We start from the raw sequence: 57,671 nt of genomic DNA on the forward strand, positions 1-57,671 counted from the left end.
CGTAGAGCAAATAGCTTGTCAGGTGGTGAAGCGCAGCGTATTCGCTTGGCCAGTCAGATTGGTGCAGGACTGATGGGTGTGTTGTATGTGCTTGATGAACCATCAATCGGTTTACATCAAAGAGACAATCAAAAGTTACTAAATACACTGACATATTTGCGTGATATTGGTAATACAGTGATTGTGGTAGAGCATGACAAAGAAGCAATTAAACAAGCCGATTACGTGATTGATATCGGTCCTGGTGCTGGTATTCATGGCGGTGAAATTGTTGCAATGGGTAGCCCTAAAGACATCGAAAATAACCTTAAATCTTTAACGGGTGATTATTTAAGTGGTCGTCAAAGTATTGAAGTACCCACTAAACGTAAAAATGTCAGTCAGTGGTTGCGTATTAAAGGCGCTAAGGGTAATAATCTTAATAAGGTTGACCTGTCTATCCCTGTGGGTGTATTAACTTGTGTGACGGGTGTGTCTGGCTCTGGAAAATCAACCTTAATTAACGATACTTTGTATGCTTTAGTAGCTAGAGAGCTTAATCATGCACAAACAACACCTGCTGAATATGAATCAATTGAAGGTTTGAATTATTTTGACAAGATTGTCAATATTGATCAAAGCCCAATTGGACGCACACCACGCTCTAATCCAGCTACTTATACAGGTGTATTTTCATTAGTACGTGATTTATTTTCACAAACTTTGGAAGCAAGAACGCGCGGTTATAAAGCAGGACGTTTTAGTTTTAATGTTAAAGGTGGTAGATGTGAGGCATGTAAGGGTGATGGACTGATTAAGGTAGAAATGCATTTTTTACCAGATGTTTATGTGTTATGCGATGTGTGCCAAGGTCAGCGTTACAATCAACAAACTTTAAAAGTGTTTTACAAGGGAAAAAGTATTGCACAGGTGCTTGACATGACTGTAGAACAGGCTTGTGAATTTTTCCAACCCATGCCTAAAATTAAACGAAAATTACAAACTTTAATGGATGTTGGGCTTTCTTATATCATTCTTGGACAAAATGCAACTACCTTATCTGGTGGCGAGGCGCAACGTATTAAATTAGCAAAAGAATTGTCAAAAATGGATACTGGACAAACACTTTATATTCTTGATGAACCAACAACAGGTTTGCATTTTCATGATATTAAACTTCTACTGTCAGTTATTAATAGGTTGCGTGAGCGCAACAATACCATTGTGATTATTGAGCATAATCTTGATGTTATTAAAACTGCAGATTGGATTGTTGATTTAGGCCCTGAAGGGGGTAATAAAGGTGGGCAAATTATTGCATTTGGCACACCAGAAGAAGTGGCTCAAGTTAAAGGGTCGTATACAGGTGAATATTTAAAAGCTTACTTGTAATTTATCTTTGACTTCATTTTTAATCTGCAAATCAGTTAATGTGTAGGTGTATCTTTTATTGCCTTTATTTTGTTCTATTAATACAGGTAAATATTGATATTTTGGCAAAAAGTAAGCTTTTATATTGCTATTATTAGCGTTTATTCTATTAACTTTTATGGCTTTGATAGATTGGTTGTTTATTTTAAGAAAGTGTCCATTAGTTCTTTTGTATTGATGCTGTTCTATCGATTTTCCATTGGTCACTTGATAGGTAAATATAGATTGATTAGGGTTATGCTTTAAATCATTTGATAAAGCTAAAAACAAACTTAGTGGATCAACAATATTTCCACTTTTAGAATGCCAAGTTCTAATTTTTGATTGGGTTTTAGTGAGAATAGGCATAATAGAATGATTTTTTGAGTGGATATCAATGTCATAATTTTTAACCAATTTCCCGTCTTCTTTCTCTATGATTTGGTAATGTATAGCATCAACGCCTTGAGGGTTAGAGGAAAAGATAGAGCTTGCTGCTATGGAATAGTCTTTTATGAAGGCTGCAAGCCCTGAGGTTCTGGCATTTGCAGTATAAAAATAATGTTTATCTAGTTTGTATAATGTTCTCACTTCCTCGGCTATTTTAAAACCATTAATTGATAATTTATAGTTAGCAGTATGTGCTTTTAAGGCATGCGCTGTAGAGTTAATTAAAATTGTAAATATAATTAAGGTAAGTAACTTCATAAGACTTTTCCGTCTAGCGTGGCATGATTTTTTTCAAGTTTTAACCTCCCTTGTGTAAACCAATGAATGACTTTGTGGAATAATTTATGCTCTTCAAGCAGAACGCGTTTTGCCAAAGACTCTGTTGTATCTGTATCAAAGACATCAACACTTACCTGGGCAATAATTGGACCTCCATCAAGTTGTTCAGTCACAAAGTGAATGCTGACACCGTGCTGACTTTCTTTAGCTTCTAGTACTCTTTTATGGGTATTAAGTCCTTGAAATTTTGGCAATAACGAAGGATGAATATTCAGCATTTTATCTGAATATTGATTTGTAAATTTAGCGCTTAGTATACGCATAAAACCGGCAAGAATAATAATTTCAGGGTTGTATTGATTTATAATATTACTTAATTCTTGATCAAATTCTTCTACAGATGAAAATTGTTTGTGATTCAGTGTGTGGGTAAGAATATTTGCATATTCAGCACGTTTAAGACCATAAGCACTACTGTGGTTACTAATAACTGCTTTAATATCTAAATCAATAGCAGCGGAATGATCAATAATTGATTGTAGGTTTGAGCCGTTACCAGAAATTAAAACAATACCATTCATACTTAATATGCAAGCTAAATGATAACTTGATTACCTTGATTGCTCGTAATTTCACCCACTAGCCAAGCATGTTCGTCTAGCTCGTTTAAATGTTGAATGACATCAGTGCTTTGTTCCGATGGAACAATAATAACCATGCCTATGCCACAGTTAAATACTCGATACATCTCCATCATATTAATATTGCCATTATCTTGTAAAAACTGAAAAATACTGAGCAGTTGCCAAGAGCTGGCGTCAAGTTTTGCGCTCAAGTTTTCAGGCAATACTCTAGGAATATTTTCCAATAAACCACCGCCTGTAATGTGTGAAATAGCATGTACTGAGAACTTTTCAATCAATGATAATACTGATTTTACATAAATTTTAGTGGGCTTAATTAGTGCATTTAATTGTGCGTCAGTTGGATCTGATTGTGCCAAAATTTTACGTATTAGTGAATAACCATTAGAATGTGGACCAGAAGATGCTAGGGCAATGATATGGTCGCCTTTAGTGACTTCTGTACCATCAATTATTTTATCTTTATCAGCAATACCCACACAAAAACCAGCAAGGTCATACTCTTCACCTTGGTACATACCTGGCATTTCAGCTGTTTCGCCACCAATTAAAGCACATCCTGATTGTTTACAGCCTTCACCAATGCCATAAATAACGGATATGGCTAGTTCGGTATTTAATTGACCTGTTGCATAATAATCTAGGAAAAATAACGGTTCAGCACCTTGAACAATTAAGTCATTTACGCACATGGCAACTAAATCGATACCAATCGTATCATGCTTATTTAACATTTGTGCTACTTTAAGCTTGGTTCCAACACCATCTGTTCCTGAAATTAGAACTGGGTTTTTATATTTATTAATGGGTAATTCAAACATTGCACCAAAACCACCAAGACCAGCCAACACCCCAGGTCTAGTGGTTGATTTAGCAATCGGTTTAATTTGTTTAATAAGCGAATTACCTTTGGTAATGTCAACGCCTGAGTCAAGGTATGAGAGTGATGACATAACAGTTTTTCCGTATAATTAATTTCTTTTGAATTCTTTTTAGCAAATAAAAAAATGAGTTTTTCTTCACTGCCTAATGCGCTTTCAATTTTACGCATTATTTTAACAGTACCGGTTGTTATGGCTTTGTTAAATCATCAATATTTTTTGGCAATGGTGCTATTTTTTATTGCAGGCGTTACTGATGCACTGGATGGATGGATTGCCAAACGCTACTCCTTTCAAAGTAGGTTAGGTTCTATTTTAGATCCAATGGCGGATAAGTTGCTATTAGTTAGTAGTTTTGTGGCTTTGTATGTGATTGGATTATTGCCGCTGTGGTTATTAGTGTTGGTTTTTTTACGTGATTTTATGATTGTTTCAGGCACAGTTGGGCGTTTTATCGGCTCAGGCACATCTAAAAATGATTTATTATCGCCTTCAAAACTTTCAAAAATTAATACTGTATTGCAAATTGCACTAGTTTTGTTTTTGGTGATGGTGCAAATATATCCAGTCTCTACACAATATAGTACTGTATTCTTTATTATTATAGCCACCTCAACCGTACTTAGTGGTGCAGATTATATGTGGATTTGGGTTGAACAAGTTATCTTGCAAGAGAAAAAAAATCCTCAATGAATCAGCTTGGATTGCCACTTTCATTAAATTCAAAAATGTTATTGTCCAATTTTATTGGTAAAAAAAATCAACAAGTCCTAGATTTTGTTAATCAATTGTTGACTCAAAAAAGCTCAGCTGTTGTTTTTATTTCAGGTGCTAAATCTAGTGGTAAAACTCACCTATTGCAAGGTTGTGCTTTTAGTGCACTAGATGGGCAACTAGGTGTTATTTATATTGATATAAAGCAAGAGCTCCCAGAGGGGATAATAAATGATTTAGTATCTGTTGACTGGATTTGTATTGACAATGTTGATTATTTAAGTATTATTCAACAACAAGCGTTATTCGATTTATATAACAGAATTAAACTAGCCGATACTAAGTTGATTGTTTCTGCAGGCAGTTTGCCTGGTGAATTAAATTTATTAAAAGATTTAAAAACACGCTTGTCTTTAGCAGTTGTTTTCACATTAGAAACACTCAATGATGAACAAAAAATTCTTATTATTGAGCGCAAAATGACGGATATCAATATCAATATTGACATTAAGGTGTATCATTATTTGTTCAAAGTTTTTTCACGTGATTTGAACGATGTTTTGAATGCAATTAATATTTTAGATGAAACATCATTACAGAAAAAAAATAACATTTCCATTCCCTTCGTTAAACAAACATTGGGTATTTAAGGTTTTTTTCTAAATTTAAATTGTGCAATTCTAGGCATGAGTTTTGAGAAGGGAATATTTTTAAAATCCATATATTTTTCTTCGACAATTTTTACCAGATTAGATATGTCTTCAATTTTATTGCTGTTTTCAGTGTTAAGAATTTCTTGCAAAGCCAACAAACCACCCATTTTAATTTTTGATTGTTGCCCGACTGATAAATTATTTTGATGGTGTGTGTTTAAGACAAAATTGCTATTATCGTGCAAATGAGCATATAACGATTGGCATTTCTTGGAAGATGAGCCATCCAAACAAACACCAAATTCTTTTTCTGCAATGCAATCTTTTGCGTCAAATTTACAACCACATCTACCACTAAGTATTAGGTTGGAAAAAGGACAGGTGTAGTGTTTATTAGGCATAACAATAAGTGTTTTGTGTATATATGAATTATTAAAACATTATAATGTAAACTTTTATTTTACTTGTGCCAATTTATTAGTGGTACTAAATATTCTATGAATTATCTACCTATTTTTATTGATATCAAACAAAAGCCCTGCTTGGTTGTTGGTGGTGGAGATATTGCTTATCGCAAAATTAATTTTTTGTTAAAAGCCCATGGGCAGGTAACTTGTATTGCAAAAAGTAGTTGTAAAAATGTGGTTAAATTAGCGAGTGACAACAAAATTATTTATTTTGAAAAGAGTTTTGAGGCATCTGATATTAAGGAACAAGTTTTGATTGTCTCTGCGACAGATAACACCAGTCTTAATAAACAAGTGTCTGAGTTGTCCAATCAAAACAATATTCCCGTTAATGTGGTTGACTCTCCAGATTTATGTACGTTTATTATGCCTTCAATTGTGGACAGATCTCCTATCGTAATTGCCATTTCATCAGCAGGAAAAGCGCCAGTATTAGCGCGTCTAATCCGTGCAAAGTTAGAAAGCACATTGCCACATGCGTATGGCAAGTTGGCAGAATTGGCAGGTAATTTTAGAGACAAGGTTAAGGAAAAGTTTAGCAACATTGAAGATAGAAGATACTTTTGGGAAAAAACCTTTTCTGGTATTATTGCTGAAAAAGTATTTTCAGGTAAAATACAAGAAGCTAAAGCAGATTTACAAGTACAACTTGATGGTAGCACTAAAACTCAAGTAGGTGAAGTTTATTTAGTAGGTGGTGGTCCGGGTGATCCTGATTTATTAACTTTTAAGGCGTTACGTCTTATGCAACAGGCAGATGTAGTTTTATATGACCGCTTGGTTTCAAATGGGGTGATGGGGTTAGTTAGGCGTGATGCGCAGTTAATTTATGTTGGTAAAGAACGTGATAACCACGTTGTACCACAGGGTGATATTAATCAATTATTGGTAAATTTGGCCAAACAAGGTAGAAGAGTTTGTCGTCTTAAGGGGGGCGATCCTTTTATTTTTGGCCGTGGTGGTGAAGAAATTGAAACGTTGGCTGAAAATGGCATATCTTTTCAAGTAGTGCCTGGTATTACAGCGGCTTCTGGCTGTTCTACTTATTCAGGTATTCCATTAACACATAGAGATTATTCACAATCTTGTCGTTTTGTAACAGGGCACTTAAAAGATGGCAGTATGAATTTGCCTTGGCACGAATTATCGGTTGAACAACAAACCATTGTATTTTATATGGCGCTTAACGGTGCTAGACATTTATCAGAACAGTTAATCACACATGGTATGTCCCCAGATATGCCAGTAGCATTGGTTGAAAAAGGTACAACACCTGAGCAAAAGGTTTACACTACAACTCTAAAAAAATTACCAGACTTGGTAAAAAATGAAATCATCCACGCTCCCACTTTGATTATTATTGGCGAGGTAGTGACATTAAGAGAAAAATTGAATTGGTTTGACGCTAAATTGGCATCGTCTAAAAAATCTTACTTATTTGGTGGGTAAGTTTGCATGTAGGTGTGATTATTCAACACCCAATTTTTTGCAATAATTGCTGCTGAGTAAAACCCTATGGACGCCGATTGAAAAAGGTTAAAATCAATAAATTCAGTTAATCACAACCAATTAAAGTTATAAATAAATGGACTGATTGCTTGTGCACCTAGTAGTGATGCCATCCTATTGCTGATACGATGTTATTAACTATAATGCGTACTCCTTCATATTTTAAAGTCGTTACTATAACATTAATTAGGTATAATTCAAGTTCTTCGAACTCCCTGAGGGGTTTTAAATAAATTCAAATGCGGGAGTGGTGGAATTGGTAGACACGCTGGATTTAGGTTCCAGTGTTGTGAAAAACGTGAGAGTTCGAATCTCTCCTTCCGCACCAATATTAGGTCGTTAATTTGAGCGTGCAAATTACTATTCAACATAGTCTAGATGAGAATATTGCTAAGCAAATTTCAAGTAAATTTCAAGTTTTTGATACTCATATCCGTCATCAAATGACATCAATTAATCTTGATGATTTAAGGCAACAACATCAAACTGATTTCAACCATTTGCCTGAGGTTGATTTTTCTAATATTAAATTATTTGTCAGTGATATGGATTCAACCTTAATTAATATTGAATGTATTGATGAAATTTCTGATTTTGCCAATATTAAACCACAAGTAGCAGCTATTACTGAACTTGCTATGCAGGGTAAATTGGATTTTGATGATTCTTTAATCGAACGTGTTTCTTTATTAAAAGGACTTAGTATTGATGTGTTAGATAAGGTTTACACTCAGCGTTTAGAAATTAATCCTGGTGGTAGGACGCTTATCTCATTTTTTAAAACCAAGTCCATTCAAACGGCAGTTGTATCAGGCAGTTTTACTTATTTTACCAATCGTTTGGCTCAAGATTTAGCGCTAGATTATGCATGTGCTAATGTGCTAACGATTGAAAATAACCAATTAACTGGCGTTACAGAAGGTCTGATGATTAATGCACAGGCTAAAGCAGACTTTGTTAAGGAGTTGTGCGATAAACAAAGTTTGTCATATAGTCAGGTTATTGTAGTGGGTGATGGTGCCAATGATTTAAGTATGATGCGTATTGCTGGAGTGAGTGTTGCTTATCATGCGAAACCTAACATTATGAAGCATGCCAATATTGTCATTAACTTCGGGAGATTGAATAAAATAATGGATTTATTCAATCCATAATTATCTATATTATTTGAAATTAGATATTTTGTATTTATTTAACCTAAACTATCTATGTTAATTGAAATTGGACATTTTGCATTAGTGCTTGCCTTTGTGTTTGCAGTGTTACAAGTTGTTTTGCCAACTATAGGCATAATTAAACATGACACCATTCTTTCTGGCTTGTCTAGACCCTTGTTATGGATGCAATTTTTTTGGATTTTAATTGCTTTTGCTATTCTCATGAATGCCTTCTTGGTTGATGATTTTTCTGTTAAATATGTGGCAAATAATTCAAATACACAACTACCCAATATTTTTAAGATGTCAGCCGTTTGGGGTGCGCACGAAGGCTCTTTATTACTATGGGCTTTGATTTTAACTGCTTGGAGCGTAGCAGTGTCTATATTCTCTAGGCGTTTACCTGATGAAGTATTAAACCATATTCTCATTATTCTTGGCTTAATTAGTATTGGTTTTTTGTTGTTTTTACTGCTAACCTCTAATCCTTTTGAGCGTCTAGATATGGTGCCAATACAAGGGCGTGAGCTTAATCCTTTGTTGCAAGATTTTGGCTTAATTATCCATCCACCAATGCTATATATGGGTTATGTGGGAATGGCAGTTCCATTTGCTTTTGTTTTATCATCACTTATTCGTGGGCAGCTAGATTCTACTTGGTTACGGTGGTCACGCCCTTGGACATTAATCGCATGGGCATTTTTAACATTTGGCATCACACTTGGTTCTTGGTGGGCTTATTACGAGCTTGGTTGGGGCGGTTGGTGGTTTTGGGATCCGGTGGAAAATGCCTCATTTATGCCATGGTTAGTGGCAACAGCATTGGTGCACTCTTTAAGCGTAAGTGAGAAGCGTGGTGTATTTAAACATTGGACTGTACTATTGGCCATTTCTGGATTTTCGTTAAGTTTATTAGGTACATTTCTAGTTAGATCAGGTATTCTTACTTCAGTACACTCATTTGCTGCTGACCCTGCCAGGGGTTTGTTTATTTTGATATTTTTAGTGATTGTGGTTGGTGGTTCGTTGGTACTATATGCTTGGCGTGCTTCACTCATGCAAAGTAATAACACCTTTTCTTTTTTATCAAGAGAGAGCGGTTTACTAGTTAATAATGTCTTATTAGTGGCAGCAATGTCAAGTGTCTTTTTAGGTACGCTCTATCCATTACTGTTAGATGCATTAGGTTTAGGTAAAATTTCAGTGGGGGCGCCTTATTTTAGTGCAGTGTTCGTGCCTATTATGATTCTGGCACTCTTGGTCATGGTGATTGCTCCTTTTTTACGCTGGAAAAAAGATACCACACAAAGGGTGGCGGGTTTATTAAAGTGGGTGTGGATAGGTGTAGGTTTGTTGTTTGTTATTAGTGCGTTATTGACTGATAATACCTCAGTTTTATTAGCCGTCTTTTTGTTTATTTGGATAGTTATGCATTCACTGGTGCTTTTGTTTCAAAGGTTAAACCAAAAAGGCAGTATGAGTTTTGCTTTCATTGGCATGATTTTTGCTCATATTGGTATTGCCGTATTCTTATTAGGTGCTACAGTTACAACTCAGTACGGTGTTGAAAAAGATATAAAAATGGACATTGATAAACCAATCACCATAGCAGGTTATGATTTTATTTTTAAAGGTGTGACGCACTTATTTGGTCAAAACTATCAAGGAAATAAAGGTCATGTAGAAGTCTATTTTGAGAATGAGAAAATATCAGATTTAAGACCTGAAAAACGTCAATATGTCACAGGCATGCCCATGACTGAAGCAGCTATTGATCCATCTTTATATCGTGATATTTATATCGTATTAGGCGAGTCTTTAGAAAATGATTCATGGAGTTTAAGAATTTATTATAAGCCACTCATACGCTGGATTTGGCTAGGGGGGTTATTGATTACACTGGGTGCGTTATTAGCTGCATTTGACAGAAGGTATCGATTAAGAGTGAAAGAATGAATTTATATCTATGGTTTATTTTGATGATAATTACCTCTTCTATTTGGATAATTTGGTTTTTATATCGCCCTCTTAAATCCAATGAAATTAATCTTGAAAGTTCTAATATTATTTTAGGCAAACAAAAATTGCTAGAACTTGAGCAAGATTTGCACCAAAATTTGATTGATAAAAAACAATTCAATCAAGCTAAAGAAGAAATTTCAACAACACTGGCTATTGAACTTCAACAAGTGAGTAATATTGAAAATAATGCTAATAATAACACATGGGTTTTGATATTAATATTGGTATTATTGCCTATCATGTCCATTGGTGTTTATCAATATTTGATACTAGGAAATAACATGAGCGCAGAAAAACCACTAAGTTTGGAACAAAGTGCTGATAAAATTGTGCAGTATTTACAAACCAATGATAATGATGCGCAGGCTTGGAAGATGCTCGGACTAATGTATTTTGAAATTGGTAAGCTAGACTTATCAATAGATGCCTATGAAAAATCTTATAAAATTAACCCTAAAGACCCAGGATTGTTAGTTGAATATGCCTCTATGATGATTAGCGTTAATGATAATCAATTTTCAGACCAGTCTGTTAAATTAATCAAACAAGCTTTGGATATTGAACCAAACGCGTCAGACGCCCTATATTTAGCAGGTATGTTTGCCGCGAGTCAGCTAAATTTTAATTTGGCAAAAGGGCTTTGGCAACGTGCACTGAACGCTCTACCAGAGGGTAGCATGGACCGAGTGGCCTTAGTTAGCATTTTATCTGAGTTAAAAACGGTTGAAGAGAGTAAGGACACGCCTGAGTATTCTATTAGTGTGAGTGTTGATATATCTAATGAGATACTAAAATCAAGATCTAGTGAAGATTTTATCATGATTTATGTCAAAGCAGCCAAGGGTAGACCGATGCCAATTGCGATTAAAAAAATGAAGCTTAAAGATTTTACAGGTCAAGTTGTTTTAACCAACCAAGACTCTGTAATACGAGGCAATCAATTATCATACCATGAGCAAGTGATTGCAGTAGTTCGTATTAGTGAAACTGGTTCTGCTATGCGAGGCGTGGGTGATGTACAAGTGCTTAGCAAGGTTATTAATATGGTTGATAATTTATCCATTCATTTGAGTGTGAAATAATTTTATGAATAAAACCTTAAAATTAGCAAAAAATCTTGTTAGTATAGATTCTATTACCCCACAAGATAAGGGTTGTCAGTCTATTATGACCAATCATTTGAGCCATCTTAATTTTAAAATTACCGATTTAAAATTTGGTGAGGTTGATAATTTTTGGGCAATTCGCGGTCATCAATCTCCTGTGTTTGTGTTTGCAGGGCATACCGATGTCGTGCCTGTGGGTGATGAGCTAAAATGGCACATATCACCTTTTTCTGCCCAAGTTCAAGATGGTATGTTGCATGGTCGTGGAACAGCTGACATGAAAGGTTCTTTGGCAGCTATGCTTAGTGCAACCGATAGATTTGTTAAAGATTATCCTAATCATAAAGGCTCAATCGGCTATTTAATCACTTCTGATGAAGAAGGTCCTGCTACTGATGGCACTGTTAAAGTTGCGAAGTACTTAAAAGAAATCAATCAAATCGTTGATTATTGTTTAGTGGGTGAGCCATCAGCCACTAATGAATTAGGAGATGTAATTAAAAATGGTCGTCGTGGCTCTTTAAATGGCATTTTAAAAATCATTGGTAAACAAGGGCATATTGCTTATCCACATTTGGCAGATAATCCTATCCATCTAGCCATATCAGCGTTAAATGATTTGTGTAATGAGGTTTGGGATAAGGGCAATGAGTATTTTCCAGCAACCAGTTTTCAAATTTCTAATATCCATTCAGGCACAGGGGTGACTAACATTATTCCAGGTGAAAGTGATGTTGTTCTTAACTTTCGTTATTCTACACAGAATACTCACAAGCAATTGCAAAGCCGAGTTTGCGTGATTTTAAACAAGCATAATTTTGAATATCAAATTACTTGGGAACATTCTGGCTATCCATTTTTAACCCCAAAGGGTAAATTGGTTAATGCTTGTACTAATGCGATTAAAACCGTCAAAAATATAAACACCCAACTCTCCACTTCAGGCGGTACCTCTGATGGACGTTTTATTGCACTAATTTTAAAGGCTCAAGTGGTAGAACTAGGTCCTTTAAATGCCACCATTCACCAAGTTGACGAGTGTGTATCCATCCAGGATTTAGAAGATTTGAGCGATATTTATTATCATGTTTTAAAAAATATACTCACTTAACTTATGCGCTTTGACGTTATTACCCTGTTTCCTGATATGTTTAATACCATTAAGGATGAAGGTGTTATTGCACGAGCCATCAAAAAATCATGTCTCTTAATTCATACTTGGCAACTCAGAGATTTTAGCAACAATAAATACAAAAATATTGACGATAAACCCTATGGTGGTGGTGCTGGCATGGTGATGAAAGTCAAGCCTATTCGTGATTGTATTCACAAAATCAAACAATCAAATCCAAAAACTAAGGTCATTTATCTATCACCACAAGGACAGCCGCTCAAACATAAACTAGCTAAAGAACTATCCACTTTTGACTCAATTACTCTATTATGCGGACGCTATGAAGGTGTGGATGAACGTATTATTAAGCATGATATTGACATGGAAATCTCCATTGGCGATTACGTTATCAGTGGTGGCGAATTAGCAGCCATGGTACTTATTGATACAATCAGTCGTCAAATTCCAAACGTACTTGGCAATGCTGATTCATTAAATGATTCCTTTGCAAAAAATTTACTAGACTACCCGCATTATACACGTCCTGAAATTATTGACAAACAAGCAGTGCCTGAAGTATTACTAAGCGGACATCAGGCTAATATTGATACTTGGCGAGTAGAACAATCTATTAAAAAAACCCAAGAAAAACGAAAGGACCTTTTGGAAGATTAGATGAATTTGCATTAAACTTTTCTAGTTTCGTCCTTTGAACACGATAAATTAATTAACTAATTGAATTTACAGTATTAAGTGTAAACCACTATAGACTATTGCTTATTTGTTAAATAATTTCTATAATACAATGAAAATTGCGTGATTATTTAGATTAATGATGAAAACTAGGAGAGAAATATGAAATTTGTGACAGCGATTTTAAGACCGCATAAATTAGACGATGTTAGAGAAGCGTTATCCGAAGTTGGTGTGTCTGGTGTAACGGTGACTGAGGTGAAAGGTTTTGGTCGTCAAAAAGGACACACAGAGTTGTATCGAGGGGCTGAGTATCAAATTGACTTCTTGCCTAAAATTAAATTAGAAGTTGCGATTGAGGCTTCAAGACTTGATGAAGTGATTGAGGTGATTAGTAATGTGGCTAATTCTGGTAAGGTGGGCGATGGTAAAATTTTTGTGACCAATTTAGACAAGGTGGTTCGTATTCGTACAGGAGAAACTGATAAAAACGCGCTTTAAGGAGTTAGTAGTGAAGAAAATATTAACAATATTGGCGTGTCTGCCAATGGGCGTGTTTGCACAAGATATTAACGGCGCTGATACGGCTTGGATAATGACATCAACAGCCTTGGTGTTGTTTATGACATTGCCAGGTTTGGCGTTATTTTATGGTGGGCTAGTTCGCACTAAGAATATCTTATCAATACTAATGCAGTGTTTTGCTATTGCGGGCATTATAAGTATTTTATGGTTTGTAGTGGGTTATTCTATTGCTTTTTCAGGTGATAATCCTTACTTTGGTGATTTTTCTAATGTGCTTTTGGTACAAATTAGTATAAATACAGTCAATGGTTCAATTCCAGAATCTTTGTTTGCCGTGTTTCAAATGACATTTGCCATTATTACTCCAGCTTTGATTATTGGTAGCTATGCAGAAAGAATGAAATTTTCAGCGGTGCTATTATTTAGCTCTATTTGGTTATTAGTGGTTTATGCGCCTGTTACGCATTGGGTGTGGGGTGGTGGTTGGCTAGGAAATGTACTTGACTATGCTGGTGGTACAGTTGTTCATATTACTGCAGGTATTGCAGCGTTAGTAGCGGCTATTGTTTTAGGTCCTAGAAAAGATTTTTTTAAAAAACCTATGCCACCACACAACATGACCATGACTATTACGGGTGCGGCGATGTTGTGGGTCGGTTGGTTTGGTTTTAATGGTGGTTCTGCTTTGGTAGCAGGCGGCGATGCGGCGATGGCTATTTTGGTGACGCACATCTCAGCAGCAACGGGTGCGATTACGTGGATGTTTTACGAGTGGATTAAATTTGGTAAACCAACTGCATTAGGTACAGTAACAGGCATGGTTGCAGGCTTGGGAACAATCACATCAGCCTCAGGTTTTGTGGGCCCTACAGGCGCTTTAGTGATTGGTTTTATTTCGGGTATTGTGTGTTTTAATGCGGTGATTATCATCAAGCAAAAATTTAAAATTGATGATTCATTAGATGTATTTCCTGTGCATGGTGTGGGTGGTATTATTGGCACCTTAATGACAGGATTTTTTGCCTCTAAAGAGTTGGGTATTTTTTCTGGACAAGGTGGCTGGGATCGTAAGGCAATTGTGATTGCTGACCAATTACAAATTCAATTTATAGGTGTAGTGGCAACGGTTATTTATACGGCTGTTGTCACTTATCTTATTCTTAAAGTGGTGGATGCTATAACGGGTTTAAGAGTGAGTGAAGAGGAGGAGCAACAGGGGTTGGATATTGTTTCTCATGAAGAAAAAGGCTACGATTTGTAAACCAAGCTTAATTGAACCTGCTAATTGTTAGGTCATTAGCAGGTTTTTTATGTTGATAAAAATAGATTCGTATATAATGAAACCACTGCATTAAACTCATCACAACTTATGAAACACATAAAACAACACATTTTTTATCCAAAAACTCGTAAAATAGCTGACTATTCTTCTCATTTTTGGATAAAAAATGTGCTATATTCTACATTTCATAAGTTGTGATGAGTTTAATGCAGTGGTTTTAATTCGCATTAGTTTATTTTAATAAATAATTAAAGTGCGCATAAATCATCCACTAACTGGCTCAATAGTCGCTCTAATCACTCCAATGTTTGATGATGGGTCGATAGATTTTGGTGTGTTAAAATCGTTGGTGGCGTTTCATATTGATTCTGGCACTAAAGCAATTGTCTCGATGGGTACGACAGGTGAGAGTGCAACGCTTAATCAGGATGAGCATATTGAAGTGATACGGGCAACGATTGAATTTGCCAATTCACGTATTCCAATCATTGCTAGCACGGGTGCAAATTCGACTTCTGAAGCTATTGAACTTACTAAAGCTGCTAAAGTAATTGGTGCAGATGCTTGTCTTTTAGTCACACCGTATTATAATAGACCGACTCAAGAAGGGCTATATCAGCATTATAAGTTGATTGCTGAAACAGTAGATATTGATCAAATTTTATATAATGTGCCCAGTAGAACGGCAGTTGATCTCTGTGTAGAAACAGTACTTCGTTTGTCCAACATTGATAATATCATCGGTATTAAAGATGCAACGGGTGATTTGAATGTTGCAAAGGCATTGATTGAACAATGTGCGGATGATTTTTTGTTTTATAGCGGTGATGATGCAACAGCGGTTGAATTTATTTTAATGGGCGGGCATGGTGGTATTTCTGTAACGGCTAATATTACACCAAAGCAGGTGGCTTCTGCTTATCAATTTGCACTTGAGAATGACAGGGAATTAGCAGAATCAACCAATGCACCATTAGCTGATTTGCATCAACATTTGTTTATTGAGTCTAATCCAATTCCCATTAAATGGGCAATGTTTAAAATGGGTAAGTGTAATAATGGTATTCGCTTACCCTTAATGATATTATCACAACAAGCTCAAGCAATGTTAGAGCAAGATTTATCCAATTTAGGAATTATATAATAATGATAATCAGGAAATTAACAATACTGCTTTTGGTATTTTCTTTGGGTGGCTGTATTTCTTTAGGTAGTAAAGAAAAACAAAAACAAGACGGACTTGGTGAAAGAGACATTAAATATTATTCAAATAAAACACTAACTTCTTTAGAAGTTCCCCCGGATTTAACTAAACCTAGTACTCAAAATGCCTTAAAGTTAAGTGAGTATGTTGCTAATATTCAAGAGGATTTGATCAGTTTTTCTGAAAAAGATAGAGCAATTAAGGATGCTTCAAGTATTGAGGTGAAGAAATCCGGTAGTCTTCGTTGGCTAGTGGTTGATAAAAAACCAGATGCAGTTTGGGGGCTGGCCAAAAGTTTCTTTAAATCTCATGGCTTTATTATCAAGAAAGCTAATAAAAAAATTGGCGTGATGGAGACTAATTTTTTAGAGAATCATCCAGAAATTCCTGATCAATCTTTGGGTCTTATTCGTTCTATGTTTAGAAAGGTAACAAAAACTAGATACACATTACCGATTGTTGATAAATATAGACTTCGTATTGAGTCTACTGACAATGGCAATAAGACCGAGGTTTATTTATCACTTACTTCAATGCAAGAAGTATTAACAAATAAAAGCAGTGATGATGAAAATACTATTTGGCAATCTCAAGTCAAAGATCACACACTTGAAACAGAAATGCTATATCGATTAATGACTTTTTTAGGTAGTGACCATGCACTTGCTAGAAAGAAAATTATAGCCGCTAGAGAGCAGAAAAAGTTAACGGTGAAGGTTGCTAAAAGTATTAGTGGTTATGCCAAGTTGATGTTTTCATTAACGCAATATGAAACTTGGAATAATATCGGCTGGGCGTTGGATCAACTTGGTATTGATGTTGAGGATAAAGATGTTAAAGAGGGTAGTTTTTATATCAATTTTGTTAAAAAAGAAGATAAGGGTATATTCTCAGGACTGTTTGGTGATGATGCGATTAAAAAATATTTTCAAATTGTTGTTAGGCAAGTTGCCAGTAATATAACAGAAGTTTATTTTAATGATTTATCTGGAGATAATAAGCAAGTAACAATTGATTTTAGTTATCAATTCTTAGGTAATATTGCCAAGCAGTTTTAATTAAATAAAGGGTGACGCTGTTACAAGACATTGTTAATAAACTCATCTATCAGGAGATATTGGTGGATGAGTTATCAGATGAAGAATTAGCACAATTTTGCCAAATAGCCAATCTAGCTTATCGAGCTGGAAAGCCTATTATTAGCGACCAAGATTATGATTTTATTTATCTTGATGCACTTAAAAATAGAGACCCAGATAATCTGTTATTCAAATTCATAGAGACAGAGGGACAGTCTTTTTCTGAGGAAAAAGTCTTATTACCAGAGGCGATGCTTTCCATTGATAAGGCATATTCATGGGATGAAATAAGTAAATGGATAAAGCGGTTAGAAAAATCAGCCATGCAGATTAGTTTAGATTTGAGTGCCATTCAAATTAAAGCCACGCCTAAACTAGACGGTTTTTCTGGATTTGATGATGGTAGTCGGCTTTACACACGAGGTGATGGGAAAAAAGGCAGTGATATTTCCAGAGTATTCGAGCGAGGTTTGTGTGTTTTTAATGATGCTGAGCGTGGACTTGGTGCGGGTGAAATTGTGATTAAGAAAAGCTATTTTAAGAAATATTTAGCACATAGTTTTGAATATCCACGTAATTTTCAAGCCAGTCTTATTAAAGAAAAAGCCTTAGATGAGCAAGCTCAAAAGGCTATTATAGATAAGGCTGCTTTGTTTATTCCGTTTATTAAATTACCTACTTGGTCAGGTCTTGTAGCTGAATTAGTTGCTAAATTTGATCAAATTGTTGCTCAGGTATTGGTGATGGTAGATTTTGATGTAGATGGCGTAGTTTTTGAGGCAATTAATACTGATTTAAAAACACAGATGGGTGCTAATCGAAAATTTCATCGTTGGCAAATTGCCTTTAAAGAAAACAAAGACAAAGCACACGTTAAAGTACTCAACGTGATACCTCAAGTAGGGCGTAGTGGAAAAATAACCCCAGTAGTAGAGCTAGAACCTACTTTGTTAAGTGGTGCAACTATTATGCGCGCAACAGGGCATAATTATGGTTTGGTGAAAGAGCAAGGTCTTGGTGTGGGTAGTGTGGTTGAGTTAACTCGTTCTGGACTGGTTATCCCTAAAATTATATTCGTATTAAAGCCTATGCCTGTTGATATTCCTGATAATTGCCCAAGTTGTGATAAGCCACTTGTTTGGAAGTCAGATTTTCTCACGTGCATTAATCATAAAAATTGCCCTGCTCAAATTATTGGGAAAATGGCCTATTTTTTTAAGATATTGGCTAATAATGATGGTTTTGGTATTGCCACTATTGAAAAGCTATATGCACATGATATTAGGTCAGTTTCACAAATTTATGCTTTAAATATAGAAGATTTAGTAACAATAGGATTTGGTGAAAAAACCAGTATGAATCTTATTAATCAGCTAAATCGCTCTGTTAGTGAGCAGGTTGAAGACTGGCGTTTTTTAGCAGCATTTGGCATGCATAGAATGGGTTTAGGTAATTGCGAAAACCTTTTAAAGTCCCATCATTTGAATGATATTTTTGATTTAAATTTAAAAGAAATAGCTAATATTGATGGCTTTGCCGAATTAACAGGACAAATAATTGTACAAGGATTAATCTCTATTGCTGATGAGTTTAATCATATATATCAATATGGTTTTAATTTAGAAACAACCATACTAACTAAAGACTTACAAACATTAACACATGAATTATTTGATAAAAAAATTGTTTTTACTGGCAAAATGAACCATTCAAGAGATGATATGAAAAAACATGCCAAGTCAATTGGCATTAAAGTTTCAACTTCTATTAGTGCTAAAATAGATTACTTAGTCATTGGTGATAAAGTTGGACAAAAAAAAATCAAAGATGCTGAAAAATTTGGTGTGGTAGTGATGACTGAAACTGATTATTTATCTAAAATTTAACCACGTAATAAATGAGTACAAATGGTACTCATGATAAAATTGCACTATTTTTTAATAAAAAAAATAGTGCAATTTTATTTTTATGATTATAATTACTAGTGGTTTAACGCCCAAAGGTGGGCGTTTAGCAAAGAACATAGATATTTATTTAGATTTCTTGCAAAAGAATTTTGGATAGATGTCTTTTTTATTAGTTACATCATGAAACTGAAAATAAGGTATTGAAGCTAGTCGTTAAGTTTATATTTTTTACAAGTATAACGACTGGCTTTTTTGTTTTAAAAAGGAGAAATTAAATGAAAATGATAATAGCAATTATTAAGCCGTTTAAGCTTGATAATGTTATAGAAGCTCTTTCTGACATTGGTGTTTCAGGCATTACAGCTACAGAAGTCAAAGGCTTTGGTCGTCAAAAAGGACACACAGAGCTTTATCGTGGTGCAGAATATACGGTAGATTTTTTACCTAAAGTTAAACTAGAAATTGCCATTGCAGCAAATCAAGTTGATGGTGTGGTTGAGATTATCAGAGTTGCTGCTAAATCAGAAGGAGAGGGTAAGATTGGTGATGGAAAAATATTTGTTTCATCATTAGATCAAGTATTTCGTATTCGTACGGGTGAAATTGGTTCAGTAGCACTATAAGGAGATAACATGAAAAATACATTAATTGAAAAAATGTAACCCCCTCCTTAGTTTTAATGGACGTATTAATTGTGTATGGCTGCTTTGTTTTTTTAATACTAGAAGCGCGCTTGGTTCTCGTAGTAAAAATACAGCTAAAATTTTGAGCAAAAATATTAGCCTGTTTGTAATTATTTGCTTTTGTCGTTGTATTTACAAGGGTGATTTATCCAATAGAAGGTGCTTAGAGTTGGAATGGTGATGCAATTTTTAGTTTGTTTAAGTTCGCTGATTTGGGCTTTGTTAATTTTGCAGGTTCAAGTATTGTTTATATTGTAGGCATAGTTGGATGTTTGTAAGGATAAATATGATTTCTAGAGTGATTCCACGCTTAATATGCCTAAGTGAGGTTTATTTTGTGGAGTTCGTTTGGGTTTAATGAAGATTCAGTGCTAGTAATGACAAGCAAGGAAAATGCTAATGCAGATTTTAACGATGGTACCTAATGGACGTTTATTAGCTAGATTGGTGGAAATTACTGCAAGCTTAGACACGCCGAGCGTTTTAGAGGTGATATTGATTAGTGCTGTTGATGGTATTTTCGATTAATATTCTAGATAGAGTATTCAAAATTGATGATCCAGTGGATGCAATTTTTATTTGGGTATTTGGCATTCAATAGTATTGTGGCTAGTACTTAAGATAGTTATGGATATTCTAGTTTTTGAAAAGTAAGAATTATTAGGTGCTGATATTTTAGAATATGATCTAGAAGCTTATTCTGAGGTTAACAGATAAATACAATAGGCAACACAAAAAAGTAAGCGTTTTTGGCTCTTATTTTAAATTTAATTTTTTTTAAAATTAAACAAGGAAATATATGAAAAACAGGACAAAAGAATATTATTAGCATTATGTTTAACTTCAATATTTAGTTCAGTATCTTTGGTTTAAGAAAAAGCTTAATCATCAATTGGTGCTAATTTTTATAATGGTTATGTTTGGTGTAGTAAAGCTCAAACTAATGATAAAAACACAATATTTAGTATCAGTAAGTCATTCTAAATTCCTTACTTTTCTAAAATAAAAAAATGCCAATCTTGATTATGATTGGCGTTTTTAACGGTAGAATACAAACCTTTGATTGAGGATAGTCGTTATGCAAGTTCAAGATATTATGTCAACCAATGTAAAAACAGTTACCCCTGATCAGCTAGCCAAAGATATTGCTATTATTATGGTTATGGATCATATTAGTGGCGCGCCAGTGGTAGATGATGATAACAATTTAGTAGGCATTATCTCTGAAAAAGATATTCTGCAACACATGTTTCCAAAATTAGATGAAGTGATGAGTGATACGTATTTTGACTTTGAAAATATGGAGCACAATTACAAAAACACAATGAATGTCAAAGTGGGTGAATTAATGACTAAAGATGTTGCTAGTATTGATTTAAGTATGCCATGTCTTAAAGCAGCATCCACAATGTGGCTTAGAAATATCAGAAGAATCCCAGTGACTCATAATAATAAATTAGTTGGTATTGTTAGTATTGGTGATGTGCATAGAGCTATTTTTAAATCACGTATTAAGTGAATACCGCTTTAAAAATTATCTTAGTTGATAAAAATACAGGACGTTCATCTATGTTACGTAAAGCTTTGCAAGACAAAGGTCATGAAGTGGTTTGTTGTATGAGTGATAGCTCAAACTTGCAAGACAGTAATGAAATGACGTATGCGGATATGGTGATTGTTAATGCAGATATTCCTGATGAGCTAGTGTTTGCAAATTTGACAGATATTAATAAAACCAAACCTATTGTTATGTTTACTGAGGAATCAAATCCTGGAATGGCAAGCTCTGCTATTAAATCTGGCGTTCATGCTTATATTGTTGATGGCCTTGAAGAGAATAGAGTACAACCTATTATTGATGTAGCTATTGCTAGATTTAGAGAGTTTCAAGCACTTAAAGACGAGCTGGATGCGACACGTAATCAGCTTTCAGAACGTAAAGCAGTTGAAAAAGCTAAAGGCTTGTTAATGCAACACAAGGATGTGAATGAAGATGAAGCCTACCAGTCGTTACGTAAAATGGCCATGAATAAAAATAAGCGTATTGTTGATGTAGCTGAAAGTGTGATTAATGCTTTTGAATTATTAGAGTAGGGGGTTTATTCTTTATCTAATTTTTTCATTTCAGTATCAATTTTTTTCATCTCTGCCTCCATTTCATTATCATTCCAATCGTTATTATCTGAATTCTTTTCTTTTTTTGAAAATTTTTTGCTAGAGTTTGGAGGAGGCTTATCAGATATTTTTTGTTTATTTTGTTTGAATAATGGTGCAAAAATCAGACCTGTTTCAAATAACAACCACATTGGAATTGCGATTAAGGTTTGAGAAATGATATCAGGTGGTGTTAACAGCATGCCTAAAATAAAAGCGCCAATAATTGCATAAGGTCGGTTGCTTTTTAATTTATCGACCGTTGTTATACCAAACATAATCAATAAAATTGTAGCAATAGGTACTTCAAAAGCCACACCAAAGGCAAAAGAAACTTTGAGCACAAAGTCCAAGTAATATTGAATATCTGGGGTAAGATCGACAATGTTTGGAGCAACACTAGATAGAAAACCAAATATAACAGGAAAAACAATGTAAAAAGAAAACAACAAGCCTGTATAAAATAAAATGGTCGATGAAACAACCAATGGCAAAATCATTTGTTTTTCATGCTTGTAAAGTGCAGGCGCAACAAATGACCATATTTGGTATAAAAGATAGGGCATAGCTACATAGACAGCAATAATGAGAGACATTTTTAAGGGTGTTAAAAATGGCGATATAACATTAATGGCAATAATGTTAGTATTTTCAGGCAGTACATTAATAATGGGCGCTGCAATAAAACTATAAATCTCATTAGCAAAGGGAAAAATGCCAATAAAAATAATCAAAATAGCAATAATCGAGTGCAATAAAATATTACGAAGTTCAACCAAATGCTGAACAAAAGTCATTTCTTTATTGGTCATTATTTTTGATCAGTGTTGTTTTTAACATCATTGAAAGTGTTTTTGGTGTCATCAAAAATCTCTAAAATATTGGGTTTTTTATCCACAGTACTTAGATGTTCTTTGAGTTTGTCAATTTCAAGTTCATCACTAATATCTTCCTGAATATTGGCAATAAAACGCTTAGCCTTGCCAACATAAGTGCCTGCTTTTCTAGCAATTGCTGGCATACGTTTCGGTCCAACTATAATGAGTGCAATAATACCAATTAAGGCAAATTCCCAAAAGCCAACGTCAAACATGGTTTATTTTCTTATTTTGTGCTTTCTTTAGTAGTTTTAGCTTCAACAATATTATCCTTTGTATTAATTTGGTCGGCCGGTTCTTTTTGCATAGATTTTTTAAAGCCTTTAATAGCATTACCCAAATCACTACCAACATTTTTTAAGCGTTTTCCGCCAAAAAGAAGTAATACGATTACTAAAATGACAATCAGTTCAAATGGTCCAGGCATCATGATTTTCTCCTATTGTTTAATTATTTCTTTTGGCTTTTTCTTGCAAACCAGACAAGCCAAATCGTCTGGATAATTCATTTGTTATTTGATTTACTTTTATCTCTTTAAAACGAAGTAATACAAGTGTGTGAAACCAAAGATCGGCTACCTCATAGATAATTTTATCATTTACACCATCTTTAGCCGCCATAATTACCTCGGCAGATTCTTCAGCAATTTTTTTTAAAATTTCATCTGTACCTTTATTGTACAAAGATGAGATATACGATTCATCTACTTTAGCAGATTTTCTTTGCTCTAAAACTTGTTCTAATTTTATTAGTATATCATTCATAAATATCTTTCGGATTTTTTAATACGTTAGCAACGGTTTTCCAATTGTTTTTATCTAGTTGTTGGAAAAAGCATGATTTTCTGCCTGTATGGCAAGCAATACCTCCAACTTGATCCACCCTGAGTAGGATAACGTCATTATCGCAATCTGTAAAGATTTCTTTAATGAGTTGCGTATGTCCAGACTGTTCGCCTTTAAACCAAAGTTTTTTGCGTGATCTAGAATAATAAACTGCTTGTTGCTTTTCTATAGTTAACGCTAAAGATTCTTGATTCATCCAAGCAAACATCAAGATATCTCCTGTTTTAAAATCTTGGACGATGGCAGGTATCAAGTTTTTATCGTCAAATTTTGTTTGTTTTAATGCATCCATGCTTTATAAAGACCTAAGATAAAATAATTGATTTTACCGACAGATGATAGGTTTTGTATAAAATAATTTATTGTGGCTATTTTTATAAGAATTATTTGCAAAATTTTCTAGGTGAATTATTAGTTAAGCTAATGATATTTTATTATTACAATCGTGTTTTGACGCGTGTTTACAAGGGTAATGTTGATGTTTGGACACACAAGGAATGGATATTTTCTTATAAAAATTCTTATTAAAAGAAGGAGGATACACCAAGGTAAACAAGTATGATTTTTGAGGTTTTAATATGCCACAAATTAGGTTGTATCGATGGCGAAAAATGGTTCTAGCGCATTGTTACCAACTCTTCAGAAATAGTAGGGTGAATCGCTATTGTGTCGTCAAATTGTTTTTTAGTTACGCCCATTTTGATGGCCATTGCAAAGCCTTGTAGTATTTCATCAGCACCATGACCCATGATATGACAACCAATTACTTTCTCATTATCACCTGCACAAACTAGTTTTAGTGCAGTGGTGGTTTTGTGCTCAAGTAGAGCATCGGCCATTGGTGTGAATTCTGATTTGTAAATTTTTATCTTGTCGAATTTCTCGTTAGCTTGAGCTTCAGTTAGACCAACCATGCCAATAGGTGGATGTGAAAACACCACAGTGGCAATATTATTGTAGTCTAAGTGTCTGTCGGTCATATTATTGTAAAGTCTATCAGACAGTCTTCTACCTGCAGCAATTGCTACTGGTGTGAGGGATGTGCGTCCCGTGACGTCACCCAGTGCAAAAATATTGTCAACATTAGTGGTTTGAAATTTGTCTGTTTGAATAAAACCTTTTTGGTCGCATTTAACACCAGCAACTTTAAGCCCTAAATGTTGTGTCATTGGATTTCGTCCGACTGCCCAAATAATTGTATCAAACCCGGTAAATGCACCTTGATTAGTAAACAAGGTTTTGTTTTTTGAAACTTTGTCAATTTGGGTATTATGGTGGATGGTGATGCCGTGACTTGAGTAATCTTTATCAAGTGTATTTTGAATCATAGAGTCGAAACCGCGCAATAATTTATCTGCTCTGCAGAAAAGCGTTACTTCACTACCTAGTGCATTTAATACGCCAGCTAGTTCAACGCCAATATAGCCACCACCAATCACAGCCACTTTTTTAGGTAATGCTTCTAGTGCAAAAAAGTTATCAGAAGTAATGCCATATTCAGAGCCTTCAATGTGTGGTACAGCTGGTTCCTCACCAGAGGAAAGAATGATATATTCAGCAGTATATTCTTTGCCATTAACTGATACGATATTTTTATCAACCAATTGTCCAAAGCCGTGAATATAATCAATACCCAATTTTTGTAAATAGCTATCGTACCAATTGGTGATGCTCTTGATATAATTATCTCGTCCTACTTTAAGTTTTTTCCAAGAAAATCCTTTTTGTTCAACTTCAAAGCCAAAGCCTTTAGCGTTTTTAATTATGCTTCCAGTATTGGCAGCAAACCACATTACTTTTTTAGGCACACAACCCACATTAACACAAGTGCCACCAATAATTTTTACCTCAATAATTAGGCATTTTCTTCCATATTCTGCTGCACGTTCTACTGCAGATAATCCACCAGATCCTGCGCCAATGGCAATCATGTCATAATCTGTATTCATGGTTATCCTTTACAAAGGTCTAAAACTTTTTATAATTTTTTAATGCGTAATAAGTTTATTGGTGAATAAATAATTTTTTTAACTCTTTATCAAAAGTACTATCTTTTTATTTAATCTACTTCAAGACTATTGCTGTATGTTCTTTTTATCACAATTATGTGCCAAAATGACCAATATCTCAGTATCTTGACAGGCATCAATAGGCTTTATACTTATCAACTTGATGCGTTGATTATATCAATAAATTGCTTTTAATTCTTCCATTTAAGACATAATTATTTTATGCGTATCTTTGGTTTCTTGGTACAAGATTTTCTTGTGTTTCGTGATAGTCTTCATTTATCATGGTTTTCTCCTTGTAAATTTTTCATAATACTATCAATTCTATTTACATAATCGACATCTACGTTTTTAAATTGTGCAAGCATTTGTTGTTGTGTTGCTTGACTGTCTTGTGCTAATATTTTCAACAGTTATAGCCGTTAATTGTATTTTTTGTAATTCATTCATCAGTCTAAATAGATCATCTGCTTGTTGGTAACAATTTTGCGTATCTATTGTATTAAAACGCTCTATTAAGGCATTTCCTCTATAATAGTATAGAATTTCTGTAACTACTAATATCGGCAAACTCTATTATTAATTTAATTATTAGGGTAAAAATTTTCCTTTGAAATTTTAACTTTGTAGCCTTTTTTACTAAGATGATTATCAGTTAAATAACTTAAAAAATCATTTAGTTGTTCTTTGACATCAAAAATTGAATAACCTACTATTACTAGTAATATTTTCATTTTCTCTCCTATGAATTAAATAATAAAATCAATTTCAATCGTTATATTCCCCCGGTTTTTTAAAATACTTGTTTGGTATTTGAAGCAAGTACAAAATTTTCATTAAAGTCAATTTAAAATTCATTAAATTTAACCTTTTGCTAAAAATATAAATAATTGCCTTTTGCTTATTTTTGGTGAATACAGTCAATAATCTAGGAAGGCAAAAGGAGGTATAAAGCTTTTTTATAGGCCAATAATCTCTGTAAAAACAGTAATAGTATTAATATTTTCACATCTTGGGACGATATGATTAAATCTTATGTTCATTTTTGTTACCCATTTTTAATAATAAAACCATGTTAGAATTAAAGTATGTTATTGTCAATTAGGTGCATAATTAGTATATAGTATCATTTAATATACTAAAGAAGATTAGTCCAATGATAAAAACGCTTTGGAGAGTTAAGAAAATTTGTGCCAAATATTACACAAAGAATGCTTACTAAGAAATTAAGAAAACTTGAAAGCATTCATTGAAAAGTATATAAAATTGTACTACCTAAAGTTGAGTGTATTCTTAAGAAGTAGAGTGAATCACTTAAAAATACGATTTTTCGTTAGAAAAATTGGGTAAGAATTAATAAAAACAAAAAAAGTTATAACCAGGCCTTTAAACTTGCTTCAATAAATTGATCTAAATTACCATCTAAAACATCGTTCGTATTAGTGCTTTCAACGCCAGTGCGTAAATCTTTAATTCTTGATTGGTCGAGCACATAGGATCGAATTTGGTGTCCCCAACCGATGTTAGATTTTTTGTCTTCTAGGCTTTGTTTTTCAGCGTTGCGTTTTTGTATTTCTAACTCATAAAGTTTGGATTTTAATTGTTTCATGGCCTGATCTTTGTTAGCGCGTTGTGAGCGACCGTCTTGGCATTGCACAATGATATTGGTGGGTAGATGGGTGATGCGTACGGCTGATTCGGTTTTATTGACGTGTTGGCCACCGGCACCACTAGCACGGTAAGTGTCAACGCGTAAATCTAATGGGTTGATGTCAATATCAATATCATTATCTACTTCTGGGGAAACAAACACAGAGCAAAATGAAGTATGGCGTTTACCATTAGCATTAAAGGGGGATTTTCTAACTAAGCGATGGATACCAATTTCTGTACGTAACCAGCCAAATGCGTATTTACCATCAAAATGAATAGTTGCGGATTTAATGCCAGTCACTTCTCCTGCTGAGGTTTCCATGAGTTTAACTTTGAAATTGTGTTTTTCACCCCAGCGTAAGTACATACGTAACACCATTTCTGCCCAATCTTGGGCTTCTGTACCACCTGAACCAGATTGGATGTCTAAATAAGCAGAATTAACATCTAAATCACCACTAAACATGCGTTCAAATTCAAGTTTTTCAATGGAAGATTGGATGGTGTCTAAATCATCAATAATATCATTTGCTGTGTCTTCATCATTTTCTGTTTGAGCCATATTTAATAACTCCTGCGCATCTTCTAAAACAGAATTTACTTGTTTAAAAGTTTGACAAATTGATGTTAGTTTTGATTTTTCTTGTCCTAAGACTTGTGCTTGATCAGGGTTTGTCCAGATATTCGGGTTTTCCATTTCCAATAAAACCTCTTCTAGTCGAGCTTGTTTTTTTTCTAAACTAATGTGTGTTAATAGGACAATTGTGCGTTGTTTTAAATCTTGTATTTTTTGATAAGTGGGTGAGAGTTCCATGGTGTTATTTTAGGTATAAAAAAAGCCCCAAATGGGGCTTTCATAAAAATGTTTTAAATTATTTTCTAAGTCCTAGATGAATAATTAAGTTTGAATAGGAAGCTGTATTAGCGTCTTTAAGATAGATTAGTAATTTTTTTCGCTGAGAAACTAAATGTAGAAGTCCTCTTCTTGAGTGGTGATCTTTTTTATGAGTTTTAAAATGCTCAGTTAAGTGTTTAATGCGAGCTGTTAATAAGGCAATTTGTACATTGCTTGAACCAGTATCACCAGTTTTACTCTGATATTTTTTAATAATTGCTTGGGTGTCAATCGACATAATAAATCTATAATTAAAAGGAGATGAATTATACTCTAATTTGCCTTATTATTCTTTAAAAGTTAATAAAAAGATGGTTCATTATTTGGTCTAGTTTTAAAGCGCTTATGAATCCATAAATATTGTTCTGGTGCTTTTAAAATTTGTTGTTGTAATATTTGGTTGGTTAGTCGTGTATTTTTTTGGGGTTTGTCATTAGGATAATTCACCAAAGCAGGAGAAAATTCTAGTGTATAAGTTGTGTGTTGACGAGTAAAGGACAAGGGAATAACGACCGTATTATCAATGCGAGCTAATTTTTCTGTGGCTTTTATTGTGGCAGTTTGTATGTCAAAAAAAGGTGAAAAAGTGCTAATTTTTGTACCTAAATCTTGGTCGTGTGTGTACCAAATTGGTAGGCCTGATTTTAAGGTTCGGATTAAGGCTCTGGTGTCTTTAGCTTTAATCATCAAACTGCCATGTTGGGTGAATATTTTTTGCATTTTATTGTCAAATAAGGCGTTATTTTGTGGGCGGTAAACATCAGCAAAATCAAAGTTTTGTAGTAGCATCCTGCCAGTAAGCATCATGGTTGTAAAATGTCCAACGAGTAAAATGATATTTTGTTGTTTGTCTAAGGCGTTTTGTAAAATCTCAGAGCCTTCAATGTTATAACGTTGCTTGAGTTTTTTGTCGCTTAAATAAAAGCAATTTGATATTTCAAACAGTCCAATGCCTAATGCTTCAAAATGCTGTTTAACTAAACGTGTTACTTGAACTTTATTTTTATTAGGAAAACATTTAGAGATATTCACAAAAGCAATTTTTCTAAGTCTACTTAACAATGGATATAATCCCCTGCCTATTATTTTACCCATCATTAACTGGATTTTAAGCGGTAATTTAGCGGTTAGTTTCATCAAGCCAATTAAAGCCCAAGTGGGTATAAATTTAGGATGATAAAACTTTGTTTTTGTCATTAAAATATCACTTTAAATGTCTTAAATATTAATACAGAAAATGCCGTTTGTTAATGCAGATTTTAAAGATGATTTACCTAATTGTGTAGATATTGTTGACATAATTAATCGGCGTGTGCCACTTAAAAAGGTAGGCAAAGATTACAAAGCATGTTGTCCATTTCATCATGAGAAAACCCCGTCGTTTAGCGTTTCAGTTGAAAAGCAAATGTATAAATGCTTTGGTTGTGACGAAGGTGGTGGTGTGATTAATTTTGTTATGAAGTTTGATAATCTAGGCTTGGTTGAGGCGATAGAGACCATTTCTGGTGAATTAGGCATTAGCGTGGTGTATGATGAGAATGTTAAATCTGTAGATTCAAGATTAGCTCGTTATCGAAACTTAATGCAGCGAGTTAGACAGTTCTATATTCAGCAATTAAAACAATCTCCTGCGAAAGATAAAGCGGTTAATTATGCTAAAAATAGAGGTATTAGCGGCAAAATTGCCAAGTATTTTGAGCTAGGTTTTGCACCACCTAGTAGTAATTTGCTATCTGAATTTGAACAAAATGACCAAAATATTGCTGATTTAAAAACGATGGGATTACTATGTGATGATCAATACCGTTCAGGACAATATTACGATTTTTTTAAAGATCGTCTTATGTTTCCCATTCATAATGCTAAAGGCAATATTATTGCTTTTGGTGGTCGGACGTTTGATAATAATACCAAGGTAAAATATTTAAATTCACCTGAAACGCCTATTTTTTCAAAATCAAAAGAGCTTTATGGCTTGTATCATGCGCGTAAATATTCACGTTCGATTGACTATATATTAGTTGTAGAGGGGTATATGGATGTGATTGCTCTTCATCAAGTAGGTATATCACAAGTGGTTGCTACGTTAGGTACAGCAACTACGATAGAGCATTTAAATATTTTATCGCGTGTAACAAATACCATTATTTTTTGTTTTGATGGTGATAATGCTGGGAAAAAAGCCGCTTGGCGAGCATTAAATGTCACTTTGCCAGTGATTAAAACCGGTATAACTGTTAAATTTTTATTTTTGCCAGATGGCGAAGACCCAGATAGTTTGGTTAAAAAAGAATCAAGTAAAGTATTTGTAACACGTATTGAAAATGCACAACCCTTGAGTCAATTTTTATTTAGCCATATTAAGGCAGAGTTAGATTTTAGCACAATTGAAGGTAAAACCTTATTTTTAGAAAAAGTATCAACATTGCTAAGAAAAATAAATTATAAGATTTACCAACAACAGTTGCTAGAAGGGTTAGCAGGTGAAGTTAATCAAAGTATTGAACAGATTAAATATATATTAGAACGACAAGATACACCCGTTCAAATCAATACATTTGACATACCGAAAAATTATGAAGAGCCACCTATATCTGATTTCTATGATAGTGATGACAATTATAAAGCACTAATATCAGCACCCATTAAGAGTAGTAATTCATTAATTGATCAAATGATTGGCTTATTGCTAAATTATCCTTCTATGATTGATGAAACGGTAGAACTTAGGGTGAGAAAAATTAATGATGCAGATGTGTTGCAAAATTTGGCTAATTCAGCTTTGTTGCAAGAGGATATTACTTTAGAAGATATAATAAAACCATTCCCTCAGAAACAACAATTGCTTGATTTGTACAATAAGAAAAAAGTATTAAAAAATTACGACTATAAAGATGAATTTTTAGATGCCTTGTTAAAAATTGAAAAAAAACAAAAAAATGAAAATGCTTTATTAATCACAAATGAAATAGAATATACAAAGAGCTTACAAGCAAGAAAAGGCAAACTTAAAAGTTAGTTTTTCATGCTTAATTTAATTGAAACATCATTGTTTAAAATATGTCCCATTGCTTCTTTAAATACCATTGCCGCTGAGTTTGACCCTTCGCATTTGCTTCGAAGATTGGGGTTCCAAGAGGTATAGCATTTTTTAGGATAATCAAGCCTCACTGCCATAATATATTTAGGTTTTTTAACAGGTACAAAGCCAGTAAAGAAAGTGCGCTTAGCGCCTTTTTTATTATATGAACCATTAACTACCATCTCTGCCGTTCCTGTTTTGCCAGCTACATTGTAGCCTTTAATTTGCGCTCGATATCCCGACCCTTGATTTGAGGTAACTGTGCTTAATAACTGAGCAATTTTTGCAATAGATTGCTTGTTAAATACTTGGGTTATGTTCTCAGTACTGGTATTTTTAATCAGTTTTAATTGCGGTATCGCACCTTTATTGGCAAATACTAAATAAGCTCTGGCTAATTGTGCCAGATTAGTCTCCATTGGACCATGACCAAATGATAAGGTGCGTTTATCACTTAATGTCCATGAGTTAAAGTGTCTTAATGAACCAGAATTTTCAATGCTTGGTATAAGGTCTAGTTGATGGCCAAATCCCAGCTTATTCCAAGTGTTGTACATAGCTTCTGGTTCAAGTCTTTCGGAGATATTAACAGTACCAAGATTGTGAGATCTTTGCAATATTTTTTTAATCGTCATTTGCTTATATTTACCATCTGGTTTGATATGGCCAATGCGTTTTGAAACATCAATAAATTCATCTTCAGTGGCTGTTATTTGGTTTTTATCCAATGCCAAAAGCATGGTAAATGGTTTCATGGTTGAACCAGGTTCTACTTTATCAGATAGTACTCTATTACGATAATGCTCAGCATTGTAAGTACTATTATCATTTGGATTGTCAGCAGGGTAGTTCACCATGGCCAGCACTTCACCATTTGGTGTAAGAATAATGGCTGAGCCTGAATCTGACTCGTGCTTTTGAACTGCTTTTTTAATAGCTTCATAAGCATGGTACTGAATATCAGTATCAATGGTCAACATTATGTTTTGCCCTTGTTGTATCTGAATGATTGTTTTAGAATTGAAATATGCCTCATTGGTATTGGCTTTAAAATTAATTAGTGTTTGTCCATTATGCCCAGCAAGTCTATTTTCAAATTCTCCTTCAATACCAGAGGCGCCTTTCTTATTGGCATTAACTCGACCTAGTAGTGGTGCTAGTGAGGCAGATTTTGGATAGTATCTTTTTGTATCTTGTTGTAATGCTACACCAGCAATCCTTGCTTTTTTACATTGCTTAACCAGGGTGTAGGTTGTTTTTGTTTTTTGTAGGTTTAAGGTGTTTAAGGTGCGTTCAATGAAACTTAATTTATTAGTAATATTTTTGTTTGCACAGACTAAAATTCTCATTAAATTTAATTGTTTTAATTTGTTAATAATAGGGTCAGTGAGTGTGATATTTTTTTTAATAATTAGATATTTTGAACCAATTTTTCGTTTTGATGCAAGCAACTTACTGAGTGTTTGAACTTTTATATCTAGAATACGCGCCAATTTTGGAATAAATTCAACCTGAATTAGTGTTGGGTCTAAATTAAGGCGTTTTAATAGCAAATTACTGGCAAGAATATGTCCATTTCTATCTAGGATATCACCTCGTTGTGCGATTTTTGTCTCTAAACTAGTGGCTTGATGATAAGCTCTGTTTTGTATTGATAAACCTATAATATTAGATTGTGATATAGAAGTGGTTTGATAAGAAAAAACACTAAAAAGAAATATAAAAAAATACTTAATTGCACCTTGCCTGTGCCAATAATTTTGTACCCGCCTTAGTATCAATGCTTTTGAAATAGTTGATATTTTTCCACTCATAGTAACAATTCTATTTGTCTTTTAGGTGCTTGCATTTTTAATATTTTTAGAGCTTTAGCTTTGATTTCACTGCCACTGGTTGTTTGTGATTGTTTGATTAACAATTGTTTGTGTAGAGCAACTAATTGCTGGTTTCGTGCTTCTATATGTTTTGACTGAGTATATAAAAGATACATTTGATGATGCCAATAAATGGTTAAAATACTCAACGCAACCACACCTAGTATTAACGCGATATTAAGCTTGGTTTTATTGATATTTAAGCGCATTTTAATTTTTGCTCGCTACTCGTAAAATTGCACTACGAGCACGTTTATTTCTACTAATTTCTGCCTTACTAGCAAAGTACTTGCCTAAATTTTTCAGGCAAGTTTTTTCAATTTTATAGTCAATAATAGGCAAGCCTTTTGGCAAGTTTTTTTGTCGTGAATTTTTTTGAATAAAATGTTTAACAATACGATCTTCAATCGAGTGAAAACTAATAATAGACAGTCTACCATCTTTTCTTAAAATATCTTTGGATTGTTCCAGTACATCTTCAAGCTGTTTAAGTTCTTGATTGATAAAAATACGTATGGCTTGAAAAGTTCGTGTGGCAGGATGTTTATTTTTTTGTCTTTTTACGACCTTACTAACAATGCCAGCAAGTGCTAAAGTTGTTTCTAATGTGTGCTTTTGTTGGTATTTTTTGATTCTAGTGGCGATATGTCGTGATCTTTTTTCATCACCAAATTGATAAATAACATTGGCAATTTCTTCCTCGTTGGCTAAGTTTAGCCATTGCGTGGCACTCATACCTGTGGTTTGGTTCATACGCATATCTAATGGGCCATCAGCCTTAAAACTAAAACCACGTTGTGCATTGTCCAGCTGAGGTGATGAGACACCAAGATCCATTAAAATACCATCAATCTTGCTCATAAGCCCTTGTTGGGTTATGATGTTTAGCATATTGGAAAATGCACTATAGATAAGAGTTAAACGACTATCAGTAAAATTTTTATGAGCATATTCAATCGCATTAATATCTTGGTCAAAGGCAATTAATTTTCCTTGTTCACCTAACTTATTTAATATACCTTGAGCATGACCACCACGACCAAAAGTTGCATCAATATAAATGCCATCAGTTTTTATATTAAGCGCGCCAATTGACTCGTTTAACATCACAGATTGGTGATGATTAAATATCACAGTGGTATTTGGGTAAAATTTCTATTGAGATTCGGGCTTGTTTACTGAATGCGTCAAAATTGTCAAATTGTTTATGCTAAATATCCTCATCCAATACTTCAAAATTATACCCTTGGACACTCATGATAATTTTTTTATTTAGGCATAATGCCTAAGTGTTGCAGGAACTAGAATACGTGTTTCCTTGTCCAATTAACAATCAGGGGCATGAACAATAAACTTACGTTTTAGTTGCTTTGTGTGAATGTTTAATAAAGGAAAGCATTGATTTTTTTCAGATATTTGCTAATCTCTTGATGAATATTTAGTGCCATATTGTCTGAATAAATTTTATCAATTTGCGGTTGGTGGCGTGTTAGTACTTTTACTCTTTCCTTGGGGGTCAACGCTTAAATTGTGCACTCTTCTAAATATTAGCGATGTTGCTGACATTTTTGCATATAAAGCCATTACACTCAATATTAAAACCACAATGGTGATAATTAAAAATGGTTTAGCGTTGTTTATTTGGCTTTGTTATGTGCTCATCATAGCTAAAACATTCACTTTTTTGAATTTAGTTTATAAGAAAAATTTTATATAACTTTTAAATATCTAGCTTATAGTAAAAAAGTTGTTAGTGACGGTATTAGTTTAGAATTTTTTGTTTAAGTAGAAAGTTTAGAAATTTGTCTCTTTTTATATTGTTTTACTATGAAAATATTTCATACCTTCTAGATTATACCAATTAGTCATCTGTGATTTCTAGACCCATTAGCAAGGTGGGTAGATAAATAGATGTTTTTGGAACAATGGTAATGTTGATTTAATGACACTTATTTAAAGGCATGCCTGAGATGACAAACTGAGTAGGGTGTCAACATGCTGATTTCTATATTAACAATCATGATGAACAATGTTGCTGGTTTCATAAAATTACCTACGATGAGTAATAATAAATAACCCCCCAAACAAGTAAACTAAAAAAATCGTTTTTACAATTTCGTGAAGAATACGCTTGTTTGTTAATACAAAAGCAAACAACATAGCATTTACAATAATGAACATCAACATAATTGAAGTTTTTGCTGAGTTTGTAATGACCTAGGAAATATCTTATATTGTTATAAACAAGTCTAAGATAAATACATATACTACTACCACTACTTCAGTACATTGTCGTAGATGCTTATCCATAACAATAATGACTAAGAATAATATACTTAAGGCCTTAGTGAAAGATTTTGCTAAATTCTTCATACTCTTAAAACATACTTGGATAACCTTTCATTTTAGCGATGATGTAATTGGCAATCATCATCATTGAGCCGATAATTAATCTTGGCATAACGTCAGCTAAAAACATTCTATTCACTGTTATTTCAGTAGTAGCCGCATAAATCACCATAACAATTGAAGGCGAGAACTATAGTGTCAGAAGAACTAATCACAATAGAGCTAATGACAATAATAGTGGCAGGTGATAAACTTGATACAGTAGCAAACATTATACAAGCCAATACTGACCATTGATAAACCGCCTTTAATTCATTTAGCCAATATTACTAATCACAAAATCAACTAAGTATTGTGTTGTGCCATCTCTTTGACAAAAATCTAATTTAAAAATGGAATAGACATTAAAATATAATATTCTGTTGAGTCAAATATTATGTCAGTAAGAGAGGCTAGAGACTCATTTTTAAATAATAAAATTGCATTAACGATGATTTTTTTCCTGTTCTTTCATTTCAATTGTTTTTAGCAAAGAAATATTATTCATAACCACCCATGAATATAATAATGACAAATATCATGCAAGTAGATATGATAAAAAATATTGACTACGCTGTCAACAGCAATATACGTGTTACACGTTGATAACGTAGGATTGCACCTAGCAAGACTAACCAAATAAATAATGACTTCCAATGTACAAACTGTCGTATTATTTTTTTAGTTTTTATAGTGTTACATTGCTGAACTGTAGCATCTTTACCTATCTGATTTTCAAATTTAGCCCAAACTAGTTTCATTGTTATAACTCACTGTTTTTTGTTCAGGGGTTAGAATGTAGGTATTGGTTTTGCCAGAATCTATAATGTTTTCATATTTTTTATTGCAGTGTCAAGTGCAAATTAAGTGACTTTAGCAGCCACTTCTTTGATAATTTTTTATAGTTCAAAGCGAATATTGTCAGGTAAAGTGTTATTAAAATGTATTCTAAAACGCTATGGTCAGATATGATTGTATCTTTTTGCACCTCAAAGATTTTTTTTGACCATCAATAACGTCTGTTACCAAAGCATTATAAATTTCAAAAAACATCTTTTGTGGATTTGCATCAATGGCTTCAAACTGTGCTTTGAGTGCATCAGAACTTATGCTGCGAAATTTTAAACTTTGTGCATCTTTAGGCGTAATCAGTAGATGATTTGTAGAAATTTGTTTCATGCTATTAAGCCAATAGTCCAACCTTTAAGTTCTTTTCTATTGATAGAGTTTAATAACTCTTATCCTTTTTTGAATTTGTAAAACAATTTAATACTTGTGTGTTTTTAAATAATAAGGGTAAATCAAATAGCATCTATTTTTTAGTGTATTTACTAAATTTAGACAGTGAAAATACTGTCAATTATACATCGTTAAATAGTGGCGTCTTAAGTAGTGTCTTCAGCAGTAACGTGAGAAAATTTAATCATAATCTCTTTGGCCAATATCATGAATGGCGCTACTAATTTGATATTTTTATTCATTAACTACTACATGGCCTATTAGGCATAATATTGGCACCATTCAATTTACAGAAGACTTGCTTAATCATTTCATTGAAAGTCTTAAAATAATCAAGTGTAAATTGTCTTTGATATTATCAATAGTAGTACACTATATAAGAACTTATCTAGATATCATAAAACCACTTTTAATTTATCAAAAGTTGAATTAAAATATAGTCTAATTTTAACTATCCTTAACATCCATAATGAATCAGATTAGTCTTGAACAACAAAGTGTCGCTGAGTTTAGTGAGCGTGCTTATCTTGATTATTCAATGTATGTTATTCTTGATCGAGCATTGCCCTTTATTGGTGATGGCTTAAAGCCAGTTCAAAGGCGTATTGTTTATGCAATGAGTGAACTTGGCCTGAAATCTACAGCAAGATTTAAAAAATCAGCTCGTACTGTGGGTGATGTACTTGGTAAATTTCATCCGCATGGTGATAGTGCTTGCTATGAGGCAATGGTATTGATGGCACAGCCATTTTCTTATCGTTATCCATTTATTGACGGGCAAGGGAACTGGGGTGCACCAGATGATCCTAAATCATTTGCAGCAATGCGTTATACAGAAAGTAAACTTTCTCGTTATTCAGATTTGTTGCTCAGTGAAATTAATCAAGGAACGGTTAATTGGGTAGATAATTTTGATGGTTCACTTCAAGAGCCTAAAAATCTGCCTGCACAAGTACCTAATTTATTACTAAATGGCACTTCAGGTATTGCTGTGGGTATGACAACTAATGTGCCACCGCATAATTTGACCGAAGTAGTGAGCGCTTGTATTGCGTTATTAGATAAACCATCTATGGATTTAGATGGAATCATGCAGATTATTCGAGCACCTGATTATCCCACCGATGCTGATATTGTGTCCTCACCTGCAGATCTTAGACAAATTTATGAAACAGGTCATGGGTCGGTTAAGATGCGTGCTATTTATCAAAAAGAAAAAGGCAATATTGTGATTGAAGCGTTACCTTTTCAAACTTCTGGTGCCAAGGTAATTATCCAAATTGCAGCGCAAATACGTGCGAAAAAACTACCTTTGGTGGATGATATTCGAGATGAGTCAGATCATGAAAATCCAACACGTATTGTTATTATTCCACGTTCTAATCGAGTTGATGTAGATGTATTAATGCTGCACTTATTTGCCACAACTGAGCTTGAAAAAAGTTACCGTGTTAATATGAATGTGATTGGTTTGAACGGTAAGCCTGGTGTTCTGTCACTTATTCCGATGCTTAAAGAATGGTTAAGCTATAGAATGAAAGTTGTAATTAATCGTTTAACCTATCGCCTTGATAAAATTCTTGTGCGTCTACATATTTTAAAAGGATTGCTTATTGCTTTTTTAAACATTGACGAAGTGATTGCCATTATTCGTGAGCATGATAAGCCAAAATTAGTATTAATCGATCATTTTAAGTTGAGTGATATTCAAGTAGAAGCAATTTTAGAGCTAAAATTGCGTTATCTTGCAAAATTAGAAGAAATTAAAATTCAAGCCGAGCAACAAGACTTAGCATTAGAGAAAGAAAAATTAAAATTGCTACTTTCAAGTGACTTGCGTCTTAAAATTTTGATTAAAAAAGAACTAAAAGCTATTATTAAGGATTTTGGTGATGAGCGTAGATCTAACATTAAAAGAAATGTAAATACTGCTCAAGCTTTTAGTGAAGATGATTTAGCACCTGCTGAAAATATTACCGTCGTGCTTAGTGAAAAAGGTTGGGTACGCAGCGCTAAAGGCTATAGTATTGATCCAAACACACTTAATTATAAAGCAGGCGATAGTTATTTAACTAGTGTGAAAGGCAAAAGTAACAAACCTGTAATTTTTATTGATTCAACAGGTAGGTCATATTCACTACTGGCTAATTCATTGTCCAGTGCGCGAGGACAAGGCGAGCCCTTAACAGGTAAATTAAGCCCGCCTTCAGAGGCGCGATTTGTTGATGTGATAATGGGTAAGGCGAGTCAAAATATCCTATTGGCTTCTAACATAGGGTATGGTTTTATTGCCACTATTGGTGATTTACTATCTTCAAGACAAGCAGGAAAAGCATTCTTTTCGCTATCTAAAGGTGCACAAATGATGAGGATTATTAATGTGGATGATTTAGATAATCAATTTATTGCACTGGTAACAAATCGTGGGCGTTTATTAATATTTCCAATATCTGAATTGCCAATATTATCTAAAGGTAAAGGTAGCAAACTTATTCAAATCTCTACTAAAGATGTTAAGTCTAGACAAGAGTTTGTGATGAATATTTGTATTTTGCTAGAAACTCAACATTTGAAAGTCATTGCAGGTAAGCGTCATTTTACCATCAAGTTCCAAGATTTGAGTAATTACATAAGTTCTAGAGCGCGTTGTGGTAAGCTTTTACCTAAAGGATATCAAAATGTCTCTTCCATTGAGGCAATTGGTTAAATCAAAATATTTTAGATAAGTCAATAATCTATTCATCAATTCAAGGTGAAATTCTTAGAAAATCATAGGTATAATTAGTAATTTTGCCAATTTTTACGAAAATGTTCGTCCTAAAAATTGTTACCGATTTTGCATCAGCCCATTTACTCAGAGATTATCCAGGTGATTGTTCACGTCTGCATGGTCATAACTGGAAAGTTGAAATGATGGTTGTTGCTAGAAAATTAAATAGCAATGGTATTACTATTGATTTTCGAGAAATTAAAAAACAAACTAAGGTTGTTGTAAAGCTTCTAGATCATCAATATTTGAATGAGATAGCGCCTTTTGATAAACTCAATCCTACCGCAGAAAATATTGCCAAGTATTTTTTTTATGAAGTGGGTCAACTAATTAATACTAATGATGTCAAGGTCAAGGAAGTGACTATTTGGGAAACATCTAGAGCATCTGTGACTTATTACCAAGGAGACTTATGAGTGCGATTCATTTACCTGATACACAAAATAGTGCCGATACTCGTCAAATTATCATTGATAAAGTAGGTATTAAAGATATTACTCATCCCATTACTTATATTGACTGTGATGGTAATAAAATACCTACAATAGGCATTTTTACCATGACAGTATCCTTATCAGAGCGTGTTAAAGGTACACACATGTCACGCTTTATTGAGATTTTAAACGAAGGTCCTTGTGAATTTAGTGCGCATAATTTTGATAAAATTATTGACAAAGTAAGAAAAAGACTTGAATCAGATATTGCACACATTACGCTTAATTTTACTTTCTTTAGGAGGAAAAAAGCCCCATCTTCAGGCGTTGAATCAATGATGGATTATCAAGTGACCTTATATGGCACGCTAAATAAAGACGAGGTACAAGTAATGATGAAAGTCGTGGTGCCTGTAACCAGTCTATGTCCTTGTTCAAAAAGTATTTCTAAATATGGGGCGCATAATCAACGCTCGCACATTACAATTAAGGCTAAAGCAGCTAAAGATAAAACTTTGCACATTGAAGATTTGATTGATTTGGCTGAACGTAAAGCTTCGTGCGAACTTTATGCTATTCTTAAGCGTGATGATGAAAAAGTAGTGACTGAAAGAGCGTATGATAACCCTGCATTTGTTGAGGACTTAGTACGTGATATTGCAGTCGATTTAAATGCAGATGATAAAATTAGTTATTATCGTCTTGAATCGGAAAATTTTGAATCGATTCATAATCATTCAGCTTATGCACTTATTGAAAATCAAAAATGCTAAAAAAAATCTTAAATAAAATTAGTAACATTCGTATCACGAAGATAGAATCTATTACTCCGCCAATAGGCTTTATTAAAAAATACCCAGTCAAAAAGCCACAGTCTGATTTTATTATCCACTCAAGAAAAACCATTGCTGATATCATCTCCGGTAAGGATAAGCGTTTATTAGTTGTGGTTGGACCTTGTTCAATTCATGATCCAAAAGCTGCTATAGATTACGCGCAACGATTGTTAAAAATAAAGCAAAAATTAGATCAAGATTTATTTATTATTATGCGTGTTTATTTTGAAAAACCACGTACTACAATTGGCTGGAAAGGGCTTATTTATGACCCTAATTTAGATAATAGTTTTGATATGGAAAAAGGCTTTGATTTAGCTCGAAGTTTGTTATTAGGTTTGTCAAAAATGGGCATGCCAAGTGCAACAGAATATCTTGATTTAATTACTCCGCAATACATATCTGATTTGATTTCATGGGGAGCAATTGGTGCACGAACAACCGAAAGCCAAACGCATCGAGAATTGGCATCTGGCCTGTCTTGTCCAGTGGGTTTTAAAAATGGTACAAACGGTAACATCCAAATTGCCATTGATGCGATTGTATCTGCTTCAAATTCACACATGTTTTGGTCGATTAGCAAAAAAGGCGTGGCAAATCGCTATACTACAACTGGCAATCCAAATTGCCATATTATTCTTCGTGGTGCTGCAGATGGACCTAACTATAGTAAAGAAAATATTGATAATGCTGCTAAGCAATTGATAAAAGATGGTTTATTAGGTAGAGTTATGGTTGATTTTTCCCATGCCAATAGTGAAAAAAATTTTAAAAACCAGTTGTTAGTGGGTAATGAAATTGTCAAGCAAGTGAGTTTAGGTTCAGATAAGATTTTTGGAGTGATGATTGAGTCCAATATTTATGAAGGTGCTCAAGCGGTAGATGAATTAAAATCGTTAGAATATGGAGTTAGTATTACCGATGCTTGTCTTGGTTGGCAAGATACAGAAAATCTGCTTAAAATATTAGCATCATCAGTTCAAGCAAGAAATACATATTTTTACACTAAAAGCCTTACTTTTTAATGAAGGATTTATCAAAAGTCTAGGTTTTTGTTTGAAACAAAATTAATATTTGTATTCAAATTAGGTAAAATTAAAGTCAATTTGAATCAAGTTTTTTTATCATGTCTGAGCATACTGAAAATCCCACTCATTTCAAGCCAAATTTACCGGTAGTTACCATTGAAGATGAGATGCGTAACTCCTATTTGGAATACGCAATGAGTGTTATTGTTGGACGTGCATTGCCTGATGTTCGAGACGGGCTTAAGCCTGTACATCGTCGCGTACTTTACGCCATGGAGGTTCTGGGTAATGATTATAATAAGTCTTATAAAAAATCAGCCCGTATTGTTGGTGATGTGATTGGTAAATATCATCCACATGGTGATACTGCTGTGTATGACACTATTGTACGTATGGCGCAACCATTTTCAATGCGCAATATTTTAATTGATGGCCAAGGTAACTTTGGCTCAGTTGATGGTGATTCAGCTGCTGCCATGCGCTATACAGAAATTCGCATGGCCAAACTTTCGCATGAGTTATTGAGGGATTTAGAAAAAAATACCGTTGACTTTATTGACAATTATGACGGTTCAGAATCAGAACCTTTAGTATTGCCAACGCGTGTACCTAATCTTTTAGCCAATGGCTCATCAGGCATCGCAGTCGGTATGGCGACTAACATTCCACCTCATAATTTGGGTGAAGTGATTGAGGCTTGTTTGAAAACCATTGATAATGAAGATATCACTATTGATGAATTGTTGGAAATCATGCCAGGTCCAGATTTTCCAACAGCAGGTATTATTAATGGTGCAAGTGGTATTCGCCAAGCCTATGAGACTGGTAAAGGTAAAATTTACTTGCGTTCAGTACCCCATATTGAAGGCGAAGGCGAAGACAAGCAAAGTATTGTTGTGACCGAATTGCCTTATCAAGTTAATAAAGCCAAACTAATTGGTAAAATTGCAAAACTTGTTAAAGATAAACGCATTGATGGTATCACTGGGCTTCGTGATGAGTCTGATAAAGATGGTATGCGCATGGTGATTGAGTTACGTCGTGGAGAAGTTCCAGAAGTGATGCTTAATAATTTGTATAAGCTGACTGAAATGCAAACTGTATTCGGTATTAATATGGTGGCGATTGATAAAGGCATGCCAAAGTTAATGACACTAAAAAACATTCTAGAGGCATTTATTGCTCATAGACGTGATGTAGTGACTCGTCGCTCTATTTTTGATTTAAACAAAGCCAGAAATCACGCACATTTATTAGAAGGTTTAGCAGTTGCACTGCATAATATTGATGACATTATTGAACTGATTAAATCTGCTTCAAACTCGATAGACGCAAAAGAAGTATTAGTGGCTAAAACTTGGCAAGGATCAGTGATTAAAGAGCTGATTGGCGATCGTGATATGGTAATGTTTAAGCCAGAAGATTTGCCAACAGAGTTAGGCTTGCAAATGGATGGTGATTATCAATTATCACAAAAACAAGTACAAGCTATCTTAGATTTAAAACTTCATCGCTTAACAGGGCTTGAAAAAAACAAGATTTTTGATGAATTTAATGAGCTATTAGAGCGTATTAAATATCTATTGGATATTTTACAAACACCTGAAAGACTCATGCAAGTTATCCGTGAAGAGTTAATAGACATTCAAAGTAACTACGCTAACGCTCGTATGACACAAATTTTAGAACACAAGATTGATTTAACGCTTGAGGATTTAATTACCCAAGAGAGACGTGTAGTCACCTTATCTCATGGTGGTTATGTGAAAGCACAATCTTTAAGTGATTATCAAGCTCAGCGTCGTGGTGGCAAAGGTAAAGTAGCTACTAAAGTAAAAGATGAAGATTTTGTTGATCAGTTATTTATTGCCAATTCTCACGATACAGTTTTGTGCTTTTCATCCTTAGGAAAAGTGTATTGGCTTAAGGTTTATGAGTTACCAATGGCATCACGCATTGCACGTGGTAAGCCAATTGTTAACTTATTACCATTAGAAAAAGAAGAAATCATTAATGCTATTTTGACAGTTTCAAAGTTTGATGAAAATCATTTTGTTTTTATGGTAACTAGTAGTGGTACGTGTAAAAAAACAGTACTCACTAACTTCTCAAAACCACGCAAAGGTGGCATTATTGCCATAGAATTAAAAGATAACGACCAACTTATTGGCGTAGAAATTACCTCTGGTGAGCATGATATTATGCTATTTTCAGCCAATGGTAAATCCATTCGATTTAAAGAATCAGATGTCCGTGTCGTAGGGCGTACAGCCATTGGCGTACGTGGTATTAAATTAGCAAATGCTGATAAAGTAGTGTCTCTTATTGTTGTCAATCAAGATAATCCAATTCTAACAACAACTGAAAAAGGTTTTGGTAAACGCACGCGTCTTAATGAATATCGCTCTCAAGCACGAGGTGGTTTAGGTGTTATTTCTATTAAAACCTCAGATAGAAACGGAAAAGTTGTTGGTGCTATTCAGATAACTGATGAAGATGAGATGATGTTAATTTCCAACAAAGGTACTTTAGTCCGTGCTAGAGCAGTTGATGTTTCTATCATTGGTCGTAATACTCAAGGCGTAACCTTGATTAATATTATCAAAGGTGAAAAATTAGTCTCTATTGCAAAAATTGCTGAGATAGAAGACGAGGAATCTGAAGGTGAAAATAGCATAGAATAATTATAAAAATAATTTCTTTGATAAAATCAAAGCACACCTGATTAAGTTTAATTATAGAAATTTTTTGAAAAAAAATTCTATATTCAAGAATTTACTAAAAGTTTATGAACTGTAACCTTACCTTATAAACAATATAGATAGCAATTTTTTAGAAATTTTATTTTAAGAATGTAAAATACTGAGCATTAATTGGGCGAAAGTTTGCTAGTGTGGATTAAGTTCTATGGACTCTATTTTAGTTTAAAAAAATATTTAATAAGCTCATTTTCGTTTTACGTACTTAACCAATTAATCATTACAATTAAAGTGTGTCAAGCGCGTGATGTTTTGATTTTCGAGAAGCGAATTTTAGTTATGTAAACTTTTCTGATTAAAATTTAATTAATAGTTGATTTGGTAACAATAACTTTGCAGAGGTTTAATTTAGTCACTAATTATGATATTAATAACATCATTAAAAATGCAAAATTTTGCTGTTATAAAGTAGTTAGATATAGATTTAATGCGCTATTTATATTGGTTTGCTTGGTAATTACTGCTTTAACGCTAATTGGAGTTGTGTTAATGATTGATTACAACTTGCAGCTAATTACACAAAAATTGTACACTGGGTTTGATTCAGTGGCTAAAAAAATAATTGTACATAACTGCTTTTGCTAGTTTTATGAAATACTGGATGGACTATTGTATCTTTTTTTGGAAAAAAGTTTGATTGTTACGCTTTTAGTTCTTGTTATTTTAGTGAGACGATATTTAGAAACTGTACGCTATTTTTTTACATTTGGAAAATGTTTAAGGATAATGCTTTAAAAAAATGATTCTGGATAAGAGAATTGGCGTTGTGAAAAATTGTATTATTCAAGCAATTTTTTTAATTAATGCTCACGGGTTGCTAAAAAAACTAAGTTAGGGTAGCGTTCTATGGTTAATTGCAAGTTAACACTGGATGGTGCAAGATAAGCGAGCATACCTCTTGCATCGATAGCAATATTATTACCTGCTTTTATTTTAAGCTGTTCAATGTCCTTGTCACTACCTGTTACCCAGCGTGCTGTTGCGATGTTAATGGTTTCAAATTGACAATCAACACCGTATTCATGTTTTAAACGGTGTGCTACCACGTCAAATTGCAAAATACCAACAGCACCTAAAATTTGTGATGAATTGATAATTGGGTGAAATACTTGGGTCGCACCTTCTTCCGAAAGCTGCTTTAAGCCTTTTTGCAAGGCTTTGGTTTTAAGCGGGTCTTTAAGTTGAGCACGACGGAAAAGCTCTGGTGAAAAATTTGGAATGCCCTGAAAAGTGAGTTTTTCGCCTTGGGTAAAGGTGTCTCCAATGCTAATACCCCCATGGTTGTGGATACCAATTATATCGCCAGCGTAAGCCACCTCTGCGAAGGTGCGTTCGTTAGACATGAAAGTCACTGCATTACTAATTTTTATTTGTTTGTTGGTTGATACTTGCAGGACTTTCATGCCCTTTTTGTACTGTCCACTAACGATGCGCATAAAAGCAAGACGATCATGATGTTTTGGGTTCATATTGGCTTGAATTTTGAAAACAAAGCCAGTCAGTTTGTCCTCATCAGGCTTGACTTCTCGTACATCCGATTCACGATTTTTTGGTGTGGGTGCGTACTGTATAAAGCCATCAAGTAAATTTTGAATACCAAAGTTTGAAATGGCTGAACCAAAAAATACTGGAGTTTGTTTACCAGCTAGAAACTCATCTAAACTAAATGGCGTGGTTGTCTCGTGAATAAGCTCAATTTCTTCACGTATTTTAAGAATGGTATCTTCACCTAAAATTTCATCAAGTTGAGAATTATTAACGTCGTCAATAATAATATATTCACCAATTTTAGAATTCTTCCCAATTTCGCATAAATAAACTTTATCTTCAAGTAGATGTACAATGCCTTTAAAATGTTTACCCATACCAATTGGCCAAGTAATAGGTGCACATTCAATATTAAGTACGGTCTCTATTTCATCTAGTAAATCAATTGGTTCTTTACCTTCTCGATCCAGCTTATTGATAAAAGTTAGAATTGGCGTGTTACGTAAACGACAAACTTCCATGAGCTTAATAGTTCGCATTTCCACACCTTTAGCAGCGTCAATAACCATGAGAGCTGAATCTACTGCCGTTAGAGTACGATAGGTATCCTCAGAAAAATCCTCATGTCCTGGTGTGTCTAATAAATTAATCACATGATTGTCATATGCAAATTGCATAATGGATGAAGTAATAGAAATTCCTCTTTCTTTTTCCACTTCCATCCAATCAGATGTTGCATGTGTATTGGCTTTGCGCGCCTTAACACTACCCGCTGTTTTAATTGCACCTGCATACAATAGCAATTTTTCGGTGACTGTGGTTTTGCCGGCATCAGGGTGAGAAATAATCGCAAAAGTACGGCGTTTGGATATCTCGTTCATTAGTCTTTAATCATCAGTTCAATACTAGCTTCAATAAACATTTTTTGTGATAGTCCAACGCTTTGATTCCAATTGTCTAACTCTCTTGATTTTTCTATGATCACTTTTTTAATGCCAACTTGAATAATACCTTTGGCACATTCTAAGCAAATAGGCAACCCGTAAACATATAAAGTTGCTCCATCAAGTGAAGTGCCAGAATAAGTGGCATTATAAATAGCGTTCATTTCTGCATGGACCACAAATTGATATTTGGTTTCTCGATGATTATAACGATCATCAGAATCATGAATTCCTCTTGGGAAGCCATTAAATCCTTGGGATAAAACCTCTTTTTTTTGACCTACGGTAATGGCACCGACCTGTGTAGAAGGATCTTTTGACCAAGTAGAAATTTCTTTTGCTAGTGATAAGTAGCGCTCATCCCATTTGTCTAAAATGTTCATAATTAACGTATTTTAATAGATGCCAAACTAACTAGCACTAAGATTAAAGTCACCATCCAAAAACGTACGATAATTTTTGGCTCAGACATGCCTTTTTTTTCAAAGTGGTGGTGAAGGGGTGCCATTAGGAAAATACGTTTTTTATATCGTTTGTAATAACTCACTTGAATAATCACAGATAAAGTCTCAGCGACAAATACACTACCCATAATAAATAGTAAAATTTCTTGGCGAATTAAAATAGTAATTACTGCCAAAATAGCACCTAAGAACAATGAACCCACATCACCCATAAAAATTTCAGCAGGATAGGTGTTAAACCATAAAAATCCCAATCCAGCACCAATGAGTGCTGCACAAATAACAAACAATTCTCCAGTGCCTGGCATGAATGGTATATTAAGGTAACTTGAAAAATTATAGTGACCACTAAGATAGGCAAAAATAGCCAATGCACCTGATATAAGTATGACTGGCATAATAGCAAGGCCGTCTAAACCGTCAGTTAAATTAACCGCATTAGAACTCCCAACAATGACAAAATATGACAATATTAAAAAACCGATAATACCTAATGGCAGCATTGTATCTTTAAAAAACGGGATAAGTAACTGTGTTTGAATAGAATCTTGAGAGATCAGCACAATCCAAGTGCTAATCACAATAGCACCCAATGATTGAGTTAGAAATTTTATTGAGAAACTTAAACCATTTGATGATTTATGCTTAATTTTTATATAATCATCTGTAAAACCAATAGTGCCAAATATAATAGAAGTAACAATAACAATCCATAGGTAGATATTAGACCAATCGCCCCAAATTAAAACACTAATCATAAATGTAAATAAAATTAGTATGCCACCCATGGTTGGTGTTCCTGCTTTGATTAAATGTGATTTAGGACCGTCAGTTCTGATGATTTGTCCAATTTGGTATTGTTGTAGTTGATTAATAAAAACACGCCCTAACATAAGGCTAAAAAATAAGGCACTTAGCATGGCAAGTATAGCTCGAACAGTTAAGTAGTTTAAGACGTTAAATCCAGCATCAAACTGAGCAAGAAAGTTGATTAATTCTAAAAACATAGAGTTTATCGAATGTCGTTAATTGATAACAATTCTAATTTAAAAATTAGAATAGAGTCTTGCGAGAGATTGCTACGCTTGTTGTCACTATAAATTTGGTTAAGAGAAGCGATGATAATACGTTTTTCATTAAGTGTCATTTGCAGTACTTCATCATCAATAAGTTTGATTAAAGCGCCAGATCCTGCAGCGAATTGCAATGGTTTTTCGGCTTTTCGTATACTTGTTCCATCGCTTAAATCAATTGATAAATTAATCTTAACTAAATCTCCTTTTTTGGGTTGATTGTCTTTACCTATTTGGTTAATTTCAACAAAATATCCTGCTGTCATCAATTTAGTATTTGGATAGTTTTGGTTGACAAATTTGACTAAGCTTTGTTTTTTATGAGCCAGTTGTTTCTCTTCTTTGCTTGTATATTTTGCATTAGTTGCTTGAAACGCTGCTTCGTCAGTTTGAAAGTTTTTCGCTTTTTCACCAATACGAATAATATTAACCTTACGAATAAAGTCATCTTGCTTAATACGATTAACCACATTCATGCCTTCAACAACACGACCAAAGACGGTATGTTTTCCGTCTAGCCAAGGCGCAGCTTTATAAGTGATAAAAAATTGCGAGCCATTGGTATTGGGGCCAGAATTTGCCATGGATAAAATACCACCATCATCATGCTTAAGGTCGTCGGTAATTTCATCTATAAATTGATAACCTGGACCACCAGTGCCATTACCTTTTGGATCACCTCCTTGAACAATAAAATTATCAATTACTCTATGAAATTTTAAGCCATTGTAAAAAGGTTTTCCGATTTGAATATTTGAATGTTTTTTACCTTGCGCTAAACCCACAAAATTAATCACAGTTAGTGGTGTTTTTTCAAACTCAAATTTGAGAATAATATCTCCTTGATTAGTATGTAAATTGGCATACAAACCCTCTTCTAATTTGGCTTGTGACGGTAGTGAAATAATCAATGTTAATAGTAAGAATAAGCGATATGTCATATCAATAATATAGTTGAAAAACTGATCAGAAAAGATACCAATGAAAAATAATTATGATACCTACAATACGGTAAGATATAGTTTAAATTTATTGTTTCAATAATCTAGGAGAAGAGCATGTCTTTATTGATTACAGACGAATGTATTAATTGTGATGTTTGTGAGCCAGAATGCCCTAATGATGCTATTTATATGGGTGATGAAATTTATGAGATTGATGGCGATAAATGTACAGAATGCAAAGGTCATTTTGACGAGCCACAATGTGTTGAAGTTTGTCCAGTTGATTGTTGTTTGTCTGATCCTAATAGTGTTGAAACTGAAGAGGAATTGTTGGCAAAAATAAAGTAGTTGAAAGAATCTACTTTTGATTTATTTATCATAAAAACTTGATACACGAGTTAATCAAATAACTTAATCTTTTCTTTATAAAGCTGCTTAGTTAAAGTTTATAAGTAAGTTTTCTTTCACTTAAATAGTTTAATTCTTTTGTAATTTTACAAAAATCCGAATGATATACTTTAACATAGGTTTGTTTAAGTAACTGGAAATAACGATGCTTAAACTTGTTATCTTGTGGAAAGACATTAATTAACGCTTCATCTTGATGAGTCGTCATTAAGCCAAATTATTGTAAATTGTGAGAATAAGGCTTATATTGAGTAGGTACAAAAAGGCAAGAGTAGTATAAATGCTGTAGCTTAGTGTAAATTATCTGGAAAAAGCAATATTAGAAGTGCGTCCTTGTACTAAATCTAGTAAAATAAGATGTTTTTTAAAACCAATTACCAAGCTAACATTCATAATTCTAAACCGTCATCTTTTTGTATTTTTTTGGTTAAAGTGCAAATTATTTTTTAATTTTAAACCATATAGATAATCCTTTGTTTAATATTAGCTGACTTAAAAGGTGATGACAAGAAAAATTCTAACTTTATCTTTAATGGCATCTCTCAAATATTAACAATCTATGGTTTATTTATCCATCAACCTCTTCACGAATAACTCGGAGAATTTATTTGCCTTAGGTGCGTTTATTTGTTGCTAGGAAAGTGAACTACTAGGGAATCTTTTATTTAGTTTTAGATGATGAGGTTCTTTAATTCAACCGATGTGTTGGTGCTCAGTTAGTATGATTTTTTATTTTCTTCATACCGCTTAAAAGCAAGTATGAAGAAATACAAATATTATTTACTCGCTAAAATTTCCTTAAGCGCTGATAGACATAAAATGATATTTTCTTTTCTTGAAGCATAACCCATTAAACCGATACGCCAAATTTTACCAGCATAAACACCAAGACCTGCGCCAATTTCAAGATTATAATCATTAAGTAGTGTGGCGCGAATTTGTACGTCGTCAACACCTTCAGGGATAAACACAGAATTTAATTGTGGTAAGCGATCTTTTTTATTTACTAAAAAGTTAATACCCATTGCCTCTAAACCATCTCTTAACAGCTCGTGGTTTTTTTGATGACGCGTCCAAGAATTTTCAATACCTTCTTTCAATATCATCACTAATGATTCATGTAAGCCGTATAGCGTATTAACAGGTGCAGTGTGGTGATAGGTACGTTTAGCGCCTTCACTCCAATATTCCATCACTAAATTAAGGTCTAAAAACCAACTGCTAACAGGTGTTTTTCGTATGCTAAGTTTTTTAATGGCACGCTCGCCAAAGCTGATAGGTGAAATACCTGGCATGGCAGATAAACATTTTTGTGTACCTGAATAAATCGCATCAATTTCCCATTCATCAACACGTAATTCAGTACCACCCAAAGAAGTAACTGCGTCAACAATGGTAATACAATCATACTGGTGCGCAAGTTTGCATAAGGTTTTGGCATCAGATTGTGCACCTGTTGAAGTCTCAGCATGCACAAAAGCAACAATACTGGCATCTGGGTTATTTTTTAAAGCTTCTTCTAGCTTGTTAGCACTAACCGCTTCACCCCAATTATCCTCAACAATAATTGCCTTACCCCCTAAACGAGTCACATTTTCTTTCATGCGCATGCCAAATACACCATTAATACACACAATAACCTTATCATCAGGCTCAACTAAATTAGAGAAACAAGTTTCCATACCCGCAGAACCAGGTGCTGATACAGGTAGAGTCAATTTATTTCTAGTTTTAAAAATAGTTTTTAGGCCCTCTTTAGTCTCATCCATCATACTCACAAAAGCAGGGTCTAAATGCCCAATAGTAGGCCTTGCCATGGCGGATAAAATTCTTGGATGTACATCAGAAGGACCTGGCCCCATTAACGTTCTTACTGGTGGGTTAAATGATTGCATAATACTATAAGGATTAAAATAAATAAAAAACTATTATAATGGCTCGGATACCAATTATTTATGAATTATCGCTTACTTTATCTGAGGGTTTTGCGAATGATTATTATGTAAATATTGTCGATCACCTTCAGAAAATAGAAATAATGAGCCATATTTAGACCAAGATTTAAAGGTATCTATTGGAGGGATGTTTATAACCTGAAAGGAAAATTAGAAAATAACTAAATATCTAAAATTATTTTGACTCTAAAATGATTATTAATCAGAAATAATAGACAATGATATGTCAAAATACAGTTAATAATGATTTTTACAGTTAATTGAGAGAAATAATATGATTACAATATTGCCTAAAGATATGACAATGGTAGAGAAGTTATCTACTATGGGGATGCTTTGGAACGACTTGTGCCAGCACGGTTCGTTTGAATCGTCGAATTGGCATGAGTCTGTTTTAAATTTATGTGAAGAACAGTATGCAAGTGGTGTTTAGTTCTCTATGGACTGGGAGAGAGCTAAGCAACAAATACGTAATAAGATTGAATGAACATAAAAATATTGCCGATAGCTAATGACGATTTACTTAATGGTCATCAATTTTATTAACAACAAGAAAAATTATATCCTTGATAGTTTGTTTTCAGATGTTGATTCACTACTTGTTTATCATGGAGTGTATTTAATTCTTTTTGGAAAATATCATTGCCTACTTTCAAAGTGTTTTTCTTTTTACTGTACAGTTAAAATCAGGGAAATTATTATTTATGCAGTACTTGATTGTCGAAAAGAGCCAGCTTGGATAGAAAGCAGATTTGACTAATGAAAGTCATACAGCAACTTTTAACACAATTACCTAAGGGGATTGTCCTTACGGGTAAGGAAAACACTCGTCCGTTTGAGTGTGATGGTCTAAGTATGTATAGGCAAAATCCTTTGGCGGTGGTATTACCAGAGAATATTGCGCAAATTAAGCAAGTATTGAAAATTTGCAAAGTCAATAATACACCAGTGGTAACACGGGGTGCGGGGACGGGTTTGGCAGGTGGAGCAATGCCGCTTGAAAAATCAATTGTATTGGGCTTATCTAAGTTGAATCGGGTGATATTAATTGATGTGAAAAATCGGCTGGCTATAGTTGAGCCTGGTGTAAGAAATATCGCCATTAGTGAAGCAGTGGCACAGCACTGCCTTTATTATGCGCCTGATCCATCAAGTCAAATTATTTGTACAATTGGCGGAAATGTGGCTGAAAATTCTGGCGGAGTGCATTGTTTAAAATATGGATTAACGGTGCATAATGTTAAGGCAATTAAAATACTAACCATTGATGGTGATGAGTTAATACTATCTCGTCAAGATGATGGACTGGGATTGTTAGCACTTATGAATGGTTCAGAAGGTTTGCTGGGCATTATTATTGAAATTACAGTTAAACTTACACCAACACCTGTCCTTGCTAGAGTGGTAATGGCAGGATTTGGCTCTGTTAGAGATTGTGCCAATGTAGTGTCAGATATTATTAGGGATGGTATTATTCCTGCTGGGTTAGAAATGATGGATAGTTTTGCTATTGAGGCAGCTGAAAGGTTTGCTAAAGTTGGTTATCCACTAGATGCTAAGGCGTTATTGCTTTGTGAGCTTGATGGCACACAAGCACAAGTGCAATCAGAACTTGATCGTGTATTAAAAGTCTTATCAAGTGCATCGACTTTGAAAGTATCTGAAGGCGAAGAAGAGCGACTTAATTTTTGGAAAGGACGTAAGTCTGCTTTTCCTGCAGTAGGCAGATTGTCCCCTGATTATTATTGTATGGATGGCACGATTCCAAGGCGACATCTAGCAGATATGTTAGAAAAAATCAATGAGTTGAGTAGGAAATATCAACTCAGAGTCGCCAATGTTTTTCATGCAGGTGATGGCAATTTGCACCCGCTTATTTTGTACGATGCAAATATAGAAGGTGAATCAGAAAAAGTGGAAGAATTCGGCACTGAGATTTTAAAACTTAGCGTAGATATGGGTGGCACTATCACAGGGGAGCATGGGGTGGGTGTTGAAAAATTAAATGCTATGTGTCATCAATTCAATGCAAAAGAATTGGCAATTTTTCACAAAATTAAATCTGTATTTGACCCTAAGTCTTTGCTCAATCCTGGAAAAGCTGTGCCAGAATTACATCGTTGTGCAGAATTGGGTGCGATGCATGTACATCATGGCAAATTGCCTTATCTTGAATTGGAACGCTTTTAATGTCAAATCGAATTATTCAATTACAAGAACTGATTAAAGATGCTAATAATTTACATATTAATAGTGAATGGCTAGCACATGTAGGTGTGATTGAATATTTTCCAGAAGAGTTGGTCATTACAATCAAAGCTGGTACCAAAATTAGTGACATTCAAATGAAACTAGCTAAGCATAACCAAACGTTGCCATTTTTTATAAAAATAGCTGATATGAGCATTGGTGCTGCTTATGCACAAGGTGCTCAGGATTTGTCAGATTGCGTGCTGGGTGTTAAAATTATCGATGGTACTGGAGAATATTTAAATTTTGGTGGTCAGGTGATGAAAAATGTAGCAGGCTATGATGTGGCACGTTTACTGGTTGGCTCAAAAGGTAAGTTAGCTTTAATTACACAAATTAGTTTTAAGGTCATCCCAATTTCGTATATTACTCAGTTATCAGCATCTATTAAACGAACAACTACCTCGCAGTTGCGTCAACAAATTGAGAGAAAATTAAAACAAGTATTTGATCCTAGAGGAATTTTTCACTAATGCGAACCATTGATATTCAAAATCTTAAAGCTAATGATATTATTAGAAAATGTGTCCATTGTGGATTTTGTCTAGCTACTTGTCCGACTTATCAATTATTAGGCGATGAATTAGATTCACCTCGTGGACGTATTTATTTGATTAAGTCGGCTTTGGAAAATCATCATTTTTCCAAGCAAAGTATTATTCGTTTGGATCGTTGTTTAACATGCAGGTCATGTGAAACCACTTGTCCATCAGGTGTTGAATATGGTCAATTAGTAAATATTGGGCGTGAATTTGTAGAACAAAAACGTCCATTTTGGCAAAAGGTATCTCGATACTTTATTCGTCAATTTTTAACCACTCCTATTTTATTTAATCCAATTGGGTTTATTTTTAGGCATTCTAAAATAAAAGGAAAACCTATTAAACCTATTGTAAAAATTGGCAAAGTTTTGTTGTTAGGTGGTTGTGTGCAATCTGTACTTGCGCCTAATATTAACCATAGCATTAAAAATATTCTAGCAAAATTAGGTTATGAAACTGTAGAAACACCACAAAAACAATGTTGTGGTGCGATTGATCAACATTTAAGTGCTAGTCACGATGCCTTGGCTAAAATCAAGCGAAATATTGATGCTTGGCTTAAAATTGAGTCTGAGGTAATTATCTCTAGTGCTAGTGGTTGTGGATTAATGGTTAAAGATTACGTTTCTATGTTTGAAGTATTAGACCCTTATTATCAAAAAGCACAGCTTATTGTTAATAAGACTAAAGACATTGCTGAGTTTTTGTCTGATAAAGATTTAAGTCAGCTTAATTTAGAGAAAGTTAATATTTCTTATCACGAGCCTTGTACATTACAACACGGACAACAATTAGGCGGATTGGTTGATTCTATTTTAAATTTACTTGGTTATCAGCAAACACCTATTGTTGATTCACATTTATGTTGTGGTTCAGCGGGTACTTATTCAATTTTTCAGCCGAAACTCTCTCAACAGTTAAAAATTAACAAGTTACAAAACTTGCAATCAGATAATCCAGAAGTGATTGTTACTGCAAATATAGGTTGCTTAATACACTTACAAAAAGGCACTAAAATACCTATTAAACATTGGGTAGAATTATTAGACAATTAGAATAAAAAATTATGTAAAAAACTTTAAGCAACTATTTAAAACAAAATAAACTATTTTTAATGCTAGTAATGGATTATCAAAAGTATCAGACATTGAATAATACAGGAAAGATTGTAAATGTTGAAACGATATAGGTTATTCGAAACTTAGAGTAAGACAAGGGTGTCATAATTTATAACAATGCTCAAGAAATGTTTGATGATTTGAAATCAATTATGAATAATTTAGTTGGTAATGTTATTTTGTATGAAAAGATATTTGACACATAAGTTAGTAGGTGAATGATTGGGTTATCAAGAGTATCATTTAAAAGAAAATTGGTTACTAATTTTCAGGATATTGAAAAATTAATTTTGCTAGACTTGACATATACTATGTATGATTGGATTATTATCAAGATAATGTCTTGCAAAAATATTATTTAATTTCAAGTTCAATCAACGGTGTGGTCGAGGTATAAAGTTTGTTTTGTATATCAATTGTACGATTTAAAATCAGTGAAAAAATTGGTAATAATGTAGAATTAGGTTATATTTATTCAAAATAATTATTTAACGAATAAACTGATAGAAATTGGATATTAATTTGAATTTTATAACTTGATGGGATCGAAGAACATAATAAAAATACGTAAAGACTAGACTGTATTCGTATGCAAAATCAAGATATTGCTGAATTATTTGAAAAGATTCACATAGGAGAAGATGTTGCTATAATTGAAGGATGAATCAGTTAATAGAATACCTGCCAAAAAAAGCTTTTGAACGCCTACAAGTCAATCAAAATGCCATTTTGATTGATGTGCGTTGTGAGGCAGAAAATAAATTTGTTGGTAGACCTATTGAATGTATTTTTATACCTTGGCTTGATGACCCTGATTGGAAACCTAATGAGGGCAAATTTATTGCTGCTATTAAGCGTTTTGTTGGAAATAAAAACAACGGTTTGGAACGCGAAATTATTTTAATTTGTCGTAGTGGTTACCGTTCAAATGATGCAGGAAAATGCTTAATTGAAAATGGCTTTACTAATGTAGCACATGTGGTTAGTGGTTTTGAAGGGGGTCTTGATGAAAATGACCAGCGAGGTAACTTAAATGGTTGGCGTCATAATGGTATGCCTTGGTTGCAATGTTAGGTGAGTAAAATACTAAGCGCCTACCTGGATAAACGTATGTTGTTTATCTTTTTAAATGGTATTGCTAGTGGTTTTCCGTGGGTGATTATCGGTTCAGCAATGACTTTGTGGCTTAAAGATGCTGGACTGACGCGCACGGCAATCGGTTTTTTTGGCTCAATTTTTTTTGTTTATTCCATTAATTGGTTATGGGCACCATTACTTGATAAAATTAAAATTCCATTTTTTAAAACACTTGGTTTTAGACGTAGTTGGTTACTACTTTTACAGATTTTATTGTTTATTTTAATCATCGCTATATCATGGACAGATCCTAAAATAAGCATTGTTTGGGTGTCATTAATAGCGTTATTAATCGTTATCACCTCAGCCACTCAAGATATTGTTATTGATGCTTATCGCATTGAAATAATTAGCGAAAATAAGGATGGAAAAATTGCTGCTGCTGCTGCCGTTTCAACAAGTGGTTGGTGGTTTGGCTTTGGATTTTTAGGTGCATTTGCGTTTTACTTAGCAGATTATTCTAATAATTGGTCAATGGTGTATTTTGTTATGAGTTTTTTTGTGCTAGGCTTTATACTAGCAACATTGCTCATGCCAAAGGAAGTGCATTCAAATCAAACAGTCACTAACACACCAAAGCAATGGCTAGACGAGACTTTCTTTAGTCCGTTTAAAGATTTTTTTAACCGCTTTGGCATAACGGCTATTTTAATTTTATTGTTCATTATGTTTTTTAAAATCGGAGAGGCGTTTCTTGGGAAAATGTCATTGGTTTTTTATGATGATATCGGTCTTTCTAAGACTGA

The 57,671-nt window shown here is 33.9% G+C and carries 54 protein-coding genes, 1 tRNA gene and 1 pseudogene (2 of these 56 only partly in view); 32 read left to right on the forward strand and 24 right to left on the reverse strand.

Going from position 1 to position 57,671, the window contains the following annotated elements:
- Positions 1-1,371 carry the end of an excinuclease ABC subunit UvrA gene (gene uvrA, locus RMAG_RS01360; RefSeq protein ID WP_011737670.1) on the forward strand. The gene continues 1,446 nt to the left of window position 1, outside the view, so the window shows 1,371 of its 2,817 coding nt (coding positions 1,447-2,817); its start codon lies beyond the left edge, outside the window; the stop codon is at positions 1,369-1,371.
- Here the strand turns inward: uvrA and RMAG_RS01365 are convergent.
- The 3 genes from RMAG_RS01365 to purM are packed head-to-tail and all read right to left on the reverse strand — an operon-like array spanning position 1,354 to position 3,715.
- Complete coding sequence (locus tag RMAG_RS01365; RefSeq protein ID WP_011737671.1) at positions 1,354-2,097, reverse strand: DUF3108 domain-containing protein; 744 nt, start codon at positions 2,095-2,097, stop codon at positions 1,354-1,356. The genes uvrA and RMAG_RS01365 overlap by 18 nt on opposite strands.
- The gene (gene purN, locus RMAG_RS01370; protein WP_011737672.1) at positions 2,094-2,699 is read right to left on the reverse strand and encodes a phosphoribosylglycinamide formyltransferase; all 606 of its coding nucleotides are present in this window, start codon (positions 2,697-2,699) and stop codon (positions 2,094-2,096) included. Before purN ends, RMAG_RS01365 begins: the two co-directional genes overlap by 4 nt.
- 14 nt (positions 2,700-2,713) lie before the next feature.
- Positions 2,714-3,715: a phosphoribosylformylglycinamidine cyclo-ligase gene (gene purM, locus RMAG_RS01375; protein WP_011737673.1), complete on the reverse strand. Its 1,002-nt coding sequence runs from the start codon at positions 3,713-3,715 to the stop codon at positions 2,714-2,716.
- 54 nt (positions 3,716-3,769) lie between these two features.
- Here purM and RMAG_RS01380 point away from each other — a divergent pair, with 54 nt between their 5' ends.
- A complete protein-coding gene (locus RMAG_RS01380; RefSeq protein ID WP_011737674.1) occupies positions 3,770-4,336 on the forward strand; it encodes a CDP-alcohol phosphatidyltransferase family protein in 567 nt (188 codons plus the stop codon).
- A complete protein-coding gene (locus RMAG_RS01385) occupies positions 4,333-5,007 on the forward strand; it encodes an HdaA/DnaA family protein (protein WP_011737675.1) in 675 nt (224 codons plus the stop codon). The genes RMAG_RS01380 and RMAG_RS01385 overlap by 4 nt, the downstream gene beginning before the upstream one ends.
- Here RMAG_RS01385 and RMAG_RS01390 read toward each other — a convergent pair.
- Positions 5,004-5,411: a hypothetical protein gene (locus RMAG_RS01390; RefSeq protein WP_011737676.1), complete on the reverse strand. Its 408-nt coding sequence runs from the start codon at positions 5,409-5,411 to the stop codon at positions 5,004-5,006. The genes RMAG_RS01385 and RMAG_RS01390 overlap by 4 nt on opposite strands.
- 96 nt (positions 5,412-5,507) lie before the next feature.
- Between RMAG_RS01390 and cysG the strand changes: the two genes are divergently transcribed.
- The 16 genes from cysG (at position 5,508) to RMAG_RS01465 (ending at position 21,852) form a co-directional block, all read left to right on the forward strand.
- Positions 5,508-6,926 (forward strand): siroheme synthase CysG, encoded by a 1,419-nt coding sequence (gene cysG, locus RMAG_RS01395; RefSeq protein WP_011737677.1) that lies wholly within the window; start codon positions 5,508-5,510, stop codon positions 6,924-6,926.
- 301 nt (positions 6,927-7,227) lie between these two features.
- Positions 7,228-7,314, forward strand: a tRNA-Leu gene (locus tag RMAG_RS01400).
- A gap of 22 nt (positions 7,315-7,336) precedes the next feature.
- Positions 7,337-8,140 carry a phosphoserine phosphatase SerB gene (gene serB / locus RMAG_RS01405; RefSeq protein WP_235093699.1) on the forward strand — a complete coding sequence of 268 codons (804 nt, stop codon included), beginning with the start codon at positions 7,337-7,339 and terminating at the stop codon, positions 8,138-8,140.
- 54 nt (positions 8,141-8,194) lie between these two features.
- Positions 8,195-10,099, forward strand: a complete 1,905-nt coding sequence (locus RMAG_RS01410; RefSeq protein ID WP_011737679.1) for a heme lyase CcmF/NrfE family subunit — start codon at positions 8,195-8,197, stop codon at positions 10,097-10,099.
- Complete coding sequence (gene ccmI, locus RMAG_RS01415; protein WP_011737680.1) at positions 10,096-11,247, forward strand: c-type cytochrome biogenesis protein CcmI; 1,152 nt, start codon at positions 10,096-10,098, stop codon at positions 11,245-11,247. The genes RMAG_RS01410 and ccmI overlap by 4 nt, the downstream gene beginning before the upstream one ends.
- A gap of 4 nt (positions 11,248-11,251) precedes the next feature.
- Positions 11,252-12,382: a succinyl-diaminopimelate desuccinylase gene (gene dapE, locus RMAG_RS01420; protein ID WP_011737681.1), complete on the forward strand. Its 1,131-nt coding sequence runs from the start codon at positions 11,252-11,254 to the stop codon at positions 12,380-12,382.
- A gap of 3 nt (positions 12,383-12,385) precedes the next feature.
- On the forward strand, positions 12,386-13,060 hold the full coding sequence (gene trmD / locus RMAG_RS01425; RefSeq protein WP_011737682.1) for a tRNA (guanosine(37)-N1)-methyltransferase TrmD: 675 nt from the start codon (positions 12,386-12,388) through the stop codon (positions 13,058-13,060).
- Between the two features lie 180 nt (positions 13,061-13,240).
- Positions 13,241-13,579: a P-II family nitrogen regulator gene (locus tag RMAG_RS01430; protein WP_011737683.1), complete on the forward strand. Its 339-nt coding sequence runs from the start codon at positions 13,241-13,243 to the stop codon at positions 13,577-13,579.
- 46 nt (positions 13,580-13,625) lie between these two features.
- Entirely contained in the window at positions 13,626-14,864 is a 1,239-nt protein-coding gene (locus tag RMAG_RS01435) for an ammonium transporter (RefSeq protein WP_011737684.1), read from the forward strand.
- Between the two features lie 274 nt (positions 14,865-15,138).
- Positions 15,139-16,029 carry a 4-hydroxy-tetrahydrodipicolinate synthase gene (gene dapA, locus RMAG_RS01440; protein WP_011737685.1) on the forward strand — a complete coding sequence of 297 codons (891 nt, stop codon included), beginning with the start codon at positions 15,139-15,141 and terminating at the stop codon, positions 16,027-16,029.
- 2 nt (positions 16,030-16,031) lie between these two features.
- On the forward strand, positions 16,032-17,147 hold the full coding sequence (bamC, locus tag RMAG_RS01445; protein WP_011737686.1) for an outer membrane protein assembly factor BamC: 1,116 nt from the start codon (positions 16,032-16,034) through the stop codon (positions 17,145-17,147).
- 62 nt (positions 17,148-17,209) lie between these two features.
- Entirely contained in the window at positions 17,210-19,054 is a 1,845-nt protein-coding gene (locus RMAG_RS01450; RefSeq protein WP_011737687.1) for a helix-hairpin-helix domain-containing protein, read from the forward strand.
- 296 nt (positions 19,055-19,350) lie between these two features.
- A complete protein-coding gene (locus tag RMAG_RS01455) occupies positions 19,351-19,698 on the forward strand; it encodes a P-II family nitrogen regulator (protein WP_011737688.1) in 348 nt (115 codons plus the stop codon).
- A gap of 459 nt (positions 19,699-20,157) precedes the next feature.
- Positions 20,158-20,286, forward strand: a complete 129-nt coding sequence (locus tag RMAG_RS06115; RefSeq protein WP_268745600.1) for a hypothetical protein — start codon at positions 20,158-20,160, stop codon at positions 20,284-20,286.
- Between the two features lie 550 nt (positions 20,287-20,836).
- A complete protein-coding gene (locus RMAG_RS01460; protein WP_011737689.1) occupies positions 20,837-21,277 on the forward strand; it encodes a CBS domain-containing protein in 441 nt (146 codons plus the stop codon).
- Between the two features lie 50 nt (positions 21,278-21,327).
- Positions 21,328-21,852, forward strand: a complete 525-nt coding sequence (locus RMAG_RS01465; RefSeq protein ID WP_011737690.1) for an ANTAR domain-containing response regulator — start codon at positions 21,328-21,330, stop codon at positions 21,850-21,852.
- Between the two features lie 5 nt (positions 21,853-21,857).
- Here RMAG_RS01465 and tatC read toward each other — a convergent pair whose 3' ends face one another.
- From tatC to RMAG_RS05795, 7 genes are all read right to left on the reverse strand, one after another.
- Positions 21,858-22,724, reverse strand: coding sequence for a twin-arginine translocase subunit TatC (gene tatC / locus RMAG_RS01470; RefSeq protein ID WP_011737691.1), 867 nt, complete (start codon positions 22,722-22,724; stop codon positions 21,858-21,860).
- Positions 22,724-23,005, reverse strand: a complete 282-nt coding sequence (tatB, locus tag RMAG_RS01475; protein WP_011737692.1) for a Sec-independent protein translocase protein TatB — start codon at positions 23,003-23,005, stop codon at positions 22,724-22,726. Before tatB ends, tatC begins: the two co-directional genes overlap by 1 nt.
- Before the next feature lie 11 nt (positions 23,006-23,016).
- Positions 23,017-23,220: a twin-arginine translocase TatA/TatE family subunit gene (gene tatA, locus RMAG_RS01480; protein ID WP_011737693.1), complete on the reverse strand. Its 204-nt coding sequence runs from the start codon at positions 23,218-23,220 to the stop codon at positions 23,017-23,019.
- A gap of 16 nt (positions 23,221-23,236) precedes the next feature.
- Positions 23,237-23,554 carry a phosphoribosyl-ATP diphosphatase gene (locus RMAG_RS01485; protein ID WP_011737694.1) on the reverse strand — a complete coding sequence of 106 codons (318 nt, stop codon included), beginning with the start codon at positions 23,552-23,554 and terminating at the stop codon, positions 23,237-23,239.
- The gene (hisI, locus tag RMAG_RS01490) at positions 23,547-23,927 is read right to left on the reverse strand and encodes a phosphoribosyl-AMP cyclohydrolase (RefSeq protein ID WP_011737695.1); all 381 of its coding nucleotides are present in this window, start codon (positions 23,925-23,927) and stop codon (positions 23,547-23,549) included. The genes RMAG_RS01485 and hisI overlap by 8 nt, the downstream gene beginning before the upstream one ends.
- 325 nt (positions 23,928-24,252) lie before the next feature.
- The gene (gene gorA / locus RMAG_RS01495) at positions 24,253-25,584 is read right to left on the reverse strand and encodes a glutathione-disulfide reductase (RefSeq protein ID WP_011737696.1); all 1,332 of its coding nucleotides are present in this window, start codon (positions 25,582-25,584) and stop codon (positions 24,253-24,255) included.
- A gap of 644 nt (positions 25,585-26,228) precedes the next feature.
- A complete protein-coding gene (locus RMAG_RS05795; protein WP_157834507.1) occupies positions 26,229-26,378 on the reverse strand; it encodes a hypothetical protein in 150 nt (49 codons plus the stop codon).
- Between the two features lie 441 nt (positions 26,379-26,819).
- Here RMAG_RS05795 and RMAG_RS05525 point away from each other — a divergent pair.
- Positions 26,820-26,897, forward strand: a pseudogene (locus RMAG_RS05525) (winged helix-turn-helix transcriptional regulator); the annotation flags it as partial.
- 119 nt (positions 26,898-27,016) lie between these two features.
- Here RMAG_RS05525 and prfB read toward each other — a convergent pair.
- The 3 genes from prfB to RMAG_RS01510 all read right to left on the reverse strand — a co-directional run bounded on the left by prfB (position 27,017) and on the right by RMAG_RS01510 (position 29,389).
- Positions 27,017-28,111: a peptide chain release factor 2 gene (gene prfB, locus RMAG_RS01500; protein WP_011737697.1), complete on the reverse strand. Its 1,095-nt coding sequence runs from the start codon at positions 28,109-28,111 to the stop codon at positions 27,017-27,019.
- Positions 28,112-28,169: 58 nt separating this feature from the next.
- Positions 28,170-28,430, reverse strand: a complete 261-nt coding sequence (gene rpsO / locus RMAG_RS01505) for a 30S ribosomal protein S15 (protein ID WP_011737698.1) — start codon at positions 28,428-28,430, stop codon at positions 28,170-28,172.
- Positions 28,431-28,492: 62 nt separating this feature from the next.
- A complete protein-coding gene (locus RMAG_RS01510) occupies positions 28,493-29,389 on the reverse strand; it encodes an LpxL/LpxP family acyltransferase (RefSeq protein ID WP_011737699.1) in 897 nt (298 codons plus the stop codon).
- 40 nt (positions 29,390-29,429) lie between these two features.
- Between RMAG_RS01510 and dnaG the strand changes: the two genes are divergently transcribed.
- Positions 29,430-31,211: a DNA primase gene (gene dnaG / locus RMAG_RS01515; RefSeq protein ID WP_011737700.1), complete on the forward strand. Its 1,782-nt coding sequence runs from the start codon at positions 29,430-29,432 to the stop codon at positions 31,209-31,211.
- Here the strand turns inward: dnaG and RMAG_RS01520 are convergent.
- The 5 genes from RMAG_RS01520 to RMAG_RS05435 form a co-directional block, all read right to left on the reverse strand.
- Positions 31,208-33,088, reverse strand: coding sequence for a peptidoglycan D,D-transpeptidase FtsI family protein (locus RMAG_RS01520; protein WP_011737701.1), 1,881 nt, complete (start codon positions 33,086-33,088; stop codon positions 31,208-31,210). The two genes, dnaG and RMAG_RS01520, sit on opposite strands and share 4 nt — an antisense overlap.
- Positions 33,085-33,357 carry a cell division protein FtsL gene (locus RMAG_RS01525; RefSeq protein ID WP_011737702.1) on the reverse strand — a complete coding sequence of 91 codons (273 nt, stop codon included), beginning with the start codon at positions 33,355-33,357 and terminating at the stop codon, positions 33,085-33,087. The genes RMAG_RS01520 and RMAG_RS01525 overlap by 4 nt, the downstream gene beginning before the upstream one ends.
- Before the next feature lies 1 nt (position 33,358).
- Positions 33,359-34,282 (reverse strand): 16S rRNA (cytosine(1402)-N(4))-methyltransferase RsmH, encoded by a 924-nt coding sequence (gene rsmH / locus RMAG_RS01530; RefSeq protein ID WP_011737703.1) that lies wholly within the window; start codon positions 34,280-34,282, stop codon positions 33,359-33,361.
- Between the two features lie 1,243 nt (positions 34,283-35,525).
- A complete protein-coding gene (locus RMAG_RS05800) occupies positions 35,526-35,669 on the reverse strand; it encodes a hypothetical protein (RefSeq protein WP_187145680.1) in 144 nt (47 codons plus the stop codon).
- An 815-nt stretch (positions 35,670-36,484) separates the two neighbouring features.
- Positions 36,485-36,736 (reverse strand): type 2 periplasmic-binding domain-containing protein, encoded by a 252-nt coding sequence (locus RMAG_RS05435; protein WP_268745599.1) that lies wholly within the window; start codon positions 36,734-36,736, stop codon positions 36,485-36,487.
- A gap of 508 nt (positions 36,737-37,244) precedes the next feature.
- On the opposite strand from RMAG_RS05435, the gene parC reads away from it, so the two are divergent.
- The 5 genes from parC (at position 37,245) to gyrA (ending at position 44,527) form a co-directional block, all read left to right on the forward strand.
- The gene (gene parC / locus RMAG_RS01545) at positions 37,245-39,482 is read left to right on the forward strand and encodes a DNA topoisomerase IV subunit A (protein ID WP_011737705.1); all 2,238 of its coding nucleotides are present in this window, start codon (positions 37,245-37,247) and stop codon (positions 39,480-39,482) included.
- 101 nt (positions 39,483-39,583) lie between these two features.
- Complete coding sequence (queD, locus tag RMAG_RS01550) at positions 39,584-39,961, forward strand: 6-carboxytetrahydropterin synthase QueD (protein ID WP_011737706.1); 378 nt, start codon at positions 39,584-39,586, stop codon at positions 39,959-39,961.
- On the forward strand, positions 39,958-40,752 hold the full coding sequence (folE2, locus tag RMAG_RS01555) for a GTP cyclohydrolase FolE2 (protein ID WP_011737707.1): 795 nt from the start codon (positions 39,958-39,960) through the stop codon (positions 40,750-40,752). The genes queD and folE2 overlap by 4 nt, the downstream gene beginning before the upstream one ends.
- Complete coding sequence (locus tag RMAG_RS01560; protein ID WP_011737708.1) at positions 40,746-41,840, forward strand: 3-deoxy-7-phosphoheptulonate synthase; 1,095 nt, start codon at positions 40,746-40,748, stop codon at positions 41,838-41,840. Before folE2 ends, RMAG_RS01560 begins: the two co-directional genes overlap by 7 nt.
- Before the next feature lie 101 nt (positions 41,841-41,941).
- Positions 41,942-44,527 carry a DNA gyrase subunit A gene (gene gyrA / locus RMAG_RS01565; protein ID WP_011737709.1) on the forward strand — a complete coding sequence of 862 codons (2,586 nt, stop codon included), beginning with the start codon at positions 41,942-41,944 and terminating at the stop codon, positions 44,525-44,527.
- A gap of 875 nt (positions 44,528-45,402) precedes the next feature.
- Here gyrA and RMAG_RS01570 read toward each other — a convergent pair.
- From RMAG_RS01570 to RMAG_RS01585, 4 genes are read right to left on the reverse strand one after another with little or no spacing between them, the layout of a single operon-like run.
- Positions 45,403-46,971, reverse strand: a complete 1,569-nt coding sequence (locus tag RMAG_RS01570) for a peptide chain release factor 3 (protein WP_011737710.1) — start codon at positions 46,969-46,971, stop codon at positions 45,403-45,405.
- Positions 46,971-47,417: a deoxycytidylate deaminase gene (locus tag RMAG_RS01575; RefSeq protein ID WP_011737711.1), complete on the reverse strand. Its 447-nt coding sequence runs from the start codon at positions 47,415-47,417 to the stop codon at positions 46,971-46,973. The genes RMAG_RS01570 and RMAG_RS01575 overlap by 1 nt, the downstream gene beginning before the upstream one ends.
- Before the next feature lie 2 nt (positions 47,418-47,419).
- Positions 47,420-48,505 carry a phospho-N-acetylmuramoyl-pentapeptide-transferase gene (mraY, locus tag RMAG_RS01580; protein WP_011737712.1) on the reverse strand — a complete coding sequence of 362 codons (1,086 nt, stop codon included), beginning with the start codon at positions 48,503-48,505 and terminating at the stop codon, positions 47,420-47,422.
- Between the two features lie 5 nt (positions 48,506-48,510).
- Positions 48,511-49,512, reverse strand: coding sequence for a peptidylprolyl isomerase (locus RMAG_RS01585; protein ID WP_011737713.1), 1,002 nt, complete (start codon positions 49,510-49,512; stop codon positions 48,511-48,513).
- A gap of 117 nt (positions 49,513-49,629) precedes the next feature.
- On the opposite strand from RMAG_RS01585, the gene RMAG_RS01590 reads away from it, so the two are divergent.
- Positions 49,630-49,863, forward strand: coding sequence for a YfhL family 4Fe-4S dicluster ferredoxin (locus tag RMAG_RS01590; RefSeq protein WP_011737714.1), 234 nt, complete (start codon positions 49,630-49,632; stop codon positions 49,861-49,863).
- An 836-nt stretch (positions 49,864-50,699) separates the two neighbouring features.
- On the opposite strand, the gene RMAG_RS01595 is transcribed toward RMAG_RS01590, so the two are convergent.
- Positions 50,700-51,818, reverse strand: a complete 1,119-nt coding sequence (locus RMAG_RS01595) for a pyridoxal-phosphate-dependent aminotransferase family protein (protein ID WP_011737715.1) — start codon at positions 51,816-51,818, stop codon at positions 50,700-50,702.
- 819 nt (positions 51,819-52,637) lie between these two features.
- On the opposite strand from RMAG_RS01595, the gene RMAG_RS01605 reads away from it, so the two are divergent.
- The 5 genes from RMAG_RS01605 to RMAG_RS01625 all read left to right on the forward strand — a co-directional run.
- Positions 52,638-54,068, forward strand: coding sequence for an FAD-linked oxidase C-terminal domain-containing protein (locus RMAG_RS01605; protein WP_011737716.1), 1,431 nt, complete (start codon positions 52,638-52,640; stop codon positions 54,066-54,068).
- Complete coding sequence (locus tag RMAG_RS01610; protein ID WP_011737717.1) at positions 54,068-54,601, forward strand: FAD-binding protein; 534 nt, start codon at positions 54,068-54,070, stop codon at positions 54,599-54,601. Before RMAG_RS01605 ends, RMAG_RS01610 begins: the two co-directional genes overlap by 1 nt.
- Positions 54,601-55,725 (forward strand): glycolate oxidase subunit GlcF, encoded by a 1,125-nt coding sequence (gene glcF, locus RMAG_RS01615; protein WP_011737718.1) that lies wholly within the window; start codon positions 54,601-54,603, stop codon positions 55,723-55,725. The genes RMAG_RS01610 and glcF overlap by 1 nt, the downstream gene beginning before the upstream one ends.
- A 723-nt stretch (positions 55,726-56,448) precedes the next feature.
- Complete coding sequence (locus RMAG_RS01620; protein ID WP_011737719.1) at positions 56,449-56,862, forward strand: rhodanese-like domain-containing protein; 414 nt, start codon at positions 56,449-56,451, stop codon at positions 56,860-56,862.
- Positions 56,863-57,671, forward strand: the 5' portion of a protein-coding gene (locus tag RMAG_RS01625) for an AmpG family muropeptide MFS transporter (RefSeq protein WP_011737720.1). It continues 493 nt past the right edge of the window; only the first 809 of its 1,302 coding nucleotides appear in the window; the start codon lies at positions 56,863-56,865; its stop codon lies beyond the right edge, outside the window.

This window comes from Candidatus Ruthia magnifica str. Cm (Calyptogena magnifica) (genome assembly GCF_000015105.1).
Lineage (GTDB): Bacteria > Pseudomonadota > Gammaproteobacteria > PS1 > Pseudothioglobaceae > Ruthia > Ruthia magnifica.

Bases quoted from the DNA above. Each gene is read 5' to 3' on its own strand.
- RMAG_RS01365 (WP_011737671.1), bottom strand. From the start codon at position 2,097: ATGAAGTTACTTACCTTAATTATATTTACAATTTTAATTAACTCTACA.
- purN (WP_011737672.1), bottom strand. From the start codon at position 2,699: ATGAATGGTATTGTTTTAATTTCTGGTAACGGCTCAAACCTACAATCA.
- purM (WP_011737673.1), bottom strand. From the start codon at position 3,715: ATGTCATCACTCTCATACCTTGACTCAGGCGTTGACATTACCAAAGGT.
- RMAG_RS01380 (WP_011737674.1), top strand. From the start codon at position 3,770: ATGAGTTTTTCTTCACTGCCTAATGCGCTTTCAATTTTACGCATTATT.
- RMAG_RS01385 (WP_011737675.1), top strand. From the start codon at position 4,333: ATGAATCAGCTTGGATTGCCACTTTCATTAAATTCAAAAATGTTATTG.
- RMAG_RS01390 (WP_011737676.1), bottom strand. From the start codon at position 5,411: ATGCCTAATAAACACTACACCTGTCCTTTTTCCAACCTAATACTTAGT.
- cysG (WP_011737677.1), top strand. From the start codon at position 5,508: ATGAATTATCTACCTATTTTTATTGATATCAAACAAAAGCCCTGCTTG.
- RMAG_RS01410 (WP_011737679.1), top strand. From the start codon at position 8,195: ATGTTAATTGAAATTGGACATTTTGCATTAGTGCTTGCCTTTGTGTTT.
- ccmI (WP_011737680.1), top strand. From the start codon at position 10,096: ATGAATTTATATCTATGGTTTATTTTGATGATAATTACCTCTTCTATT.
- dapE (WP_011737681.1), top strand. From the start codon at position 11,252: ATGAATAAAACCTTAAAATTAGCAAAAAATCTTGTTAGTATAGATTCT.
- trmD (WP_011737682.1), top strand. From the start codon at position 12,386: ATGCGCTTTGACGTTATTACCCTGTTTCCTGATATGTTTAATACCATT.
- RMAG_RS01430 (WP_011737683.1), top strand. From the start codon at position 13,241: ATGAAATTTGTGACAGCGATTTTAAGACCGCATAAATTAGACGATGTT.
- RMAG_RS01435 (WP_011737684.1), top strand. From the start codon at position 13,626: ATGGGCGTGTTTGCACAAGATATTAACGGCGCTGATACGGCTTGGATA.
- bamC (WP_011737686.1), top strand. From the start codon at position 16,032: ATGATAATCAGGAAATTAACAATACTGCTTTTGGTATTTTCTTTGGGT.
- RMAG_RS01455 (WP_011737688.1), top strand. From the start codon at position 19,351: ATGAAAATGATAATAGCAATTATTAAGCCGTTTAAGCTTGATAATGTT.
- RMAG_RS06115 (WP_268745600.1), top strand. From the start codon at position 20,158: ATGCAGATTTTAACGATGGTACCTAATGGACGTTTATTAGCTAGATTG.
- RMAG_RS01460 (WP_011737689.1), top strand. From the start codon at position 20,837: ATGCAAGTTCAAGATATTATGTCAACCAATGTAAAAACAGTTACCCCT.
- RMAG_RS01465 (WP_011737690.1), top strand. From the start codon at position 21,328: ATGTTACGTAAAGCTTTGCAAGACAAAGGTCATGAAGTGGTTTGTTGT.
- tatC (WP_011737691.1), bottom strand. From the start codon at position 22,724: ATGACCAATAAAGAAATGACTTTTGTTCAGCATTTGGTTGAACTTCGT.
- tatB (WP_011737692.1), bottom strand. From the start codon at position 23,005: ATGTTTGACGTTGGCTTTTGGGAATTTGCCTTAATTGGTATTATTGCA.
- tatA (WP_011737693.1), bottom strand. From the start codon at position 23,220: ATGATGCCTGGACCATTTGAACTGATTGTCATTTTAGTAATCGTATTA.
- RMAG_RS01485 (WP_011737694.1), bottom strand. From the start codon at position 23,554: ATGAATGATATACTAATAAAATTAGAACAAGTTTTAGAGCAAAGAAAA.
- hisI (WP_011737695.1), bottom strand. From the start codon at position 23,927: ATGGATGCATTAAAACAAACAAAATTTGACGATAAAAACTTGATACCT.
- gorA (WP_011737696.1), bottom strand. From the start codon at position 25,584: ATGAATACAGATTATGACATGATTGCCATTGGCGCAGGATCTGGTGGA.
- RMAG_RS05795 (WP_157834507.1), bottom strand. From the start codon at position 26,378: ATGAAAATATTACTAGTAATAGTAGGTTATTCAATTTTTGATGTCAAA.
- prfB (WP_011737697.1), bottom strand. From the start codon at position 28,111: ATGGAACTCTCACCCACTTATCAAAAAATACAAGATTTAAAACAACGC.
- rpsO (WP_011737698.1), bottom strand. From the start codon at position 28,430: ATGTCGATTGACACCCAAGCAATTATTAAAAAATATCAGAGTAAAACT.
- RMAG_RS01510 (WP_011737699.1), bottom strand. From the start codon at position 29,389: ATGACAAAAACAAAGTTTTATCATCCTAAATTTATACCCACTTGGGCT.
- dnaG (WP_011737700.1), top strand. From the start codon at position 29,430: ATGCCGTTTGTTAATGCAGATTTTAAAGATGATTTACCTAATTGTGTA.
- RMAG_RS01520 (WP_011737701.1), bottom strand. From the start codon at position 33,088: ATGAGTGGAAAAATATCAACTATTTCAAAAGCATTGATACTAAGGCGG.
- RMAG_RS01525 (WP_011737702.1), bottom strand. From the start codon at position 33,357: ATGCGCTTAAATATCAATAAAACCAAGCTTAATATCGCGTTAATACTA.
- RMAG_RS05800 (WP_187145680.1), bottom strand. From the start codon at position 35,669: ATGGTGATTTATGCGGCTACTACTGAAATAACAGTGAATAGAATGTTT.
- parC (WP_011737705.1), top strand. From the start codon at position 37,245: ATGAATCAGATTAGTCTTGAACAACAAAGTGTCGCTGAGTTTAGTGAG.
- queD (WP_011737706.1), top strand. From the start codon at position 39,584: ATGTTCGTCCTAAAAATTGTTACCGATTTTGCATCAGCCCATTTACTC.
- folE2 (WP_011737707.1), top strand. From the start codon at position 39,958: ATGAGTGCGATTCATTTACCTGATACACAAAATAGTGCCGATACTCGT.
- RMAG_RS01560 (WP_011737708.1), top strand. From the start codon at position 40,746: ATGCTAAAAAAAATCTTAAATAAAATTAGTAACATTCGTATCACGAAG.
- gyrA (WP_011737709.1), top strand. From the start codon at position 41,942: ATGTCTGAGCATACTGAAAATCCCACTCATTTCAAGCCAAATTTACCG.
- RMAG_RS01570 (WP_011737710.1), bottom strand. From the start codon at position 46,971: ATGAACGAGATATCCAAACGCCGTACTTTTGCGATTATTTCTCACCCT.
- RMAG_RS01575 (WP_011737711.1), bottom strand. From the start codon at position 47,417: ATGAACATTTTAGACAAATGGGATGAGCGCTACTTATCACTAGCAAAA.
- mraY (WP_011737712.1), bottom strand. From the start codon at position 48,505: ATGTTTTTAGAATTAATCAACTTTCTTGCTCAGTTTGATGCTGGATTT.
- RMAG_RS01585 (WP_011737713.1), bottom strand. From the start codon at position 49,512: ATGACATATCGCTTATTCTTACTATTAACATTGATTATTTCACTACCG.
- RMAG_RS01590 (WP_011737714.1), top strand. From the start codon at position 49,630: ATGTCTTTATTGATTACAGACGAATGTATTAATTGTGATGTTTGTGAG.
- RMAG_RS01595 (WP_011737715.1), bottom strand. From the start codon at position 51,818: ATGCAATCATTTAACCCACCAGTAAGAACGTTAATGGGGCCAGGTCCT.
- RMAG_RS01605 (WP_011737716.1), top strand. From the start codon at position 52,638: ATGAAAGTCATACAGCAACTTTTAACACAATTACCTAAGGGGATTGTC.
- RMAG_RS01610 (WP_011737717.1), top strand. From the start codon at position 54,068: ATGTCAAATCGAATTATTCAATTACAAGAACTGATTAAAGATGCTAAT.
- glcF (WP_011737718.1), top strand. From the start codon at position 54,601: ATGCGAACCATTGATATTCAAAATCTTAAAGCTAATGATATTATTAGA.
- RMAG_RS01620 (WP_011737719.1), top strand. From the start codon at position 56,449: ATGAATCAGTTAATAGAATACCTGCCAAAAAAAGCTTTTGAACGCCTA.